The organism is Collinsella sp. HCP28S3_E9 (assembly GCF_052065455.1).
GTDB lineage: Bacteria > Actinomycetota > Coriobacteriia > Coriobacteriales > Coriobacteriaceae > Collinsella.
Window position 1 is genome coordinate 169134 of record NZ_JBQHTZ010000001.1, and the last position, 57671, is coordinate 226804.

General features: G+C 62.0%; 41 protein-coding genes and 2 tRNA genes (2 of these 43 cut by a window edge). 10 read left to right on the plus strand and 33 right to left on the minus strand.

The window, feature by feature from the left end:
• The 9 genes from ruvA to ACTNA2_RS00850 form a co-directional block, all read right to left on the minus strand.
• Nucleotides 1-178 carry the beginning of a Holliday junction branch migration protein RuvA gene (gene ruvA, locus ACTNA2_RS00810; protein ID WP_441048284.1) on the minus strand. 443 nt of this gene lie to the left of the window's left edge, so the window shows 178 of its 621 coding nt (coding positions 1-178); its start codon is at nt 176-178; its stop codon lies off the left edge, out of view.
• Nucleotides 178-699, minus strand: coding sequence for a crossover junction endodeoxyribonuclease RuvC (ruvC, locus tag ACTNA2_RS00815; RefSeq protein WP_035137351.1), 522 nt, complete (start codon nt 697-699; stop codon nt 178-180). Before ruvC ends, ruvA begins: the two co-directional genes overlap by 1 nt.
• A 294-nt stretch (nt 700-993) precedes the next feature.
• Nucleotides 994-2979, minus strand: coding sequence for a hypothetical protein (locus ACTNA2_RS00820; RefSeq protein ID WP_441048286.1), 1986 nt, complete (start codon nt 2977-2979; stop codon nt 994-996).
• A gap of 117 nt (nt 2980-3096) precedes the next feature.
• Nucleotides 3097-3459 carry a desulfoferrodoxin family protein gene (locus ACTNA2_RS00825; RefSeq protein WP_154515902.1) on the minus strand — a complete coding sequence of 121 codons (363 nt, stop codon included), beginning with the start codon at nt 3457-3459 and terminating at the stop codon, nt 3097-3099.
• A gap of 165 nt (nt 3460-3624) precedes the next feature.
• On the minus strand, nt 3625-7098 hold the full coding sequence (locus ACTNA2_RS00830) for a DEAD/DEAH box helicase (RefSeq protein ID WP_441048288.1): 3474 nt from the start codon (nt 7096-7098) through the stop codon (nt 3625-3627).
• 162 nt (nt 7099-7260) lie between these two features.
• Nucleotides 7261-11064: a DNA polymerase III subunit alpha gene (dnaE, locus tag ACTNA2_RS00835; protein WP_441048290.1), complete on the minus strand. Its 3804-nt coding sequence runs from the start codon at nt 11062-11064 to the stop codon at nt 7261-7263.
• Between the two features lie 262 nt (nt 11065-11326).
• Nucleotides 11327-14953 (minus strand): UvrD-helicase domain-containing protein, encoded by a 3627-nt coding sequence (locus tag ACTNA2_RS00840; protein WP_441048292.1) that lies wholly within the window; start codon nt 14951-14953, stop codon nt 11327-11329.
• A 3-nt stretch (nt 14954-14956) separates the two neighbouring features.
• Complete coding sequence (locus tag ACTNA2_RS00845; protein WP_441048294.1) at nt 14957-18055, minus strand: PD-(D/E)XK nuclease family protein; 3099 nt, start codon at nt 18053-18055, stop codon at nt 14957-14959.
• A 182-nt stretch (nt 18056-18237) separates the two neighbouring features.
• Nucleotides 18238-18537: a YerC/YecD family TrpR-related protein gene (locus tag ACTNA2_RS00850; protein WP_154515917.1), complete on the minus strand. Its 300-nt coding sequence runs from the start codon at nt 18535-18537 to the stop codon at nt 18238-18240.
• Between the two features lie 326 nt (nt 18538-18863).
• Between ACTNA2_RS00850 and ACTNA2_RS00855 the strand changes: the two genes are divergently transcribed.
• Nucleotides 18864-19229, plus strand: coding sequence for a phage holin family protein (locus ACTNA2_RS00855; protein ID WP_441032254.1), 366 nt, complete (start codon nt 18864-18866; stop codon nt 19227-19229).
• A gap of 137 nt (nt 19230-19366) precedes the next feature.
• Here the strand turns inward: ACTNA2_RS00855 and ACTNA2_RS00860 are convergent, their stop codons facing one another.
• Nucleotides 19367-19795: an RrF2 family transcriptional regulator gene (locus ACTNA2_RS00860; RefSeq protein WP_154515923.1), complete on the minus strand. Its 429-nt coding sequence runs from the start codon at nt 19793-19795 to the stop codon at nt 19367-19369.
• 251 nt (nt 19796-20046) lie between these two features.
• Between ACTNA2_RS00860 and cysK the strand changes: the two genes are divergently transcribed.
• On the plus strand, nt 20047-20985 hold the full coding sequence (gene cysK, locus ACTNA2_RS00865; RefSeq protein WP_154515926.1) for a cysteine synthase A: 939 nt from the start codon (nt 20047-20049) through the stop codon (nt 20983-20985).
• A 58-nt stretch (nt 20986-21043) separates the two neighbouring features.
• A complete protein-coding gene (gene mnmA, locus ACTNA2_RS00870) occupies nt 21044-22267 on the plus strand; it encodes a tRNA 2-thiouridine(34) synthase MnmA (protein ID WP_441048328.1) in 1224 nt (407 codons plus the stop codon).
• Between the two features lie 8 nt (nt 22268-22275).
• On the opposite strand, the gene ACTNA2_RS00875 is transcribed toward mnmA, so the two are convergent.
• From ACTNA2_RS00875 to ACTNA2_RS00890, 4 genes are all read right to left on the minus strand, one after another.
• A complete protein-coding gene (locus tag ACTNA2_RS00875) occupies nt 22276-23649 on the minus strand; it encodes a hypothetical protein (RefSeq protein ID WP_441048296.1) in 1374 nt (457 codons plus the stop codon).
• A gap of 138 nt (nt 23650-23787) precedes the next feature.
• Nucleotides 23788-24807: a M42 family metallopeptidase gene (locus tag ACTNA2_RS00880; RefSeq protein WP_441048329.1), complete on the minus strand. Its 1020-nt coding sequence runs from the start codon at nt 24805-24807 to the stop codon at nt 23788-23790.
• Nucleotides 24808-25071: 264 nt separating this feature from the next.
• A complete protein-coding gene (fucO, locus tag ACTNA2_RS00885; protein ID WP_154515935.1) occupies nt 25072-26238 on the minus strand; it encodes a lactaldehyde reductase in 1167 nt (388 codons plus the stop codon).
• Between the two features lie 228 nt (nt 26239-26466).
• Entirely contained in the window at nt 26467-27183 is a 717-nt protein-coding gene (locus tag ACTNA2_RS00890) for a YoaK family protein (protein ID WP_154515938.1), read from the minus strand.
• Between the two features lie 250 nt (nt 27184-27433).
• Between ACTNA2_RS00890 and ACTNA2_RS00895 the strand changes: the two genes are divergently transcribed.
• Nucleotides 27434-29578, plus strand: a complete 2145-nt coding sequence (locus ACTNA2_RS00895; RefSeq protein ID WP_441048298.1) for a YgiQ family radical SAM protein — start codon at nt 27434-27436, stop codon at nt 29576-29578.
• Here the strand turns inward: ACTNA2_RS00895 and ACTNA2_RS00900 are convergent.
• The 4 genes from ACTNA2_RS00900 to ACTNA2_RS00915 all read right to left on the minus strand — a co-directional run bounded on the left by ACTNA2_RS00900 (nt 29575) and on the right by ACTNA2_RS00915 (nt 34260).
• Entirely contained in the window at nt 29575-30486 is a 912-nt protein-coding gene (locus ACTNA2_RS00900) for a lysostaphin resistance A-like protein (RefSeq protein ID WP_441048299.1), read from the minus strand. The two genes, ACTNA2_RS00895 and ACTNA2_RS00900, sit on opposite strands and share 4 nt — an antisense overlap.
• An 88-nt stretch (nt 30487-30574) precedes the next feature.
• Complete coding sequence (locus ACTNA2_RS00905; protein WP_117734431.1) at nt 30575-30778, minus strand: type II toxin-antitoxin system RelB/DinJ family antitoxin; 204 nt, start codon at nt 30776-30778, stop codon at nt 30575-30577.
• A 249-nt stretch (nt 30779-31027) separates the two neighbouring features.
• On the minus strand, nt 31028-31237 hold the full coding sequence (locus ACTNA2_RS00910) for an ATP-binding cassette domain-containing protein (protein ID WP_441048300.1): 210 nt from the start codon (nt 31235-31237) through the stop codon (nt 31028-31030).
• Between the two features lie 818 nt (nt 31238-32055).
• Entirely contained in the window at nt 32056-34260 is a 2205-nt protein-coding gene (locus ACTNA2_RS00915) for a DEAD/DEAH box helicase (RefSeq protein WP_441048302.1), read from the minus strand.
• A 638-nt stretch (nt 34261-34898) separates the two neighbouring features.
• Between ACTNA2_RS00915 and ACTNA2_RS00920 the strand changes: the two genes are divergently transcribed.
• From ACTNA2_RS00920 to ACTNA2_RS00935, 4 genes are all read left to right on the plus strand, one after another.
• Nucleotides 34899-37241 (plus strand): heavy metal translocating P-type ATPase, encoded by a 2343-nt coding sequence (locus ACTNA2_RS00920; protein WP_441048304.1) that lies wholly within the window; start codon nt 34899-34901, stop codon nt 37239-37241.
• 147 nt (nt 37242-37388) lie between these two features.
• On the plus strand, nt 37389-37610 hold the full coding sequence (locus ACTNA2_RS00925) for a heavy-metal-associated domain-containing protein (protein WP_154515953.1): 222 nt from the start codon (nt 37389-37391) through the stop codon (nt 37608-37610).
• A gap of 51 nt (nt 37611-37661) precedes the next feature.
• Complete coding sequence (locus tag ACTNA2_RS00930; protein WP_229778266.1) at nt 37662-37931, plus strand: metal-sensing transcriptional repressor; 270 nt, start codon at nt 37662-37664, stop codon at nt 37929-37931.
• 146 nt (nt 37932-38077) lie between these two features.
• The gene (locus ACTNA2_RS00935; protein WP_427717775.1) at nt 38078-38551 is read left to right on the plus strand and encodes a hypothetical protein; all 474 of its coding nucleotides are present in this window, start codon (nt 38078-38080) and stop codon (nt 38549-38551) included.
• A 90-nt stretch (nt 38552-38641) separates the two neighbouring features.
• Here the strand turns inward: ACTNA2_RS00935 and ACTNA2_RS00940 are convergent, their stop codons facing one another.
• The 5 genes from ACTNA2_RS00940 to gltB form a co-directional block, all read right to left on the minus strand.
• Nucleotides 38642-40012, minus strand: a complete 1371-nt coding sequence (locus ACTNA2_RS00940; RefSeq protein ID WP_427727432.1) for an amidohydrolase family protein — start codon at nt 40010-40012, stop codon at nt 38642-38644.
• A 490-nt stretch (nt 40013-40502) separates the two neighbouring features.
• Nucleotides 40503-41579 carry a hypothetical protein gene (locus ACTNA2_RS00945; protein ID WP_441048307.1) on the minus strand — a complete coding sequence of 359 codons (1077 nt, stop codon included), beginning with the start codon at nt 41577-41579 and terminating at the stop codon, nt 40503-40505.
• Between the two features lie 364 nt (nt 41580-41943).
• Nucleotides 41944-42645, minus strand: coding sequence for a hypothetical protein (locus ACTNA2_RS00950; protein ID WP_441048309.1), 702 nt, complete (start codon nt 42643-42645; stop codon nt 41944-41946).
• Nucleotides 42646-43069: 424 nt separating this feature from the next.
• On the minus strand, nt 43070-44551 hold the full coding sequence (locus ACTNA2_RS00955) for a glutamate synthase subunit beta (protein ID WP_441048310.1): 1482 nt from the start codon (nt 44549-44551) through the stop codon (nt 43070-43072).
• A 5-nt stretch (nt 44552-44556) separates the two neighbouring features.
• On the minus strand, nt 44557-49254 hold the full coding sequence (gene gltB / locus ACTNA2_RS00960; protein WP_441048311.1) for a glutamate synthase large subunit: 4698 nt from the start codon (nt 49252-49254) through the stop codon (nt 44557-44559).
• Between the two features lie 513 nt (nt 49255-49767).
• Here gltB and ACTNA2_RS00965 point away from each other — a divergent pair.
• A complete protein-coding gene (locus tag ACTNA2_RS00965; RefSeq protein ID WP_441048312.1) occupies nt 49768-51024 on the plus strand; it encodes an Nramp family divalent metal transporter in 1257 nt (418 codons plus the stop codon).
• A gap of 469 nt (nt 51025-51493) precedes the next feature.
• Here ACTNA2_RS00965 and ACTNA2_RS00970 read toward each other — a convergent pair whose 3' ends face one another.
• The 6 genes from ACTNA2_RS00970 to ACTNA2_RS00995 all read right to left on the minus strand — a co-directional run bounded on the left by ACTNA2_RS00970 (nt 51494) and on the right by ACTNA2_RS00995 (nt 54103).
• The gene (locus tag ACTNA2_RS00970; RefSeq protein WP_035137395.1) at nt 51494-51637 is read right to left on the minus strand and encodes a rubredoxin-like domain-containing protein; all 144 of its coding nucleotides are present in this window, start codon (nt 51635-51637) and stop codon (nt 51494-51496) included.
• An 89-nt stretch (nt 51638-51726) separates the two neighbouring features.
• Entirely contained in the window at nt 51727-52230 is a 504-nt protein-coding gene (locus ACTNA2_RS00975) for a flavin reductase family protein (RefSeq protein WP_441048313.1), read from the minus strand.
• Between the two features lie 232 nt (nt 52231-52462).
• A complete protein-coding gene (smpB, locus tag ACTNA2_RS00980; RefSeq protein ID WP_196025254.1) occupies nt 52463-52933 on the minus strand; it encodes an SsrA-binding protein SmpB in 471 nt (156 codons plus the stop codon).
• A complete protein-coding gene (locus tag ACTNA2_RS00985) occupies nt 52923-53840 on the minus strand; it encodes a hypothetical protein (protein WP_441048314.1) in 918 nt (305 codons plus the stop codon). The genes smpB and ACTNA2_RS00985 overlap by 11 nt, the downstream gene beginning before the upstream one ends.
• A 95-nt stretch (nt 53841-53935) precedes the next feature.
• Nucleotides 53936-54012, minus strand: a tRNA-Glu gene (locus ACTNA2_RS00990).
• A gap of 17 nt (nt 54013-54029) precedes the next feature.
• Nucleotides 54030-54103 (minus strand) — tRNA-Gln (locus ACTNA2_RS00995).
• Nucleotides 54104-54361: 258 nt separating this feature from the next.
• Here ACTNA2_RS00995 and ACTNA2_RS01000 point away from each other — a divergent pair.
• Nucleotides 54362-54625: a hypothetical protein gene (locus tag ACTNA2_RS01000; RefSeq protein WP_441048315.1), complete on the plus strand. Its 264-nt coding sequence runs from the start codon at nt 54362-54364 to the stop codon at nt 54623-54625.
• 212 nt (nt 54626-54837) lie between these two features.
• Here ACTNA2_RS01000 and ACTNA2_RS01005 read toward each other — a convergent pair whose 3' ends face one another.
• The 4 genes from ACTNA2_RS01005 to ACTNA2_RS01020 all read right to left on the minus strand — a co-directional run.
• Nucleotides 54838-55203, minus strand: a complete 366-nt coding sequence (locus ACTNA2_RS01005) for an arsenate reductase family protein (protein WP_441048330.1) — start codon at nt 55201-55203, stop codon at nt 54838-54840.
• Nucleotides 55204-55319: 116 nt separating this feature from the next.
• Nucleotides 55320-55886 carry a VanZ family protein gene (locus ACTNA2_RS01010; RefSeq protein WP_441048331.1) on the minus strand — a complete coding sequence of 189 codons (567 nt, stop codon included), beginning with the start codon at nt 55884-55886 and terminating at the stop codon, nt 55320-55322.
• A gap of 120 nt (nt 55887-56006) precedes the next feature.
• On the minus strand, nt 56007-56612 hold the full coding sequence (locus tag ACTNA2_RS01015) for a recombinase family protein (RefSeq protein ID WP_441048316.1): 606 nt from the start codon (nt 56610-56612) through the stop codon (nt 56007-56009).
• A gap of 174 nt (nt 56613-56786) precedes the next feature.
• A protein-coding gene (locus ACTNA2_RS01020) for a ribonuclease R family protein (RefSeq protein WP_441048317.1) crosses the window boundary here: on the minus strand, nt 56787-57671 show its end. Its footprint extends 1251 nt past the window's final position; 885 of the gene's 2136 nt are visible here — the last part of the coding sequence; its start codon lies off the right edge, out of view; the stop codon is at nt 56787-56789.

Below are 57671 nucleotides of genomic sequence, written 5' to 3' on the forward strand. Positions count from 1 at the left end.
GCGTCATGGCGTCCTCACGCACCTGCATGCGCGTGTAGAGGCGGACCTCGCCGCCGGGGGTCGGCAACGTGGCCGCAGTGCTGCCCGAGATGCCGAGCTCAAAGCCAACGCCCGACACATCGACGACGGCCGAGCTCATCGTGGCCTCGACAAGCGTTCCGTGGAGCTGGGAGATCATCAGTATCCGGTTCCTCTCTGTTGATAGAACTCGCCGCCGGTAAGCGCTCGGGTGCGGCTGAGGTTAACGTGGCAGATGGCGCAGGCCAGGGCATCGGCGGCATGGTCGGGGTGCGGGTCGTGATCGAGCTGCGTAAGCGTGCGCACCATGTAGGCGACCTGTCGCTTATCTGCGGCGCCGGTGCCCACAACAGCCTGCTTAATCTGCATAGGCGTGTATTCGCCAATCTCGAGCGCGCACTCCGAAAGCGCCACAAGCGCAGCGCCGCGGGCATGCGCCGTGGGGATGGCCGAACGAACGTTGGCGCCAAAGTAGATGCTCTCGATAGCAGCGGTATCGGGACGATAGCGTTCGACAACGCCCTTGAGGTCGCGGGCGATATGCGACAGGCGCACCGCGAGCGGACTTCCAGCACTGGTCTCGATGCAGCCATAGGCACGACAGCGAACCTCGCCACGTCGCTCCTCGATAATCCCCCACCCCGTATGGGCCAAACCAGGGTCGATACCCAAGATAACCAAGCCAACCTCCCCTCGTCACAAGCGCAGCGCAAGGCAAGGCCCCACGCACTATTCACGAACGTCTGTTCTAGAATAACACAACAGCGACCGTATCTGGCAAGCAAGGTCGAACCATAGGTTGAGCATAAGTCAGCGAGCGAGTCCCTGCCGTGGCAAGGTGTCGCGAAAGAGGAGCGCCGCGTACTTCTGTACGCAAGCGACGGTTTGAGCGGCAGATGGCCCGGCAGGGGCTCGCGTAGCGTCGACTCGTTACGCGGTTTGGCAAAACCGCGTAACCTTGGCCCCATCCCCAGTTTAGTTCTGCGAGAAAAAAGGAAACTGACGGGGATCCACCGGCGGATGTGGCATCGGCGTGCCCTGGGGCCCGCCCTGCGGTCCGCCCTGGCCGCCCATCATCCTTTCGATGGCGTCCTGGACCTCGCCCTCGAACTTTTTCATTCCCTCGTGCAAACGACGCTGACCGTCCTCAGAGCGCAGCTCCTCCATCTGCTCGGGCGAAATACCCAACAGCTCACCCAACAGACCCATCATCTCACCGCGCATGCGATCGCCCGTATCGCTATCGGCAAAGCGGCGCACTTCGGCGCGCGCCAGTGAATCAACCGTCATGCGCTCCTTGCCGTTGAGCCCCAAATCGGACCACGCAAGCATGTACGGCCAAGCGCGCTCGGCAAACGAACGGGCCGAAACGATCGGCGCCGTCGGCAACATGCGACGGGCAGCCTCACCCTGTCGAACGAGCATCAGCAGCAGCGAGCAGGCCTCAGGCTTGCCAGCGGCCATCGGGATGTCGTCGAAAGATCGATTGCGGTCCACGTGCGCCTCGAGCGCGCCATCGACCTCACCCGGCTCAAGCCCGCCGAGCAGCTGTGCCGCGCGGTCGAGCATATCGACCGGACCGTCGAGCGTCGAGAGCGCCTGCGCCAGCACTCGCTCCATACAATCTTCCACCGCGTTGAGCGTCACGAGCTCTTGGGGCACCACGGCAGACGTGCGGTTGCGCACGCGCGCCACAAACTCAAGCGTCGACAGGTACACATCGCCAAAGGGCGCAAAGTCGCCCTGGTAGCCGCCGGACAGCGCGGGCGCCGCTAGCGCGTACTCGGTCTTGGAGAGCGGGCTCAACGCCATGGCGCCCAGCTCGAGCGCCGTGTCCTCGAGCATCAGGCCCAGCGCACGCGAGCGCAGACGCTCGGCATCGCCCGCCGACACGTCGCGATCGAGCACACGCGCCGCATCCGGTGCATCGCGCTCGACGGTGCGAATGTGCAGGCGCTCGGCAATCGCGCGGACGGCGGCACAGCGGGCAGCCTCGGCCTCTTCCTGAGCCGGCGTAAAGATACGGTTGCGCCCCAGCACAAGGCCAATCACATTACGCGGGCCCAGAGCGTCAACGGCAAGTGCCGCCAGCAGGGACGACGGCAAGTCACCCTCGAGTGCCACCACAGCACGCGACGCGCCGCGAGCGCGGGCATTGTCGCGCACGGCGAGCACCAGCGCCTGCCACAGCCACTCCTCGGAACGAAACTCGGGCAGTTCGTGATCTTCCAGGGCATCGAGCATCACGCCGCGCTGAATCTCCTGAACCAGCAGGCTCTCCTCAAAACACGGCGCCTGGGCCACCACGCGACCGCAGTCGTCGAGCACAAACGAACCGCCGGTATATACCGACTCGTCGTACGCACCGACCGGCGCCATGCAGGCAAACCACACGCTGCGCTTAGATGCGATCTTGCGGTAGGCACCGCTGCGAACGGCGGCGATGGCGGCAGTCTCGCGGTCGGTCATGTCAAACGCGTTGAATTGGAAATACGCAATGAGGTCAACACCGGTCGGCAACATCTCGAGTTCGCGGTCCAAGTCAAAAATCACGGCGATGCGCACGCCGTCCACGTCGAACACCGGCGGCGCCCAACGCGTGTCGTTGTTCTCGCCACGCTGCAGGGCAATGCTCGATCGCGCCGGCACCACATGACCGTCCTTGAGCATCATGTAGTCGAGCAGCGGCTGGCCCTCAAACGAAACCGCCGCGGGCACGATGCAGATCATATCGAGCTCTTGGATACGCTCGGCAACACCGGTCAGGCCTGTCAGCATGTCGTGCTCAAAGTCGGCAGTACCCATCAGGCCGCCGGGCAGAGCACCCATAAAGAGCGGAGCCGGGACGCACAGCACGCGCGCCCCGCGCTCGTGGGCCAGACGAGCCTGGTCCTCGATGCGACCGCAAATGCCCTCAATATCACCCAGGCGCATATCGATCTGTGCAAGTGCGAGCTTCATGGCCCAGCCCTTTCCGTCGTAAACCATCGAAACCGTAGTAAAAGCGCCGGCCGCATAATGCAGCCGGCGCTTGCATGTGCATATGCTAGCTATGATACCCCGAGCGGGGGCGCGCTCCTAGAACGTCGCGGACCACAGCCCATGCAGGTTGCAGTAGGCATAGACGGTACCGGTCTTGGAGCCGCCAGCGAAAAACGTCGCGGGCTTCATGCCGGGCTCAAGGTAATGGACCTCCAGGCGGCCCTCGGCCTCAAGCGCGATCCACTCGATGTAGTGCTCGGGCAGCATGGGGTGCTCCGTCGAGCCCACGCGAGCACGAATGACGTGGCCATCGCGCTCGATCTCGACAACAGGCACGTGCTTCTCGTGCGCCGCATCCTCGGTGTTTGCCGTCAGCTCCGTGCAGCCGGCAGGGGTCGCAACGTCGTCGCCAAGAGCGGCAACGAGCTTGCCGTCGGAGTCTTTAAAGAATTTCGCCATGATGTTCTCCTTTGCTGATGTGCCAATGTTCTCAATGGTTCTTATGCCCAAAGAGCGCCGAACCATCCATGGCATTGCAAATGAACACATAACGGATGGGATAAACGGTCGGGCCAGGACGAACCGGCGACCTGGCCCAGCCCGGCGGCCCCATCCCGCGCGCAGCTAGCGACCGTCGCCACCGAGCAGCGCCAGAACATCCTCGCGCGTGAACAGCGCCGACGAAATGCCATCGCCGCCGAGCACACTGTTGACCAGGTCGCGCTTGGACTCCTGCATCTGCATGATGCGTTCCTCGATCGTGTCCTTGGCGATGAGCTTGTACACGGTCACGGTGTGCTGCTGGCCAATGCGGTGGGCGCGGTCGGTCGCCTGGTCCTGCGCCGCCACGTTCCACCACGGGTCGTAGTGGATGACCACGTCGGCAGCCGTCAAATTAAGGCCCACGCCGCCCGCCTTGAGCGAAATCAAGAACACCGGCGCCTCGCCCGCTTGGAACTGCGCAACCATCTTGGCGCGGCTCTCTTTAGACGATGCGCCCGTAAGCTTAAGGAAGGCGATATCCTCCTTGGCCAGGCGCTTGCCGATGATATCGAGCATGCCCGTAAACTGGCTGAACAGCAAGATGCGATGACCGCCGTCGAGCGCGCCGTGGACGAGCTCCATACACGTATCGAGCTTGGCGCTTCCCGCCTTGTAGTCCGCGTAATGCAGATGAGGATCACAGCAGATCTGGCGCAGCTTGGTGAGCTCGGCAAGTACCTTGAGCTTATCTTTTTTGAACTCCCCGGCCTCGCGGTGCTGCACTTGCTGGGCAATGCGGTCCTGGTTGGCCAGGTAGAGCTTGCGCTGCTCGCCGGTGAGCTGCGCCATCACCGTGTCCTCGATCTTCTCGGGCAGGTCGGCCACCACGTCTTCCTTGACGCGGCGAAGCACAAACGGCGACACGAGCGCCTGCAGGCGAGCGGCGCTGTCACCCTCGGCGTGCTCGACCGGGCTTTCGAAGCGCTTGGCAAACGACTCGCGCGTGCCGAGCAGGCCCGGCATCAAAAAGTCGAAGATGCTCCAGAGCTCGGACAGGCGGTTTTCGATGGGCGTACCCGTCAGGGCAAAGCGCACACCGGCCGGCAGACGCTTGGCGGCGCGAGCCACCTGCGTGAGCGGGTTTTTAATGTACTGGGCTTCATCCAGCACCACGCGGGCAAAGTCCTGCTCGACGTACTCGTCGATATCGCGGCGCATGAGGTCGTACGACGTCACGACCACGTTATGCTCGGCCACGCCGGCAATCTGCACGCGACGTTGGGCCTTAGCACCCACAATGGCGCACACATCAATCGAGGGGGCAAAGCGCTCCAGCTCGGCAGTCCAGTTGTACACAAGCGACGCAGGGCACACCACAAGCGTGGGCTTAGTGTCCCCCGCCTCCACGCGCGCCAGGATATGCGCGATCATCTGGAGCGTTTTGCCCAGGCCCATGTCGTCGGCCAAGATGCCGCCAAGGCCCAGATGCTCGAGCGAACCGAGCCACTGGTAGCCATCGACCTGGTAGCCACGCAGCGTGGCCTTGAGCGAGGCCGGCACCGTAAAGTCCATCTTGCCGAGCGTGTCCAGGCGCTCGACGGTGCGACGGAATGCAGCGTCGCGATCGGCTTCGAGCGCGGGCGTGCGCGCAAGCATGCTGTCGACGAACAGGGTACTCGACGCGGGAAGCGACACGCCGTCGAGCAGGTCGACGGCATCGACCCCCAGATCCTCGGCAAGACCAAACGCGGCGCGCGCTCCCTCGTCCAGGCGAATGATGTCGCCCGACGTGAGACGAGCAAACGTCTGGTGACGCTTGTAGGAATCGAGGTAGATGGCAAGGTCTGCCGCCGAAAGGCCGCTCGCGCCCAGTTCGACGTCGAGCAGGTTACTCTTGACGGTCGCGCGCACCGAAAGCTTGGGCGCAGGGCGGACCGAGATCTGGCGCAGACGGTCGCTGAGCATGACCTCGCCCAGCTCGGACAGGGCAGACAGGCCCTCAGTGAGCAAGTGGAACAGGCTCTCGTCATCGCGTTCCTCAAACGCCAGGCCACCCTCGTAAAAGTCGAAATACAGAGCCGCCGTATCCATAACGCGAAACTCTGCCACCTCGTCGCGCGGCGGCACGCCCGGGCGCTGCTCTTCGAAGGGGCTGCCCGGAGCGCCCATGCTAAAGAGATCTGCCGACCAGTCGCCGTAGGTAACCGTAATTTTGCAGGTCACGAGCCCATCGTCGACACCGATCGCCATGGCAAAGCTTGGCTCGGGCGCCACGGTATCGAGCACAGCGGGCGCGGTAAGGTCGGTGTAGTCGCGCAAGATAGGCAGCGCCATGCGGCAAAACTCACCCACCTGGTCGGCGGCGATATGGACCGGTGTGCGGCAGGGCAACAAGTGCGATAGGAACGGCGCGGCATGTTGGGCAAACGCCGTGTCGGTACGGCGTGCGCGGCGCGTATCGACCAGATAGGCGACGTCGCCCGAGGCAAAGCAGTACGTATCGGCCGGAAGGCGCAAGTCGTAGCTGCCCCCGGCTGCCGGCACAATCTTGGCAGCAATCAGCGGCGGGCGCTTAGCCGGGACTTCGTTCTCCCCTTCCGGCAACGACTCGACCGTCACCTCGTAGGCGCGGTGCGTCGTCGTCCCCCGCGACCAAGCAGGTTCAAAGGACATGGTCCTGCCACGCAGCAGGTCCAGCACGGACACGATGGAATACTCGGATACCGGCAACTGACGCTCGGCGACAAAACCGCTGCGGGCAAAGTCGTACGATGCCGAGCGCGAGCTCGTAATATCGCCTAGGTAGGCGACCGTCATTGCAACAAAGTCGAGCAGCTTTGCCGATACATCATCGAAAGCCTCGGGCGCATGAAGGAACGTAAGCTTCTTGCCATAGGAGAACGTACCGCCGCGCGCATAGGCATCGGCCATGCCGTCGATATCCTTAACCACGTAGGACACCGAGCCGCAGCGGATGCGAAACTCAAGCGCCCAGCTAAAGCGATCGGCAAACAGCGGATTGTAGTACGGCACCAGCGAGGGCTCCAGCACTGCTTTGGGCGCATCGGGGTCAATGGTGCCAGCGAGCTTGCGGCGCATGGCCACGAGTTTATCCATGCGCGCGTCCGAAAGATCGGAAAGCGCTGCCACAAGGCTCGGGCTCGTGGGCACGGGCGCCGGGAAGGGAAAGTTGGGGTTGACCGGAGATGCGCTGGGCGCGGGGCGTGTGGGCTGCTTGGACTGTGCGGGCGGCACCGTAAACGTGCGGACCGGCGTGCGCAAACCCTCGACGGGCTCGGCGCCGCTGGCATCCAGATACGCCAACGCCGTGGCGATGGCGTGCTTGCACATGCCGGAATAGCGGAAGGCGGCGGGACAATCGCAGTCGTAGTCGACAACCTCGTGCTCGTCCATATCGAGCGCCACGTGCGTCTTATACAGGTCGCCGCGCGAACCACGCACCGTACCCTCGATATTCACGTTTTTGGAGAAGCGCGAGCCGGAGTCCTCAAACGACAGCACGGCGCCGTTGAGCATGAGCGAACGCCCCTTCATAAAGGTACTGCTGAGCGCCGCCTCCTTACGAAGCGCCTGCACAAACGTCCCCTGCGCCATCGCTTCCTCCAATCTCACCCGGGGTAGCTAATTTGGGACGGGGCTATTTTAGCTACCCCCATATGTCGGTTGAGATGTGTTCCGACCCCGACTCATTCGCCGTCAGCCAAAGGGTAGCTAAAAAAGCCCCGTCCCAAATTAGCTACCCCGCCAACGGCGTCCTTAGATCACCGTCACTCTGCCTTGGTTACCCACGATGGCCTTGGCCTCGGCCAACAGCGGAATCGAGCGTGCGTTGACCTTAGCAGGTACCTCGGCACGCAGCACGCGCCCGTCCGCCTGCTCGATAAAGATCTCTACGCGGTCGCCGCCCGGGTTGGTGGTGAGCACCGTGGCAAGACGCGCCATGTTGCCCTGGCTAAAGCGGCTGTTGGGCACCATGACCTCAAACACCTTGGGCTTGTTGTTCTCCTCGTTGAGCTCAAGCGGCACAATCTCCTGCGCGATGATCTGATCGCCGCGGTCAGAGCGCTCGAGCTTGCCCTTAATGCGCACAAACGCATCGGACAGCTGCGCGCCGGTCTCGGGATCGACCTCGCCGTACAGATACCCCTCTGCCTCCTTGAAGGTCTTGGGGAACACCACGACGGTGGCCTCGCCTTCCATGTCCTCGAGCTGCACGATGCCCATGGGGTCGCCGTTTTTGGTCACGCGCTTGGACACGCTCGAGACCATACCGGCCCACCACAGCGCCTTGCCCTCGGGAATTTCCTGGTTGATGGTGCCGCCCGTGGGGTTTTGCACCTCGTAGCCGGTGTCGATCTGCGAAAACGAGAAGTCGCGTGCTTTGCTGAGCGCATACTCAAATGGGCGCAGCGGGTGGTCCGAGACATAGATGCCCAGAACCTCCTTCTCCTGGCTCAGCTTAAGGTGGCGGTCCCATTCCTGGCCATCCGGATCGGGTACGCTCACCTCAAAGCCCGAGCCCTCAACGTCGCCAAACATGTCGAAGAACGACGTCTGGCCGCTCGCGCGATCCTTCTGGCGCTTTGCCGCGGCATCGATGATGTTCTCGGGGTTGTTCTTGTCCACAAAGTGCATCATCTGACGACGCGGATACCCCGTGGAGTCGAAGGCACCTGCCTTGATGAGCGATTCGATCACGCGACGGTTGGCCTGGCTCGAGTCCACGCGCTCGACAAAGTCATGCAGCGTCTTAAACGGACCGCCCGCCTCGCGCTCGGCGATAATCGCCTGCGCCACGCCGGTGCCCACGCCGCGGATGCCGGCCAGACCAAAGCGCACACCTTCCTTGGTAGCCGTGAACTCGGTACCGGACTCGTTGACATCTGGCGAAAGCACGGGGATGCCGTCGTGACGGCATGCCGAGACGTAGTGCACGATCTTGTCGGTCTTGCCCGTATAGGACGTCAGGACGGCCGCCATGTACTCGTGCGGATAGTGCGCCTTGAGCCACGCCGTCTGCATAACCAAGATGGCGTAGCCGGCGGAGTGCGACTTGTTGAAGGCGTAGGACGCGAACTCGAGAACATCGTCCCAAATCTTCTGGGCGACCTCGCGCGTGTAGTTGTTCTTGATGGCGCCGTTCATCCAGTGGTCGTAGGTGGTCTCGTCCGAGCCATCCTCCCAGTGGAGCACCGTCGACGTAAGCAGCTTGATCTTCTTCTTAGCCACGGGCTTACGGATACGCGAGTCCGATTCGCCCTTGGAGAAGCCGCACATCTCGACGGAGATGAGCATAACCTGCTCCTGGTAGACCATGGTGCCGTAGGTTTCGCCCAGGATGTCGTCCAGACGGTCGTCGTAGGAGACGGCCGGCTCCTTGCCGTTCATACGGTTGATGTAGGACGAAACCATGCCGGCGCCCAGCGGGCCCGGGCGGTACAGGGCGATCAATGCCACGACGTGCTTGTACTCGGTGGGCTTCATGTTCTTGATCGTGGCCGTCATGCCGGCGGACTCGACCTGGAAGACGCCGGCGGTGTGGCCGGAGCCCATGAGCTTAAAGATCTCGGGATCGTCAAAGGGAATCTCTTCCTCTTTGATGTCGATGCCGAAGTTCTTTTTGATGTTTGCCTTGGCCTTGGAGATAACCGTCAGCGTACGCAGGCCCAAGAAGTCCATCTTGAGCAGGCCCATGTCGGCAACGGTATGGCCCTCGTACTGGGTAATCTCGACGCCGCCCTTGGTGTCGAGCTTGGTGGGCACGTGCTCGTTGACGGGGTCACGGCAGATCAGAACGGCGCACGCATGCACGCCCTCGCCACGGGTGAGACCCTCGATCGAGAGCGCCGTGTCGATGATGCGGCGGGCGTCGTCGTCCTTTTTATAGGCCTCGGCAAAGTCGGGGTTAAACAGATCCTCTTTGCCGGGTTGTTTTTCGAGCACCTGCTTGAGCTTGACCTTGGGGTCGCTCGAGACCATCTTGGACAGGCGCTGGCCCATGTAGACCGGGTAGTCCAGGACGCGCGCGGCGTCGTTGATGGCCTGCTTGGCCTTAATGGTCGAGTAGGTTATGACGTGGGTGACCTTCTCGGGACCGTAGAGCTGGCGAACGTGCTCCACGACCTCGAGACGCCGCTCATCGTCGAAGTCCATATCGATATCGGGCATCTCGGTACGCTGCGGGGACAGAAACCTCTCGAACATCAGACCGTTCTCGAGCGGGTCGAACGCGGTAATGTTCATGGCGTAGGCGACGATAGCGCCGGCGGCCGAGCCACGGCCGGGGCCGACGCCGATGCCGTTGTCCTTGGCCCATTGCACGTACTCGGCGACGATCAAAAAGTAGGCGGCAAAGCCCTTGTCGCAAATGACCTTGTATTCGTACTCAAAGCGCTCTTTGATGTTGACGCCACCGATCTCGCGCGTGGCCCAGTCGTCACCGTAGTGCTGGCGCAGGCCTTTCTCGCACTCGCGGCGGAACTGGCTCTCGTGCGTCTCGCCGGGATCGAGCAGCGGGAAGCGCGGCAGGATGATGGAGTCCCAGTCCAGCTCAACGTAGCACTTGTCGGCGATCTCGAGCGTGTTGTCGCAGGCCTCGGGGCAATACGGGAACATCGCCCGCATCTCCTCCTCGGTCTTCATGTAAAACTCCGAGCCGGTCATGCGCATGCGGTTGGGGTCGTCGACCTTGGCGTTCATGCCGATGCACATGATGACGTCCTGCACGGGCGCGTCCTCGCGGCGCAGGTAGTGGAAGTCGTTGGTGGCGATGACCTTGACGCCCACCTGTTTGGCGATATCAATGAGCGTGCGGTCCATCTGCTCGTCGGTCAGGCCGTTATCGGTGGTAATGCCGTGTTCCTGGATCTCGATGTAGAAGTCACCAGGCTCGAAGGTATCACGGAAGGTCTCGGCCCACTTGATGGCGCCCTCCATGTCACCCCGGTCGATGTATTTGGGGATGATGCCCGCGATGCAGGCGCTGGTGCAGATCATGCCCTTGGCGTGGCGGCGCAGGTTGTCGAGCGTCACGCGCGGCTTGTAGTAAAAGCCCTGCACGGCGGCCTCGGAGACCGTTTGCATCAGGTTGACGTAGCCCTCCTGGTCCTTGGCCAGAAGGATCATGTGGTAGAGCTCGGGCTTGTGGTCGCGGGCGAGCGTCTCGTCCGGCGTAAAGTAGACCTCGCAGCCAAAGATGGGCTTGATGACCAGAGGCGGCTTGAGCTCGTCGATATTGCCCTTCTCGTCCCACATGGCCATGTCCTTCACATACTGGGCATGCTCGCGCGGGTTTGCCTCGGGATCGGGCTCCACCAGCTCGTCGCGGCGGTCCTTTTCCAAGAAGGCCTTGTCGTGGCTCCACGTTTTGTACTCGGGCGTATTGTGGTTGACGGCGTCGCAGGCCAGCGCCAGATCGGGCACGCCATACATGTAGCCGTGGTCGGTAATGGCCACGGCGGGCATGCCCAGCTCTACGGCACGGTTGACCATATCCTGGATACGGGTTGCGCCGTCGAGCATGGAGAAAACAGTGTGATTGTGCAGATGGACGAATGCCATGTGATGAGCTCCGATGCGGGTTCGTGTTCTGACTGAACGATTTTACCCCACGGCACGGACAGCGCCCGAACCTAGCCAAACCCACACGGGTAGCTAATTTGGGACGGGGCTTTTTTAGCTACCCTTTGACTGACGGCGAACGAGTCGGGGTCGGAATACATCTCAGCCGATGTATGGGGGTAGCTAAAAGAGCCCCGTCCCAAATTAGCTACCCCTGAGCTGCAGTGGAATCGAAAAGGATTCCACCGCACGTTATTGAGGGTTAGAGGTTGTAGGTGACCACCTGGGGCTCGGCGAGCTCGACTAAGACAGCTGGGGCCGTCTGCTCCACGCGGACGAACTTGACGGTCACCGTCTTAAAGCCCGCCTTATGCAGAACATCCGAATAGACGCGCGCCTGCAGGGCGTGCTTCTCGAGCAGCTGGTCGGGTGTCTCATCCGGTGTGCCACCCGTCTTGTAATCGATGACCAGTGCGCGTGACGGATCGGCCGGGTCGGTCGCCAGCGCATCGATAGCGCCCTCGGCATATGCACCGTAGCGGGCAATGTCCTTGTCCTCGCAGCCCAGCGAGAAGAACGGCACTTCGGCACGGACGCACGGCCAGGCAAGAAGCTCGGCACGGACCGACGACCTGAGCCAGCGATTCAGGGCAACGTCAAAACGCTCGCGCTGCTCCGGCGTCAGGCACCACAGGCGCGTCAGCGCATCGGCACGCTCAGCGGGCAGCGCATCGGCACCCATCTCGATGAGCCACAGGCAGGCGGCATGGAACGCCGAGCCCAGCGCCATGGGGTTGCCGGCGGGCTCGACAGCAGCCACGTCTGCATCGGCCATCTCCGAGCCATCCGACTCGGCATCGTCGCCCGCCTCGTCCATGGGAACACGCGCCTCGGCGGCACGGTCTTCCGTCTCGGCATGGAGCGCCGCGGCGATCGACGAATAGCTGTACGAATCACGCGCCGGGAACGGACACGTGCCCATGCGCACGCCCGCCGCCTGGGGATATACGAGTTCAAACGAATCGGGCATGGGGTCGGCAGGACCGGGCACGGTTGAGTGCGCGGCATTATCGGCGACATCGGTATCGCCACGAACGAGCCTGCCCTCGGCATCCAGCGAAGCGTTGGCCTCAAACGCCTGCTCGCCAAAGGTAAAGTCCGAAAGCGAAATGAGCTCGTAGTCGCCCGGCTGGGAGTTGTCGAATACCAGGCGGTCGGCATCGAGCTGCGGCATGTCCAGAGCGCCGGTCGGCAGAATGCGGCGCAGCACGTCGTAGGTCAGATCGGTCTCGACATCGAAGGTCGGCGCCGTCACCTTGCCACGGCTCACGCCGGCATCCATCGCCAAGATCACCAGCTCGCGCGCACGGGTCATGGCAACATAGAGCAAACGGGCCCGCTCCTCGAGCGAAAGCTGCAGGTCGTCGTTGCGCAGGCGAGCAAATGCCTCGGCGGGAGAACCCGTCGCACAGACGTCCTCCATGAGCTCCGGCGGTAGCCACAGCGACGTGCCCTTGCCCTTAAACGCATGCTCAAACTGCTTTTTGACGTCATCGCCCTTTACGAACGTGCCGTCCGCGAGTTTAACGCCGTCGAAGCGTGCCGGCAGCGCCACGACCCGCGCTCCGCCCTCGACACGACCCATCTGTGCCGCACCCGAGGACTTACGCACGCCAAAGCACTCGGAGACCGCCACGACCGGATATTCCAGACCCTTGGAGGCATGAACCGTCATGATGCGCACCGCGCCGTCGCCCTCCTCGTTGAGGGCGCCCGGGGCCTCCTTGCCCGCCAGGAAGCGATCGAAGGCAAGCGCAATGGAGCGCGGCGAGTTACCGAACTCGGCCTCCGCCTCGGCCACGGCATCGAGCGCCTTGAGCACGTTGGCGGCGATGGCCTTGCCCTCGGGGCCGCGCTGCGCCAGGCGCACGAACCAGCCGGAGGCATTGACCGCGTCGCGCGCGATGGCGGCAAACGAATCACGCCCCACGCGACGCAGTGCGTAGCGCAGCACCTCGCGGGCACGCGTCACGAGCGGCAAGCCCTGCAAGCCCGGCACATCGGAATCGCTCATGATGCCCGCATCGATGTTGCGGCGCGACGTCTCGCCCGTCTGATCGTCGAGTTTGGTCGCCAGCGCCAGGAACTCCTGGGCGCCGAGTGCAAACATCGGCGAGGCCAGCAGTGGCATAAGGCCCCGCGCCGTATCGGCCGGATTGGCGAGGGCACAAACCAGGGCGCGAACCGTCTGCACCTCGGCAGCTTGGGCAAAGACCGAGCCGCCCGCGATGACGCAGTCGAGCCCCTGGTCACGGAAGGCCTGTGCGTAGACGTCTGCGTTGGTCATGCGGCCCAGCAGCAGCACCATGCCGCCCTGGGGCTGGCCGGCATCGGCAAGCGCGCGGAATCGCTCCGCGATCGCGCGGGCCTTGGCCTGTGTGCGCTCCTGCGTACTGCCGCCGGCAACAAAGAGGGCCCGGCGGCGCGAGGCATCCGCCACCAGCGTGTCCTTGCGGCCGTCGCTCGCCTCAAGATCCAAAAAGCCCTGCATCAGGCCGCCGTCATCGCCGTCGAAGACGCGGGCCACATAGCGCAGCACCTCGTCGTGGCTGCGGAAGTTGCGCACGAGCTTGACGAGCTCGCCGGCGGGGGTATCGGACGTGGCAACCGTCTCCGACGCCGCCGTCGATCCCACTTTGCGCTCCTGGCGACGGAACACCTCGACCTCGGCGCCGCGGAAGCGATAGATCGACTGCTGCGCATCGCCCACGGTGCACAGCGCGCGCTCACCCGCACCCGTCAGGTAGCGGATCAGGTCGACCTGCATCTGATCGGTATCCTGAAACTCGTCGATCATGACCATCTTAAAGCGGCCCTCGTACGCAGCACGAATGGCAGGGTAATCGCGCAGGGCCTCGAAGGCCATGCGCAGCAGGTCGTTATTATCGAGGGCGGACTGGGCAGCCTTCAGTGCGCGATACTCGGCCTCTACAGAGCGGGCCAAGCCCACCAGTGCATCGAGCGCGGGGCCACCGCAGGCAAGCACGATATTGATAAATGCATCGGCGGCCTCGGCCTTGAGCAGCTCGACCTGCTCCTTGGGGAACGCCTTGCTCGCGCGCGGCATGGTGCACGACATCATGAGTCGCGCCGCATCGGCCATGGTCTTGCCGCTCGCCTCGAACGCGTCGATGGCGTCGAGCGCCGTCTGCGCCTTCTCGGTCGCCGCCTTGCTTGCGCCCAGCGCCGCGCGATAGGCATCGGCGAGCGCCGAGGTATCGGCCTGGCCACGCGCCACGCACACGTCGTCCATGCCGCCCGGCAGCTGGCTCGACAGCTCCAGCAGGTCGCGCACCAGACCCTTGATGGTCGTGCCGGCACCAAAGGGGCCGCCCTCGCCCGCCATGGGATACCAGGCGTAGAGGGCCTTGAGCGATGCCGCGAGCTCGGGGGCGGCATCGGGTGCCGTCGCGCGGGCCAGCACATGCTCAACAGCCTGGTCCATGAGCTCGTCGGTATCGGTGAGCACCGTGAACTCGGGGTCGATGCCCAACTCCAGCGCGTGTGCGCGCAGGATACGCGAGCACATGCCGTGAATGGTCGAGATCCACGCGTCGTCGACGGTCAGCGCTTCCTCGTCCATGCCCTCGTCGATAAGCGCACGGCGCACGCGATCGCGAATCTCGGCCGCGGCATCCTTGGTAAAGGTAATGGCGAGCACCTGGTCCAGATGCTCGACGAACGGACCGGATTCGGGCGAGAGCGCGTAGACGATGCGGCGCGTGAGGGTAAAGGTCTTGCCCGAACCGGCGCCCGCCGAGACAAACAGCGGACGGTCGAGCGTCTTGACGATCTGCAGCTGTTGCGGCATCAAGGTCGAAAGATCCATGGTCTACACGTCCCTCCTTACAAACGTTCCTTCGTGGTTATACGAGCAGCGGGCATGCGCGGCCTGCGTCGACGCCGGGTCGACAGCAGTGACGTTGCCCGCCTCGAGTTCGCGCAAGCGCTCGGCGATGCCGGCCTCCACGCGATCGAGCAGGGCGTCGAAGTCCATGCTGCCACCCTCGCCGGGGAAACCTTTCTTAAGGCCCGGGATGCGACCGTCGCCACGCTCTTCCTCGAGCAGCTCGGCGCTCGCGGCACCGCGCAACGCGGGCTTGCCGCCCTTGGTCGAAAAATAGAGCGCCGCACGGGTATCCAAATCCAGCGCCCGGCGCATGGCCTGGGCGTAGATGAGCGTTTGGGTATGTGGCGGCAACCAGCGCGGATCGTCGATGGGCGCCGTACCCGATTCCTCGTCGCGCACCGTGGGGTCGGCGAGCTTAAACTCCTCAACGCCCGTGCGATGCTTGTAGTCAATCACCACAGCGCGATTCTCGGCATCCACATCCACACGGTCGATGCGCCCGCCGAGCGGCCAGCCGGCATACTCGACCTGGAGCTCGTTGAACGCAAACTCCAGGTAGCGCGGAGCGAAGGGGGCAAGCGCCTCGGACTCGTAAGCAAGCACGCCCTCCAGCTGCGGCAAGATCTCGGCCACCTGACGCTCCTCCACCGGCGAGAGCGGCACCAGCGGGCCCTCGTTGCCACGTTTGCCGGCGTGCTCGGCCAAGGTCTCGGCAAAGACCTCGTGCAGCAGCTCCTGCGCACGCGGCAGGTTTTCGGGCGTCACACGCTCCATGCCCTCTTGGGGCAAACGGGCATGCAGATGTTCCAGCACGTCGTGGACAAAGTTGCCCTTCTCCATGTTGCCAAAACCCGCGTCGATAGACTGGGGCTTAACGCGATACGAGACGAACCAGCACAGCGGGCAGGTGGAATAGGCCTCGATCTGCGAGGCAGACGTCAGACGCGGTACAAGCGGCGCGTCCTCGCCCTCACCGTCCCGATGGCGCAAGACCAGATATGGCACGGCCGCCTCGCTCAAATGCTGAGGAGCCTCGCATGCCACGCGCTCGCGCTTGAGGCCCTTGCCGGCTGCAGGGTCAAAATCACCTACGATATCGCCCTCGCCCACGCATGTCACCTGAGCGGCGCCGGTGGCCTCGGCATGCGCCCGCAACTCGGTCCACACGGCAGCCGGATAGCACTCGCGCGCCTGGCGATCGTGCGTCACGCGCGCAAGCGCAACCGGGCCACGTGCCGCCCGCATCGCGTGGCCAAAGCGCACGCGCAACAAGGCCGCAGGCTCAAGCGTCACGCCCTCGCGACCAAGGCTCGCAGCCAACGTGGCCAGCGGTCCTTCCTCGTGTGAGAGCGGATAGCCGTCCAGATCGACATCGGCAAACAGCACGGCATCGTAGCTGCCGGGGCGCAGAGCCGCCGCATCGGCAAGCGAGGCAAAGCGAACCTGGGCACGTGGCGCACCGTCAACCTCGTAGGTCTCGTAATCGTAGGCGGTGCTACGCTTGTCCACCTTGGTGCGAATGCCATCGAGCACGGGCACGGTCGCGGCCTGTGACACGTCGAGCGCGCGGGCGTCATTCATAAGGATGTCGATGGCGTGGCGCAGCAGGGCCGTCTCCGCTTGGCGACGAGCTTGGCCATCCAGGCTGCCCAGCGAGCGATCGGGCAACGCCTCGGCAACGGCAAGCATGGCCTTGAGCGCCGTCACGGGCTTGTCGCGCCACAGTGCCTGGAACACGTCCGAGACCACACACGGTACGTTCTTAAACCAGTTTTCGTCGCTCGCCGCCTTGCGTGCGCCCCTCACCTGGCCTTGCACGCTCTGCAGCAGGCTCTTAACGCCCGCGGTAGTCTTGCTACGCGAGAGACGCATATTCTTATCGAAGATACGGGCATTGGCGGCATCAGCGCCCGAAAGCGGACTGTAGATCCAGTCGGTAAGCTCCGGCGCGGGCCACCACTCGGTCTTTGACGCCACACCCTCATCGGCCGCCTTCATGCGCTCGATCAAGCTGGCAAGCGCCGCAAACTGCCTGCCCGCAATGGATTGGGAAAACGCCGTGAATTCAGTTGTCTCGGCAGCGATATGACGAGCCGCCAGACGAGAGGCGAGCTCACCGAACAGCTGGGGTGCCCGGGCAGAAACAACGAGCACGCGTACGGGGTCGGCGGAGAGGCCGGCGGTATCGTCGGCCCCGAAACCCTGGCGCGCTTTTACCAGATCATCAATTGCGTCCGCATAAGCATGAGCGCGGGCGTGGGGGCCAGCGACCTCAATAAAGGCAGGCTGAGCGGTAGCTCCACAAGCGGCATCAGACGCGACGGCGTCCTCCCCCAGCGGCGCGACCTCAAACAGCACACCGCTGGCATCAAATGCCGCGGCAAGTTCCTCGCGCATCGCCGCCTGCTCGCGAGCAAGCAGCACGACGACCTCTCCCCCACTGTTCGCCACAGCAGACAGCAGCTCGAGCAGACCGTGCGTAAACGACGTGACGCCGCGTACACAGACGGCACGGGCGCACGCCGGCAGATTATCGGCCAGAGCGCTGGCCATAATGTCAGCCGCCTCGCAGGGCTCGACCATATCTCGACGGTCCAAACCGCCCGCGTAGGCACGCAAAAGCTCGAACACACGAGTCTCGGCATCGCTTTTTGGCACAGGCCGGCAATTGTTGCCGCGGCATCGCTCGGCAGCTGTCCCCGCCACACCTGGCAGCACATCGCGGGCCATGCGCGCAAGCATGCGCACCGTGCCCTGGCTGCGCGAAAGCGGCTGCAGGTCGACATCATCGAGACGCGTGACCATGTCCGAAAACAGCATCTGGCGCTGCAGGTTGTCGACGAAACCGCGCCCGTCGCCCAAAAGCTCCCAAAGCGAGCGAAGCCACGACGCGGGCGTCTTGTAATCGATGCCCAGCGAAACGCCGGCTTCCGCCGCATCATGACGGCACAGGTCGAGCTCGGCAAACGTTGGCGCCAGCAGCACGGCACGCCCGTGGCGGGCAATAAGGTCGGCAAGCAGCGCCGACTCGGCATCGCTCAAATCCGTGCCGGCATTAGTGGTATAGATTCGAACAGGCATGGCCCTCCACTCAAACTGTTCGCAATAATCAATGTATCCATCCTACCCGCCCAAGCGGACACATTGCCACCGCAGCTTCATGTTTTGGTGCAAAGCAACCTGATCCCGGCGCACCAGCCGATTGCGGGCATATAAAAACCGCCCCCGGAGGAGCGGTTTTTCACAATTCGTTTTGCCGCGGCCTATTCGCCATCCTCCAGCTTAATGAGGATCTTGCGGTAGCCACCGTACTCGCCGTTGAGCGCCTTGGATACACGGCTCACCGTGGTGGACGAAGCGCCGGTACGGACCTGAACCTCGACATAGGGCTCGCCCTCATCCAGGTAGCGCGCGACCTGCAGACGCTGCGATAGATCGCAAATCTCGCGCGGTGTGCAGATATCGGTCAAAAACGCTTGGATATCTTTCTCGTCGTCCAAAAGACTAAATGCGTGGACTAGCTGCTTGACATCAGGCTTGTCAAACATGTTCTCGATATTCATCGATCACCGCCAAACCCGCCAAAAGGCATCGAAGTTGATACTGGCACCGGGCATCGTTCGCCCATTCTATGCAATAGGGCAACGCATGTGGCTTTTGCCCGTAGTAGTTTAGCACACCACCAAACTAAAGTGACAAGACTCTCTGTCAGCGGCGCGTTTTTTAGGACGAACACCGTTTTGAAACCGAATGCGCACGCAAGCTCCACGAATATCTGAGACAATGGGCGCCCAACGCAGAGGCGCACGCCAAGGCAACCATCCGATTCGCCGCGGCAAACGAGCTTACGCGCCACCAACACGTCACGCGCACCGGAAAGGAACCCACCATGCGCTTCTTGCTCAACTGGCTTTTGACCTCAATCGCTATCGCGATCGCCACGTTCCTCGTCCCCGGCATTCAGCCCTTCGGCATGGCCGACGCCTGGGTCTGCTTTGCCTTTGTGGGACTGTTCCTCAACATCGTCGACTCGCTCGTCAAGCCGCTCCTGACGGTCATCTCGCTGCCGCTCACCATTATCACGCTGGGTATTTTTCAGCTTGTAGTCAACAGCTTTATGCTCGAGCTTGCCAGCTACCTATCGGTAAATCTGCTGGGCGCGGGCATCTCCATTGCCGGCTTTGGGTCGGCCTTTATGGGTAGCATTTTGGTGTCCATCGCTCGAAGCATCTTCGACAGCATCGCCAGGAACTAAAGCAACCGGATACGGACCGCCACAACACGCCAAAACGAAGGCCGTCCATCGCAACGATGGACGGCCTTCGCCTTTGTCAAGCCTCAGAGGACAAAAGAATCTACCATTTCTACCCCGTCCCCAAATGGCTGGTGGGGCTAGATGACGTAGTCGTAGCCCCCGTTGGGGGCGACGAGCGCATCGAGCGTCACACCGTCGAGGTAGTCGTTGATGAGCTTGTCCAGGTTCTTCCACACGTCGAGCGTGGGGCACTCATCAGATCGCGAGCAGCCCTTGCAGTCGCCATCCAGGCAGGCGACCGGCGCCAGGCTGCCCTCGGTCAGGCGCAAGATCTCTCCCACCGTGTACTGCTCGGGCGGGCGCGTGAGCACGTAGCCGCCGCCCTTGCCGCGCATGCCCGAAAGCATGTTGGCGCGCACGAGCGTAGCCAAGATGTTCTCGAGATATTTCTCGGAAATCCCCTGTCGCGCCGCGATCTCTTTGAGCGGGATGCGACCGGCCGCCTGGTGCTCGGCCAGGTCGACCATAACGCGCAGGGCGTACCTGCCCTTAGTAGAAACCAACATATATAGTGCTGCCTTTCGGTCTTTTAATCCGTTGAAATTCTAGCCGAAAAATTGGCTTTGAAAATACCCATTCCAGTCAAGGTTGTTAATCGGCTCGTAATAATCTCATATTTCCTATTGCATTACTAGGCTTTAGTGTCTACTATGCTTGCCAACAGCTAAACAAACAACCTATAAGGTTTATGGGTTTAGCTACTAGGCCACCGTAAAACCACACGGTATCCAGTCGTTTGAACACTTGGAGGTTCACCATGAGCAAGGTTTATACGTCCATCGATCAGCTTATCGGCCACACCCCGCTTTTGGAGCTCACTCACTTTGAGGCCGATGAGGACCTCAAGGCCCGCGTGCTCGTCAAATTGGAATACTTCAACCCCGCCGGGTCCGTCAAAGACCGCGTCGCCAAGAACATGATTGACGAGGCCGAGAAGGCCGGCAAGCTCGTGCGCGGCGGCGACTATACCATCATCGAGCCCACGAGCGGCAACACCGGCGTCGGCATCGCCTCGGTGGCGGCGGCTCGCGGCTACAAGGTGATCATCACCATGCCCGAAACCATGTCCGTCGAGCGCCGCAAGCTTATGCAGGCATACGGCGCACAGCTCGTGCTCACCGACGGCTCCAAGGGCATGAAGGGCGCCATCGCCAGGGCCGAGGAGCTGCAGAAGGAGACCCCCAACAGCATCATCGCCGGCCAGTTCGTGAACCCCGCCAACCCCGCCATCCATAAGGCCACGACCGGCCCCGAGATCTGGGACGACACCGACGGCAAGGTCGACATCTTCGTCGCCGGCGTTGGCACCGGCGGCACCGTGACCGGTGTGGGCGAGTTCCTCAAGGAGCAGAACCCCGAGATTCAGGTTGTCGCCGTCGAGCCCGCCACCTCCCCGGTACTCTCCAAGGGCCAGGCCGGTCCGCACAAGATCCAGGGCATCGGTGCCGGCTTTGTGCCCGACGTCCTCGACACCCAGGTCTATGACGAGATCATCCCCGTCGAGAACGACGACGCCTTTGCCACCGGCCGCGCCGTGGGCCACAAGGAGGGCGTGCTCGTGGGCATTTCGTCCGGTGCCGCCGTGTGGGCCGCGCTGCAGCTAGCCAAGCGCCCCGAGAACGAGGGCAAGACCATCGTGGCACTGCTCGCCGATACCGGTGAGCGCTATCTGTCCACGGCACTGTTCCAGGACTAGAGCCTTTTTTCCCATAGGTTGAGCTCAGGGACGAACCTGCCTCCTCTCTCCCGGCGGTCTGAGCCCATCCCGTCAGGGTGTCCCACGAGACGTCCGAACTTGCTACAATGTCTGCGGCGCGGAACCAGCCTCCCGCGCCGCTTTTCTTTTTTGGCCACATGCCACCAAGGAGAACCTCCCCATGCACAACAAGCGCGTGCTCGTCGCCATGAGCGGCGGCGTCGATTCCAGCGTGACTGCCTATCTGCTCAAGTGCCAAGGCTACGAATGCGTCGGTGCCACTATGCGCCTCACCTGCCCTGCGCCCGATCCCGTCACGGGCATGAGCAAGGTCGACCGCGACATCGCCGATGCAAAGGCCGTCGCCGATCGCCTGGGGATACCTCACCATGTGCTCGACCTGCAGCAGGCCTTCGACCGCAACGTTATCGAGCGCTTCGTGACCGCCTACCAGGAGGGGCTGACGCCCAACCCGTGCATCATCTGCAACCGCCATATTAAGTTTGGCGCGCTGCTCGACGCGGCGCTCGATATGGGCTGCGACTACATTGCCACGGGTCACTACGCCAAAACGAGCCAAGCGCCCGATGGCACCTGGAAGCTGCACCGCGGCGAAGACTCCAAGAAGGACCAGAGTTACTTTTTGTATTCGCTCACGCAAGAGCGCCTGGCACGCACAATCTTTCCGCTGGCAGGGTTGGACAAAGAGCGCGACGTGCGCCGCATTGCCGCCGAGCAAGGCTTCATCAACGCCAAGAAGGCCGAGAGCGAGGATATCTGTTTTATCGCGGACGGCGACTACGCGGGCTATATCGAGCGCCGCTGCGGGCATGCCGCCGAGCCGGGCGATATTGTATGGCGCGACGGCAGCGTGGTCGGACGCCACAACGGCGCACTGCGCTATACCGTCGGCCAGCGCAAGGGCCTGGGCGTCGCGATGGCGCGCCCCGTGTATGTAACGGGCGTCGATGCCGCCAACAACATTGTGCATCTGGGCGAGGCTGAGGACCTGACGGCGACAGCACTCACGGCCAACGACTGGATCTGGAGCGCCCCTGCCGACCGCATGGAGGCAGAGCTCACGCCCGGCGACATTCGCGTGGGCACCAAGTACCGCTACCGTCAAAAGGACCAGGCAGCGACCCTTACACGCGGCGCCGACGGACAGATGCTTCTGACCTTTGACGAGCCGCAGCGAGCCATCGCCCCCGGCCAGGCCGTCGTTATCTATCGCGGCGACGTCGTCCTGGGCGGCGGCACGGTAACTGCCGCCATCAGGTAGCCGCAGGATTATCGCCGCACGTGTCGAAGCACCTCAACAGCAGCATTCACCTCGATAACGCGACGCTCGAGGCCGCGGCAAATGGACTCGAGCCGGCCCTCCGCTGTGGCCCATTCGCTCTGCGAAAGAATCTCGATCGCCTCATCAACAAATCCGTTGAGCCGCGATGAATCGAACCAATCGAGTGAGTCCGCAAGCGCCAGCTGGACGGAAGGGTCGGGCCCAAACGGCTTAGCAGAAAACCCAAACTCCCCAGCTGCGAGCACGGCAGTTGGTACGTTGTACCATAGGCAGTTGCCGCTATCGAACAGCGGAGCAGGCCTTATCTCCAGGGTGTCGACATTGCGGATGATGCCGAAGTTTCGCCAATGGCGATCGCTGTTGGCCAAAAGGGCATCGCAGACAATCATCTGCGACATAGACCTTCTCACGGCAGCCTCGTCTGCTCCATGCTTACCAAGGAAGCGGCAGTACCGGTCGTATGTCGAGTTTCCCCGCTGGCTACCAAGTGCGCCCTTGACGTAAACAGCCGGAACGTATTCCTCGCGGCCGTCAAGAAAGTCGTCGCACAGACACACAGGGCCATCGAACATCCGCTCAACCGTATAAGGAACAAACTCGCCCTCCGACAACAAGCGACGATGTAGAGCCGTTGCAACCGCCTCGTTAAAGGGACGCTGATCGTCCATGCCGCACCCCTTGACCAGAACGCGAACAGCATTGCGAATCATCCACGATTTAGGAAGCTCGCCCTCGGATGTGTTGTCGGGATTATTAAGACCGATGCCCTCCAGCCAACCCGAACGTCCCTCGGGCGCCGATCGCTCAAAATCATTCTCGAAGTAATTGAGGTTTCGCCATTTGAGCCCGTCGCATTCTGCCGGCCGCAGCCAATAGCAATCCGAAAGCGAGAGGCCCAGGCACTGAACCGGGACCTCGATGCCACTGGCAATTCCCAGTTCACGATAGCGCGAGACGAGTCCGGGGCGAACATCGGGCACCGACCGATGGCTCCACCACACGTTGAACTCCCGTTTATTCACCGTAGGAGAAGAGCTCGAGCACGTGCCAAACGGCATTCGTTGTGCATCGAGGACCTCCGCGATTTCGAAGGGAAATTCGCGCGACGGATCAAATGAGAGATGCGCGACCTCATGGTCGGCCGACATCAGCGTAAACTTGCGCCCCACATCGGCCGCAGGACGGCGTCCACGTTTGCGGACCTTTTGATAAGCGACCGCGGAATTGTACTCGACCATCTTCCGTCCGCCCACAATATCGCACGCGAGCGTTCCCGATGCGGCAAGTTGAGATATGCGGGCTTTCGTAACGCCCAGCAGGCGGGCAGCATCACCCATAGACAAGTACTCAGACGTATCCATACACCGCATCACCTCGTTAAGTAATTTATACGTTTAGTTAATAGATTACATATATCATAATACTAAACGACCAAAAGCGAAAAAAAGCCCGAGAAATCGGGCTTTAGCGATTGGTCAGCCGAGTCGCAAGCTGCTCCCCTAGCGCTGAACGTAGGCGCGAACCAGCTCGTAGGTATTGCGCACGCCGTCGATGTGGCTGCGCTCGTAGTTGTGGCTCGCGTACACGCCAGGGCCGATCAGGCCGTGACGGATGTCGTAGCCGGCAGAAAGCGTGGCCTCAACGTCTGAGCCGTAATGCGGGTACACGTCGATGGCGTAATCGAGCTCGAGCTCGCGCGCGATATTGGACAGCGCGGTCACCAGATCGTAGTTGTAGGGGCCACCCGAATCCTTGGCGCAGATCGACACCATGCGCTCGGTGCAGCCCAGATCGTCACCCACGCAGCCCATGTCCACGCTGATCATCTCGCGCGTGTCGGCCGGCACAAAGGCACCACCGTGGCCGACCTCCTCGTACACCGTAAAGAGCAGTGAAACCTTGCGCGAAAGCGTCACCTCGCCAGCGGCGACGGCACGCGCCAAGCCCAGCAAAATGGAGGCCGACAGCTTGTCGTCCAAGAAGCGGCTCTTAATATAGCCGCTCTCCGTCACCGTGGTGCGCGGATCCATAGCGATGATGTCGCCCGTCTGAATGCCCAGCTCAAGCACGTCATCCTTGCTGTCGACATTCTCATCGAGCAGGATTTCCATGTTCTTCTCGATGGTCTTGACCGGCTCGTCGGCCACGTGCGCCGAAGGCTCGGTATTGAGGACCACACCCGTGTACACATTGCCATCGCGCGTGTAGACGGTGCAGTTCTCGCCATCGGCCGTAGACCACTGATGCCCGCCGAGCGTCGTGGGACGCAGGCGACCATTGTCCTTAATGGAGCGCACCATGGCGCCCAGGGTATCGACATGGCTCGCCAACACAAGCGGCTCGCCCTCGCCGCCAAGCTCAACCAGCACGTTGCCCTTATTGGAACGCTCGGGGCCAAAGCCCATATCGCGCAACGTTTCCATTAGATAATCAGTCGCCGCACGGGTATAGCCCGTAGGCGAAGCAATCGAGGTAAGCGCCTTCAACTGGTCAGTAATATAGGAGAGCGTAGAATCCATCTTGGACACCGAAGTCACCCTTTCATATCGAATTAAACCCACAGCAACGATACCACCGCGAGCCATCTTTTTACCTAGCGAGACAACCCATCGGGCTTCTCAGAGCGGCGCCCACCACGATAACGAGCCGGCGGGCCCCGCCCGTTAGCCCCACAATCTTTCCGCAGGACAGAAGGAGGCCCCGCCGCACGTAGTGCGCAGCGGGGCCTCCGACATGTCCGAGGACGATTGTGGGGCTAACGGGCGGGGGCCCGCCGAACCATGTTAGGCAGCCGGGCAGATCTTCTTGAAGAGCTCGATGACGTCGTCGAGCGTCGCCTCGCGCGGGTTGCCCGGGAAGCAGGCATCGGCCATGGCGTCCTTGGCCAGGACCTCGATCTCGTCAGCCTTCATGGCCTCGCAGACGTGCGGGATGTTCACGTCAGCGGAGAGCTGCTTAACGGCGGCGATAGCGGCGTCGGCAGCCTCATCGGTGCTCATGCCCGTGGTGTCAACGCCCATGGCGACGGCGACCTTGGCCAGGCGCTCGGCGCAAACCGGCTTGTTGAACTCCATGGCAATCGGCAGCAGCATGGCGCAAGCGACGCCGTGCGGGGTGTCGTAGTGAGCGGACAGGGTGTGAGCCATGGCGTGATCGATGCCCAGGCCAACGTTAGAGAAGCCCATGCCGGCGACATACTGACCAAGAGCCATGCCCTCGCGGCCGGAGCCGGGCTGGCCGGACTTGGCCTCGGCAACGGAGTCGCGCAGGTTCTCGCTGATCAGCTTGATGGCCTCAAAGTGGAACATGTCGGAGAGCTCCCAAGCGCCCTTGGTGGTGTAGCCCTCGATGGCGTGGGTCAGAGCGTCCATGCCGGTGGAAGCGGTCAGGCCGGCGGGCATGGAAGCCATCATGTCGGGGTCGACGACGGCGACCTCGGGGGCATCGTTGGTGTCGACGCACACGAACTTGCGGACCTTCTCGGGGTCGGTGATGACGTAGTTGATGGTCACCTCAGCAGCGGTACCGGCGGTCGTCGGCACGGCGATGGTGAACACGGCGTGGTTCTTAGTGGGAGCAACGCCCTCGAGGCTGCGGACATCGGCGAACTCGGGGTTGTTGATGATGATGCCGATGGCCTTGGCAGTGTCCATAGAGGAGCCGCCACCGACGGTCACGATAGCATCAGCCTCGGCGGCCTTGAAGGCCTCGACGCCGTCCTTGACGTTCTGAATAGTGGGGTTGGGCTTGATCTCGGAGTAGAGGCTCCAAGCGATGCCGGCGGCATCGAGCTCGTCGGTCACCTTAGCGGTAACGCCAAACTTGACCAGATCGGGGTCGGAGCAGACGAAAATCTTCTTGTAGCCGCGACGCTGGAGCTCGCCGGGGATCTCCTTGATGGCGCCGGAACCATGATAAGAAATGGTGTTGAGAACGAAACGATTAGCCATTGATAGCCTCCCATCGTGTGCGGGGCACCCATTACGCCCCACGCTATGGCTCCCATCCTAACGCTTTTGAAGCGAAAAACGCGTGAGAATGTCAGATTATTTAAAGCGTTTCAACAACTGGTATCGTCACCGCCTGACCACTAAACAAAAAGGGGCGGCCGAGATGACCGTCCCCTCCCCATTATTGATCAGTGTGGCAAGGGGTCAGCCCCTTGCCACACCCTGCCGCTATTTTTGGCAGGCCTCTTTCCAATCTTCGCAGGCGCGCTTCCAGCGAAAACGCAGGTCGCGCTCGCGGTCGATAAACATGATGGCAAACGCCACGAACAGCAGCACGCTCGCCACCGCAATAGCGTGCAGCCCCATGCGCTCAATACACCAGTTTCCCAGCACAGCGCCAAACACAAAGGTAAAGATCACGCCAAAGTACAGCAGGCCGTTTTCCAAAAAGCCGCGCTTGTGGGTGATGATGTAGTCGTCCACGTTTTGCAGCGCATTGCGCAGGTTACCGATGCACATGGTCGTGGCAATGCCGTGACCGTGGATCTTGCGGAAGCTCTCGACCTGCATACCACAGGCAAACGAGATGAGGCAGTTGGCGAGCAAGTTGTAGCCGCCACCGGGGATAAAGCTCACGCCCAGCAAGATGACGGCTTCAAAGAACACCGTCACCTGGCGCCAGTGAATCACGCTGCCAAACCGTTCGTGTACCAGGTCGGCAAGCATAATGCCCACGGCAAACGACACCACAGGAAAGAAATAGCGCCCCGCGAGCGCCCAATTGCCCTCCGAGATGCTCACGCCCACCAGCAAGATGTTGCCCGTCTGCGCGTTGGCGAAAACATGGTCGCGCCCAATGTACGAATAAACGTCCATAAAGCCACCGGCGAGCGCCAAGATGATGCCCAGCTCAATAGACTCCGATATCTGTTTGGCACGCTGCATCGTCGTGCGCCCTCCTTGTTGACGACCCTCTCGTGCGTTGGCGGAAACATAGCCGCCGTTCATACTGTAACCCATTGACAACATGGCGCGCCCGCGAGACGGACTCCCCAACGCGCAGATACACCGTCTGGAAACAAACGGCGGGCGCGGCATTGACACCCGACACCTCGTGTACTCCACCAGTCTTTTTAGCCCCGTCCCAAAAAGACTGGTTACAATTACGTGCAGCATACAAACACCGGGAGGAATCGTGGCAAAAAAGCCCCAGGACGCTCAGCACAACCAGCACGGCAAGCATGCCCAACGCGGCCAGCAGCAAAAGCGTGGAAGCAAAGCCCAGGGCTCGCGCCCCGCGCATGCCCCGGCAGCGCCTGTCCGCCCCTGGCGCCCGGGCCGCGATAAGTTCCTCCCCGTCAGCCGCGCCGACATGGATGCGCGCGGCTGGGACCAGTGCGACTTTGTCTACATCTGCGGCGACGCTTACGTGGACCATCCCAGCTTTGGCATGGCCATCATCAGCCGCGTCCTCGACGCGCACGGCTACAAGGTGGGCATCATCTGCCAACCCGACTGGACCGACCCCGCCAGCATTACCGTGCTCGGCGAGCCGCGCCTGGGCTTTCTCGTCAGCGCCGGCAACATGGACTCCATGGTCAACCACTATTCGGTGACCAAGCATCGCCGCCACGCCGACGCCTATACCCCCGGTGGCGAGGAGGGACACCGCCCCAACCGTGCCGTCACGGTCTACGGCAACCTCATCCGCCAGACATTCAAGGACGCCCCCATCATCATCGGCGGCATCGAGGCAAGCCTGCGTCGCTTGGCCCACTACGACTACTGGCAGGACAAGCTCAAGCGCTCGGTACTGCTCGACTCGGGTGCCGACATCCTCATCTACGGCATGGGCGAGCACGCGATTGTCGAGATCGCCGACGCGCTCGACGCGGGACTGCCCGTCGATCAGATTACCTATATCAATGGCACCGTCTACCGCACGGGTTCGCTCGACGAGGTCTACGACTACGACCTGCTGCCCAGTTGGGACGACCTTACCGCCGACAAGCTCAACTACGCGCGCAGCTTTAACGTGCAGCAGCAGAATATGGACCCCATCACCGGACATCGCCTGGTAGAGCCCTACCCCAACAGCGTCTATGTGGTGCAGAACCCGCCGTCGGCGACGCTCACCACCGACGAGATGGACGAGGTGGCCGAGCTCCCCTACGCACGCGATTGGCATCCCGATTACGACGCAGCGGGCGGCGTGCCGGCCTTTGCCGAGATCAAGTTTTCGATCAGCTCCAACCGCGGCTGTTTTGGCGAGTGCTCGTTTTGCGCGCTCACCTTCCACCAGGGTCGCGTGCTGCAGATGCGCAGCCACGACTCGATCATGCGCGAGGCCGAGCTGCTCACGCGCGATCCCGAGTTTAAGGGCTATATCAACGACGTGGGCGGGCCGACGGCCAACTTTAGCCGTCCCGCCTGCGACAAGCAGCTCAAGCACGGCGTATGCAAGAACAAGCGATGCCTGTGGCCGAGCGTGTGCAAGAACATGGTGGTCGACGAGAGCGGCTATACCCAGCTGCTGCGCGACCTGCGCCAGCTGCCGGGCGTCAAGAAGGTCTTTGTCCGCAGCGGCATCCGCTTCGACTACACCATGGCCGATGCCTCGGACGAGTTTTTGCGCGAGCTGCTGGAGCACCACGTCTCGGGCCAGCTGCGCGTAGCACCCGAGCACGTGAGCGACGCGGTGCTGTCCGTGATGGGCAAACCGAGCCGAGCCGTCTACGACGCATTCTGCCGTAAATTTGAACGCTTGAACCGCGAGTACGGACTCAAGCAGTACGTGGTGCCGTATCTGATCTCGAGCCATCCCGGATCGACGATGAAGGAAGCCGTGGACCTTGCCGAGGCCGTGCGAGACATGGGCTACATGCCCGAGCAGGTGCAGGACTTCTACCCCACGCCGTCCACCATGTCGACGTGCATGTACTACACCGGCGTGGACCCGCGCACCATGGAGCCGATCTATGTGGCGCGCGACCCGCACGAGAAGGCCATGCAACGCGCGCTCATCCAGTATCGCAAGCCCGAGAACTACAAGCTCGTGCGCGAGGCACTAGAGAAAGCCGGCCGTCGCGACCTGATCGGCTACACCAAGCATTGCCTGATCCGCCCCGTGCCGCCACGCCCGGGCGAGACATCTGCCGGCGGTGGACATGGCACCGGTAAGAAGGGCGGCAAGGGCCACGGTGGCGCTTGCGGCGCTGGAGCCAAGGGGCCCAAGGGCAGCAAAGGGCACAGCGGCATGTCGCGCGCGCAGAACACCGCCGGGCGCAACCGTGCGGCTCAGGGGCGTCAGGGTGCCAACGGAGGCGGTCGCCGCAACTAAGGCAGCAGTGCGCTCGCTGCGTCCATCCCACACGCGTGGCGCAACGAGCGCATTGCCTCAACGAGGATGACGCCGGCGATAGCGACCGTAATTGCCACGTCGACCGGAGTGTTCACAAACCACAGCATGCCCATGAGATACGACCCGGCATTAAAGGCAAAGTGCAGCAGGATCGTGTAGCGGAGCTTTCCGGTCGTCACGAGCACCCAACCAAAGATGAGGCCGGCGGCACCCGCGTAGCAACCCTGCACCCAATTCATATGCATAAAACCGAAGATTGCCGCCTGCAGCACAATCGCCGCGGCGACACCCCACGTGCTTGGGGCCGCCCAGGGCACTATGGCGCCGTCTTGCGCACTCGCACGACGCCGGCGCTTCCAGAGCGGACGGCACTGGGGATTAAACGCACGCAGAGAAAACTCAAAGATAACACCGCGCACCAGGAGCTCTTCGCAAAACGGCGCGCCGAGCACCGTGGTCAGGACGGCAAGAGGACTGGTATCGCCCATGCCCGTTTCCTCGACAAGCTCGCTGTAGTCGGCCGCGGCATCGGGCAACAGCGACAGCACGGCGTCGGTCACGTAGCTAACGACCACCTGCAGGGCAAGACCGATCACGATAACGCAGGCGATGCGTTTCCACGCCCCACGCGCTCCCCCGCCGAGCGGATGCTCGCTTTGCGAACGCGCCATAAACGAGCGCGGCCACAGATAACGCCACCACAGCAGCGCCATCAAAAACGACGCCGTCTGAGCGGCGGCTTGGAACCATTGAATATCGAGATTGTCGATCGGATAGCCCGTCAGCACCGACACGGAATCGAGAACAGAAAACAGAACCACGCTCAGGGCTATATCGGCAGCGACAACGCCAAAACAGGCGAGCGCCCACGCTATCGCATTGAGCATGCCAGCCTCCTCAAAACCCGGTACTTGGGGACGTTCCTTAACTGCCGGCAGACAAGAAACGTCCCCAAGTACCGGCAGTTTGGGACAGTCATTGTTGATGAGAATCGGGTGCAGTGCCAAAAGCCCCGTTGGGCGAGATGTCGAACGGGAAGGTGCCGCAGCGATTGAACGCGGCGATAAACATGCGGATGGCGTTGGACGGCGTGGTGCCCACGAGCTGGGTCGCCGCCGCGAAGGCCGCCTTTTCCTCGGGCAAGACCTTCGCGACAACCGGGGTCATGTGTTCTGCCATGGCGCTTCCTTTTTGAAACGACGGTGGTGCGGATAGATGCGGGCCACGCGGCTGGGCGACGGGCTGTGAAGGCAACCCGATTGGCCCGCATCTGGAGTTTGTTTCTGCGGCGTTGGTATTACTTGGTATTCCTAAGTTATACCCAGCAGATAGAATACCACACCCGGTCCCATGGGGACGGAGAAAAGACGGATTAATTTGTTGCTGGGTTAGTATTTAGAGCGTGATGATGTCCGAGATATCGAGGGACTAAGCGTCGGCGACATCGTGCGTGGCAAGCAACAACATGCGGCCGTCGAGCAAGTCGAGCACGACCTTGGCGCATGCGTCGCGCGCAGCGGTATCTAGACCGGTAAAGGGCTCGTCCAGAATCACCGCGTCGCCTGGGCACAGCAGGACTCGGGCGATCTCGACACGACGGCGCTGCCCGCCCGAGAGCTCGGCCGCACGAACATTCACATCGACCCCCGGCACCAACCGGCGCAGCAAGGCCGCCCGCACGCCCATAACTGCCCTCGCCTTTTGATTCGCGCACGGCGCGGAAGGGACGCGGCGAACGTCGGCGTATGGCGCGCCCAGGCTGGGTATCCGGCGCATGGCGCCCTATTGTCTTGCATAATTTCGCTTATGCCATGCATAAAAAGACGGGGGCACCCCTTCTCGTCCCAACGTACCCCCGCTTGTACCGTGCAAAAACCGGAGTTTTCAGCATCGCGGCCCCCGCAGGCGGTGCCGCAAATCGTGGACGCCGCGCGATTGGCGTCGTTTTGGGGCACGGCGCGACGCGAAACGCGCGTTATCGCCGCGCCGGACGCCGTCAGCCAACCCAAATCGCCTGCCGAAGGATCCCGCTGGCTCAAAAAGACGATTCCGGCGCGTATGCAGTCACCCCGGCTTGCTGAAAACTCCCGAAAATGCACGGCGCGCCCCGGGGGACCCGTGCGCGCCACGAAAAACACGCCCGCATCCAAAAGAATGCGAGCGCGAAAGCCGGATGGCGGCAAGGGCGCCAGGCAGCGGGCGAAATCCCCGGCGTGTCCGCCCGGGCACCGCAGCCGCCGCGCGTCAGCAGAAAACCTCATGCCCTGCGTTGATGTCGGCCCCCCGCATACGCGAATCTCCAACTAGGTCGATAGCCCGTATCTCTTGCCACGACCGTCTCCGCGCGTTTCCACGAAGAAGACTGGCCCCACCTAATACTGAGCCCACTAAAAAGGGCCCCGAGCATAGTCTGCTCGAGGCCCAAACTCGTGTCGCCTTACCGCGCGACGCGTATGTTACTTGCGCTTGCCGCCGCCGTCACCGGGGCGACGGGAGCTGCCGCCGCGCTTGCCGCCACGGCTGTTGCCATAGCTGCCACGGTTATCGCGACCGCCGGCACGGCCACCACGGGAGCCGGCCTGGTTGCCGCCGCGACCGCCACGGTGGCCGCCGCGACGCTCTTCGCGGGTATCGTCGTAGTTGCGCCAGTCATCGCGACGATCGCGGCTGGCACGCGGGTCGCGACGATCGCGCGACTCGCCAGAACGGCCGGCGCCACTGCGGCCGCCATTTCCGCGAGCATCCTCGCGACGCTCACCGCCGCGGCCACCGCGCTCTTCAAAGCGCTTGCCGCCACGGGACTCGCCGCCGCGGCCACCGCGCTCGTCATCACGACCGGAACGACGGCGGTCGCCCGCGCCGCGCTTGCCGCCGCGCGAGCCACGGCCCTCGTCCTCGCGCTCAACACGGCGACGACCGCCGCGGTCCTCGTCCTCGCGGCGACGGCGATGTGCCTCGCCCTGGAACTGCTTGGCACGGCGCTCGGCACGGTTGCCGCGCGGGGCCGGCTCGACGGCACCAGCACCGGCACGCTCCTCGGCAGCCACCTCGCGGGCCACGCTCTCCACGGCCTCGTCCACGCGAGCCTGAACGCCCTCGCGCACGCGGGTCTTGCCGCCGCGCTTGGGACGGCTCGGGCGCTCGCTGTCGCCGCGACGCTCATCGCGACCACGGTTGGAACGACCGGCCACATCGCCGTAATCGTCGCCGTTGCGCTTGCCGTCGCGACGCGCCTGCTCAAGCTTCTTCTTGCTCTTGGACTTACCGCGCTTGGTCTTCTTCTTCACCTTAAAGGCCGCAGGGTCGCGCTCGGGATCAACCGCGGGCGGATTGGGGCCCACGTGCAAGTCGCCGGCCTCGTAGATGTCGGCCGTCTTGTCCATGAGCTTCTCGATCTCGTAGAACTCATCCACGTCCTGCTCGGTCACAAACGTGATGGCCCAGCCCAGCTCGCCGGCGCGGCCCGTACGGCCAATACGGTGGATGTAGTCGGTCGGCTCGGCCGGCACGTCAAAGTTCACGACGTAGCGCACGTCGCTGATGTCGATGCCGCGGGCGAGCACGTCGGTTGCCACCAGCACGTCGACGGTGCCGTCGCGGAAGGCCGAAAGCGCGCGCTCGCGCTGGGCCTGGCTGCGGTTGCCATGAATCGCGGCAGCCTTGATGCCCTTGCGCTCCAGACGACGGCAGCAGCTGTCGGCACGGTGCTTGGTGCGCATAAAGACGATGGTGCGCTCCGGGCCTTCCTTTTTGAGGAACTCGGGCAGCAGGTTGTTCTTGGCCTCGATGGACACCGGGAACACAAACTGGTCGACGGTGTCGGCGGTCGATGTGGCGGGCGCGATCTCCACACGGGCCGGGTCGCTCACTAGGTCGGTGATCTCGCCCACGGCCTCCTCGTCGAGGGTCGCCGAGAACAGCAGCGTCTGGCGCTCGGCCGGCGTCTCGCGCACAATACGGCGAACGGCGGGCAAAAAGCCCATGTCGAGCATGCGGTCGGCTTCGTCGAGCACCAGCACCTTGACCTCGTCCAGGTGGCAGGCACCCTGCTCGATCAGATCGACCAGACGGCCCGGCGTTGCGACCAGGATGTCGCAGCCGTACTTGAGGGCAGCGGTCTGCGGCTTGTAGCTCACGCCGCCCACGACGGTCACGGCAACATGGCCGGTGACGTCGGCGATCTTGCTCGCGACCTCGTCGATTTGCTGGGCGAGCTCGCGCGTAGGGGTGATGACGAGCATCACGGGGCCGCGGCCGTTGCCCTCGGGCTTTTTAGCACCGCGACGACGGTTACGGCCGCCGCGCTCGCGCACAGGTTTGGGAGGAGCGATGTGCTCCAGGTTGTTCATGGTCGGCAGCAAAAAGGCGGCCGTCTTGCCGGTGCCGGTCTGAGCGGCGGCAAGCAGGTCGCGGCCCTCGAGCACCACGGGGATCGAGCCGGCCTGCACGGGCGTCGGCGCCGTGTAACCCAGGTTCTCGATGGCACGAAGTATCTCGTCCGAAAGACCCAGCTCGTCAAAGGCGGGCAGGTTCTCGGTAGCGGACTCGACGGTCTCGGCGGCGCTGGCCTCGTCGGCCGCATCGAAGGCAGCCTGGGCCATGGCCTCGCGGGTCTCGTCCAGGATCTCGGCGTCGGTGACGTCGGATACAGAATTACGCATATGTTGTTGTTCCTTATCTGCACGCGCAAGGGGCACGGCATGCGGCCGCGCGGGCGTGCTTGGTAGTGCGCTAGTACATACAAAAACGGGTGCGCACAGAGAGGACGTTGCTCAGCACGCTGGCGATCGCTTTGGCAGCCATATCACGCGCCGTCCAGACGCAGCAGCTCTAAGCGATGGAGCAGATTCGCCGCCGGTTAGTATACCCGTACTCCGTATGCCCCCACGTAAACCACAGATGACGAGGCGGACGGGGTGGGTCTGGGCCAATTGTCTCAATCTGTAACAGTTACGAGGCAAAACCAGGTCTACACGTTACGAATCGAGACAAACCAAAACCTCGCAAAACAACATCTCGATCTGTAACAGATAGAGGTCATTTTCCCTGCCAGATGTTACAGATCGAGATGTTAAGCAACCGCCGAATTGTTTGTCTCAATCTGTAACAGTTACTCGGCAAAAACGGAACTAGATGTTACAGATTGAGACGAAGGGCGAGGATGGTGCGCTAACTTGGCAGTCGACCCCCGTATCGGAATGTCATACATTTCAACTTTTGCCATACACCCCCAGGGGGTATGGGTGTATAGTATCGAGAGGTTAACAATTCCAACACCGAACCACAGAAAGGAGAAGCCATGGCTCAAGATAAGTTCGACGTAGGCGGCATGACATGCGCCGCCTGCCAGGCGCACGTGGACCGTGCCGTGAGCAAGCTCGACGGCGTCCAAAGCGTCGCGGTCAACCTACTCGCCAGTTCCATGATGGTCGACTACGACCCCGCGCAGGTCTCCCCCGACGATATCTGCACCGCCGTCGACCGCGCGGGCTACTCGGCCTCACCCGTCAGCACGGGCACCGGTGCCGCCGGCTCAAACGGCAGCGCGCAAGCCAGGTCCGGCGCCGCCCATATGGAGTCGCCCACCAAAAAGTTGGAGGCCGCCGCCTCTGCCATGCGCACCCGCCTCATCGTCTCGATCGTCTTCCTCATCCCACTGTTCTACATAGGCATGGGACACATGCTCGGCTGGCCGCTGCCCAGCGTCTTCACCGACCACACCCACAGCATGACGCTGGCGCTCACCGAGCTCGTCCTGCTCATCCCCATCGTCTACGTCAACGACGCGTACTTTATCAACGGGTTTAAATCGCTCGCGCACGGCGCGCCCACCATGGACGCCCTCATCGCCGTCGGTGCCACCGCGTCGATCGCCTGGTCGCTCTACGCTATGTTCATCATGGCCGACCAGCTGGCCGCAGGTCAGGTCCACGAGGCTATGATGACGGGCATGGACAACCTGTACTTTGAGAGCGCCGGCACCATCCTGTCGCTCGTCACCGTGGGCAAATATCTCGAGACGCGCAGCAAGTCCAAGACCGGCGGCGCCATCGAGGCGCTCATCGACCTGGCGCCCAAGACCGCGACCGTCGTTGCCGACGACGGCAGCGAAACCACCGTCGACGTCGATAGCATCCTTCCCGGCCAGGTCCTGCGCGTGCACCCCGGCGAGTCAATCCCCGTCGACGGCGTGGTGCTCGAGGGTAGCTCGGCCGTGGACGAGAGTGCGCTCACCGGCGAGTCAATCCCCGTGGAAAAGACCGCCGGCGACACCGTCAACGCCGCCACCGTCAACCGCACCGGCTCGTTTACCTTCCGCGCCACGCGGGTTGGTGCCGAGACATCACTCGCCAAGATCATCCAGCTCGTCGAGGACGCCAACGCCACCAAGGCGCCCATCGCCCGCATGGCCGACAAGGTCGCCGGCGTGTTCGTGCCCGTGGTGTTCGTGATCTCGGCCGTGACCTTTGCGGTGTGGATGGCACTGACCGGCAGCATAAACGAGGCACTTACCTCCGCCGTGGCCGTGCTGGTGATCAGTTGTCCCTGCGCGCTCGGCCTAGCCACGCCCGTCGCCATTATGGTAGGCACCGGCAAGGGTGCCGAGATGGGCATTCTGTTTAAGAGCGCCGAGGCGCTGGAGAACCTGCGCGGCGTGGGTACCGTGGTGCTCGATAAGACGGGTACGGTCACCCGCGGCAAACCCGCCGTGACCGATATCGTGGTAGCCACGCGCGCCGATGGCTCGTCCGCCATGAGTGAAAAGGCGTTACTGAAGCTCGCTGCCGCGCTGGAGCGCTCGAGCGAGCATCCGCTGGCCGAGGCGATTATGACCGAGTGCGAGGCGCGCGGAATCGTGGCGCGCATGGTCGAGGACTTTGCCGCCGTGCCTGGACGAGGCGTTACGGCGCGCGAGGGGCAGAATATCATCGCAGCCGGCAACGTGCGTCTGATGAACGAGCTGGGCGCGGAGGTGCCCGCCGGTCTTGCCGAGCGATTTGCCGCCGAGGGCAAGACACCGTTGTTCTTTGCCAAGAACGGCGAGCTTGTCGGCACCATTGCCGTAGCTGACGAGGTCAAGGAGACGAGCGCCGAGGCCATCGCTGCGATGCGTTCGCTCGGCGTCGACGTGCACATGCTCACCGGCGACAACCGCGTCACGGCCGAAGCAATCGCCCGCCGCGTAGGACTGAGCAGCAAACAGGTCATTGCCGACGTGCTTCCCGCCGACAAGGAACGCCACGTGCGCGAACTGCAGGATGCGGGCGGCAAGGTCGCCATGGTGGGCGACGGCATCAACGACTCCCCCGCCCTGGCGCGCTCCGACGTGGGCCTTGCTATCGGCACCGGCGCCGACATCGCCAAGGAAGGGGCAGATGTGGTACTCATGCGCAGCGACCTCATGGACGTCGCCCGCGCTATCGAGCTGTCGCGCGCCACGATCCGCAACATCAAGCAGGACCTGTTCTGGGCGCTGTTCTACAACGGCATCGGCATTCCGCTCGCTGCGGGCGTGTTCTTCCCCCTCACCGGCTGGCAGCTCTCGCCGATGTTTGGCGCCGCAGCCATGAGCCTGTCGAGCGTGTGCGTCGTAAGCAACGCGCTGCGCCTGAAATCCTTTAAGCCTAAAGTGACAAAATAGGCTCACCATTACGTCCATTTAGAACGGGTTTTCCAGGTGCCCGAGATTGACCTGAAAGAGGAGCGACGCGTACTTTGGTACGCGAGCGACGGCTTGAAGGTCAAGGTCGGGTGCCTGGGAAAGCCGACATAACAGAGAGGAATACCCATGCGTTACACAATTAAGACTTCCGGCCTTATGTGTGGCCACTGCGACGCTACTGTCGAGACGGCACTGCTCAACGTTGCCGGCGTGACCGACGCCGATGCCGATCACGAGACTCAGACGGTACAGGTGGAGTGCGCCGACACCGTGGCCGCTGAGCAGCTCGCTGCCGCCGTCGAGAGCGCCGGCGAGAAGTTCCACGCCCTGTCCGTGACCGCAGCCTAGCTGCTACCAGAAGCATTCGACCCCATCGACCAGAAACGAGGACCCGCCATGATGGCAGACCACAAATCGGTGAACCGTATGCTCAAGACGGCGCGCGGCCAGATCGACGGCATCCTGCGGATGGTCGAGGAGGACCGCTACTGCGTCGATATTTCCACGCAGCTCATGGCCACACAGGCACTCCTCGCGCGCATTAACGCCGACGTGCTCAAGGCGCATATCGAGGGCTGCGTGACTTCGGCAATCGAATCGGGCGACGAAGACCTCAAAGCCGCGAAGCTCGCCGAGATCGAACGTGTCGTCGACAAGCTCTCTAAGTAATCGGCGCATTGGGGACAGACCACTTTGCACCGTCTTGATGTTCCGAGGACAGGTATGTTTGCACCACATTGGTGCAGATTAACCTGTCCCCCTTGCTCTAAATCGGGTATAAAGGCGTGCGGCATATCGAATGAAAGGCAATTTGCATGAATGACTTTATGAAAGGCCGCAATGGCGCCGACGAGCTCACCATTGTGATGGGTTTTGCGGGCATCGTCATCGCGATGATCGGATCGATGGCCCGCGTCCAGTGGCTCAGTTGGATCGCCATCGCCGTCATCGTGATCGGCGTACTGCGCGGCCTGTCCAAAAACATCGACGCACGTCGCAAGGAGAACGAGGCCTTTGTCGCCGGCTCGGCTAAGGTCCCCGGCTTGGGCAAGTTTGTCGCCAGCTTGGGTGGCGGCGCTGCAGCGGCCAGCACCTCACGCGCGGCCGGCACCAGTAAGGAAGACTTTGAGCGTGCCAAGCGCACGGCCAAGAAGATGTGGAAAGGTCGCAAGACCACGGCATACCTCAAGTGCCCCAACTGCGGCCAGATGCTCTCCGTTCCCAAGGGCAAAGGCAAAATCCGCGTCACCTGCCCCAAGTGCCACGCCAAGATGGAGACGCGCTCGTAGCCGCCATACCGCAGGACAAAATAAAAGCCGAGGCCTCGCACTGGGACCTCGGCTTTTTTGAATGCGGCAAAGGACCCGCCCCCGTCACGCCTACGCCACGCCGTCGCGGGCAAGCTCCTCGGCAAGTGCCTCGGCTGGCATGGCCATAATCGTGTCGAGCTCGGCGTCCACCTCGGGAATACGCCTCACCTTGAGTTTGCGCACCAGATCGCCACGACACATCACGTGCATCGGCTCGCGCAGAGCGCACAGGTCATCGAGCGGGTTCTCGCGCGTCACCAGGATATCGGCAGCCTTGCCGCACTCGATCGCACCGGTCTCGCCGCCCAGCCCCAGCAGCTCAGCATTGACCTGCGTGGCCGTATGCAGCGCAAACGCATTGCTCACGCCCACGTACTTGGCAAAATAGGCCACCTCGCGCCACATGTCGTACTGGGTCACGAACGGGCAGCTCGAATCCGTACCCAAACCTACCTTGATACCGGCTTCCAGCGCCGCACGAGCGCTCTCGATAATGCCCGAGCACACGATATCGCCGTTCTTCTTTTGCGTGTCAGTCGAATGAGTCTTCTCCGGATCGAGCAGCACAAACGGCAGCGCGGGGCTGATCGTGCAGGTCACACTCGGCGCACGCCCCTCGAGCTGAGTTCCCGCGGCGCCGCGGTACAGCTCCAGGATCTCGGGCGTCAACGGGGCGCCGTGCTCGATCGTATCGACGCCGGCCTCGAGCGCGGCCTTCACGCCCTCGGTGCTCTCGACATGAGCCATAACCGGAAGGCCCATATCGTGCGCCGCCTTGCACGCCGCCGCGGCAACCTCCACCGGCATACGCAGCACGCCCGGCTCGCCTACCTCGGTCGCATCGAACACACCGCCCGTTACGAACAGTTTAATGACGTCGGCACCGCGCGCATACAGGTCGCGCACCTGTTCGGCCGCCTCGGAGGGACTGTTGGCCACCTGGGCGAACAAGCCCGCGCCGTGGCCACCCGGCACCGTGACGCCCGTTCCCGGCGCCACCAAACGCGGACCCTGATACTTGCCGGCGTCGATAGCATCGCGCACGGCCAGATCGGCAAACAGCGGGTCGCCCGCGCCGCGCACCGTGGTCACGCCGCTTGCCAGCTGCTGTTGGGCGCTGCCCTTAAGAATATGGCGCACGATAGCGCGCCCCACGGGATTATCGAGCTTCTTCATCAGCGCGCCCGCATCGCCCGCCGAAACCGGCTTGCCCGAGCCGCACAGATGCACATGCATATTGATGAGGCCCGGCATGAGATACGCCCCGGCCAGGTCGAGGACCTCGGCACCTGCAGGCGCCTGCGCAACAGCGCTCGGCCCCATCCACGTGATGACACCGCGCTCAACGGCCACGGCCATGTCGGGCTGCGGCTCCATATGCTCCGAACCATCCAGGACGGTCGCATTGATAAACAACGTGGAACGATCGGCAGACGCCATATCGAGCTCCTCCCTCACGATTAACTTGAACATTTGTCCATTATCACCTAATGCAGCAAACTAAAGTCGAACATATCGGTTAGCGGAGGGACGAGAGAGATGTGAGGGCAAACGGAGACAGCAGGGCAATGCTCCAGCCGTTCCAGCAAAACGTCTTGATTTGTAACAGGTAGACCAGGTTTTAGCAGCCAGATGTTACAGATCGAGATCTTTCGGCACCGCGTCCAGCCTTTGTCTCAATCTGTAACATTTGGGTCGAATTTTGGCCGTTAGATGTTACAGATCGAGATATTCTCCAGCCCTGTCGTCAAACATCTAAATCTGTAACATGTAGACGGGTTTTCGGCCTCTAGATGTTACAGATTTAGATCTTTTAGCGGCAGCAACCTTCTGTCTCGATCTGTAACAGTTACGAGGCCAAACGGCCCCTTGTTGTTACAGATCGAGACAAACTCGACAGGAACAACCACATCCGCGTTAGTCGTATCCCTCAGCGCCCATACCACTGACGCTTCCATCCCTCAGCCAAATCGGCCCGCTGCGAAATACCCGCCAGCCTCATCTTTTCAGCCAGCTTCCCCGGGTTCTTGAGTTCATCAAACGTGAACCTCAGCACCTTGTGCCCGAGCATTGTCAGATGAGACTCCCGCTGACGCTCTGCTACGAACGGGTCGACTGACTCCCGATCCCCACCATCCTGCAGGGTATACTTTCCTTTTCCGTCGAGCTCGCCAATCACGCACGTCCCGTCCTCGAGCCTCCAGAAATAATCGACCCGAAACACCTGGCTCGAATCGAGCGGATCGCGAAACTCCACCTGCAACTCTGGCACCGGAAAACCGTATGCAATAAAGAACGCTCGGAACCGAGACTCGCCACCATTTTCGGACAGCCCGTCCGCATGCGACGCAATCACCTGAGCTCTGCGATACCCGTGTCTGCCCTCGCAATCGGCCTGGAGCCGTTCGCAGAGGTCGTCGCGCGATATGCCCTTCGCCCGCAGCGCAGAATCGGCAATCGCCAGACCATATGAAAACGGCGCACGCAGCAGACAATCCTCCACCGTGCGCCAAAACGGCGTCACTCGCACGCCGTCGACGCGCTCAAGCGCACCCGACGCCTGCGGACGCAGCAGCCTATATCCCGTACTCAACGCCACCGAACAACCCGTCTTGACCAAGTAACGCGGCCCGAGCAGATCATTCGGCACCTCCAGACCCCATATCAGCGCGGCGTCATACCCCCAAAACGCCCAATCGGGATGAAACTCCGCAAGCCCCTTGATGGTCCGCCGAGCCCGCTCCGGCGGCGTCAACGCATCCCATTCATGCTGAAAACAGAATAGGTGCGATTCGGGCTCCGCAATATCGTCTGTGCCCACATGGCGCCGCAGCCACATGAGCTCGGCATTATCGTGCGTCGCAAGCAGCACGCCTTGTTCAGCCACCTCCGTGAGTCTGGCAAGCATCCTATTCCGCGCCAAGGTGCTACGTGTTGCATGTTTGTGTTTGAAAACGATATTAGACACTTTCATCACCACCACGTCAGACAAATGGACCATCGTCACCGTTGCCTCCGCTGACAAATGTCTTGATCTGTAACAGGAAGACAGTCTTTGAGCCTCTAGTTGTTACAGATTTAGATTGTTCGGCACCGCGGCCAACCTTTGTCTCGATCTGTAACAGTTAGGTCGAATTTTGGCCTGTAGATGTTACAGGTTGAGACATTTCCCCAGCTAGGTGCCAAACATCTCGATCTGTAACAGTTAGGCGTTCTCCAGACCCCTAAACGTTACAGATTTAGACAAACCAGCAACGCCCAAGCATTCGTCTCGATCTGTAACGGGTAGACCGGTTTTTTGTCCCTAAACGTTACGGATCGAGATATAAAGGCAGAAGGCAAGGCAGGTGGCAGATGCCCATCCCCTACTCCTATTCCTGTTTGTAGATGTTGAGTGACTTTACGTAGCGCCCCTGGGCACCCATGATGTCGCGAACCAGCCGTAAGAAGAAGCTGATACACGAGGTATCGAAGCCATCTTCTAGGTCCTCAGGATGCACGGCGCCAGGCCCGTCGACCGCCGTATCGCTCAGGCGCGCAATGTCGTAGAGGTAGAGCTGCCCCGCCGTCAGCCAGACATCGTCGACGCACGCGATGCGCACCGCAATCGCGCCATCGCGCCAGTGCTCCTTTTGCACGATATGCGGATCGTAGACGTCAAAGCGACGGTCAGTACGCGTATCGCGCAGCGCGACCATACCGGTCGCGGGATCCTTATCCAAAATGCCAAAGCGCGAGAAATAGTGCGTGCCGCGCACCTGCTCGAGCCGTCTGAGCGAGACGGGCGAAAGCGACGCCGGCGGCTCGTCAACATACAGCTCAAGCAGCGTCTTGCCATGGTAATAGGGACGCTCGAACAGCAGCCAATCGGTAAATGCCATGTTATAGGCCATGATTTCATTTTGCGAGGGCTCCTCGCAATAGCTGAGCCATGGATCGACTATCACTTCGAACTGTGTACGCGCCGACTCCAAAAACTGAAACTTGCGCAGCATCCAAAACTGGGCCATGTCGGCAATATCGTCACCGACGGCCTCGGCCAGACGTCCCCGGTCCAAAACATGATCAGCCATGGCATCCTCCTCAAACTGATAAACCTCAATTTGAGCTTACGAGGAGGGCGGGTGGTCGCCGCCATCACGGGCGAAATGGGCATCGGGCTGCAAACCAGATGCTGACCAAGCACTTGACGGGATACTTGCAGATTATACAAATTGCCACAAAATCGCGGGTAGAACTAGACGAATCACCCGCGCCGCTGTCCGCAAACAACTAAAGCCGCCACATAAACAGCAGAGCGCAACGAGCGCAAACGCCAACGGGTAGGCAGCCAAACGTCGGCAAACGAGCAGAACGCTCGCAAACCCGCAAGGAGTGTCCCCGGATGCCGGCACGTAAGGAACGTCCCCAGCTGCCGGCACATGGGGACGTTCCTTATATGCCGGCCGTTGGGGACAGCCCTTGCCGATTCGATTGTTGAGTAACTCCGTGATTGTCCTACAGCCCCAGCGCCTCGGCGACCTCGGCTGCGCAGGCGAGGGCATCGGCCATGGCACTCACCACGAGCGAGCTGCCGTTGCGGGCATCGCCGGCCACATACACCGGCGCGGCATCCGCGGCAACGCCATCCACGCGAGCCGCAAGATGCGAGTCCTCGGAGGCCATCACGGGCAACGGACGGCCCGCCGTGGCAATAGGCACGTCAACAGCGTCGAACACGCCGTGCTCCGGACCCGTAAAGCCACAGGCGATCAGCACCAGCTGGGCCGGCACCTCGTGCTCGGAGCCCGCAATGCGTTCGGGCTTGCCGGCCGACCAGTCCAGATCGACCACGCGCAGGCCCGCGGCAGCGCCCTTCTTGTCCAGCAATACCTCGAGCGTATCCACGCCCCAAGCACGCATCTCGCCGCCCATGGCAGCGATAGCCTCCTGCTGACCGTAGTCGGTCTTCTTAACGTTGGGCCACTGTGGCCAGGGATTGCTCGCCGCACGCTTATCGGGTGCGGCCGGCAAGAACTCAAACTGACGCACACTGCGTGCACCCTGGCGCACCGCGGTACCCACGCAGTCGTTGCCGGTATCGCCGCCGCCAATGACCACAACGTCCAGGCCGCGCGCGTTCACCGCGGGCTCACCGCCATCGAGCACCGAGACGGTCGAAGCCGTCAGGTAGTCCACGGCATACACCACGCCCGGGGCATCCACATTCGCAGCCAAAAGACCGCGGGGCGTACGAGCACCGGCAGCCACCACAACGGCGTCAAAACCATTGAGCTTGGCCGCCACCGCAGGGTTCGTAACGTCAGTACCCAGCTCAAAGACAATGCCCAGCTCGCGCATGAGCGCCACGCGGCGCTCGACCACGGACTTCTCGAGCTTCATGTTGGGAATGCCGTACATGAGCAGACCGCCTGGGCGGTCGTCGCGCTCAAACACCGTCACGCGGGCACCGCGACGCGCAAGTTCCCATGCAGCCACCAGGCCAGCCGGGCCGGAACCAACCACGGCGACCGAGGGCGCGTCCTCCCCTGCCGGCTCAAAGCGACGCGGGCCGCCGTTTGCCCATTCGTGGTCGCTGATCGCGCGCTCGTTATCGTGAATCGTTGTGGGCTGGCCGTCGACCGAACCCAGGTTGCACGCAGCCTCGCACAGTGCCGGGCACACGCGGCTCGTAAACTCGGGCATGGGCGAGGTGAGCGACAGGCGCTCGGCCGCCTCGTCCCAGCGACCGCGATACACCAGCTCGTTCCACTCGGGAATCAGGTTGTGCAGCGGACAGCCACTCGGACGCGCCTTGCCAAAGCTCGCACCCATCTGGCAAAACGCCACGCCGCACATCATGCAGCGGCTCGCCTGGGCGCGGCGCGCATCGTCGTCGAGCTCCACATACAGCGGATCGAAATCGCGGCTGCGCTCCTCCACGGGGCGCAGCTCGTGGGTCACGCGATCGATATCAAGAAAAGCACCGGGCTTACCCATGGCACTTACGCCTCCTTCTTGGTCGAAGCAACAGAGCTGACAGCCACGGGCGCAGTGCCCGCTGCACCGCCCGCGACATCAAAGCGAGCGACATCCGCGGCGCTCGCGCGGCCGGTCACGATGTCAAACGCCAACTCCTCGGCCTGCGCATGCGTCTTGCCCACGGCCTCGGCCGCAGCGACAATCGCCAGCACGCGCTCGTACTCGGTCGGAATGACCTTCACAAAGTGCTTGCTCATCGAGTCGAAGCTGTAGAGCAGCTTAATGCCGCGCGGGCTCTGCGTCGCGTCCACGTGTTCCTGGATGAGCGCGCGAATCTGCGCCAGCTCGCCAGCCGTCGGGGCCTTGAGTTCCACGCTCTCGTGGTTCACACGGGCTTCGAGCGTGCCGTACTGGTCAAAGACATAGGCCACGCCACCCGTCATACCGGCGGCGAAGTTCTGCCCGACCTCACCCAAGATGAGCGCCAAGCCGCCCGTCATGTACTCGCAGCCATGGTTGCCGCAGCCCTCGACCACCACAGTGGCACCGGAGTTGCGCACGGCAAAACGCTGGCCTGCCAGGCCGTTAATAAAGCCGCGGCCGCTCGTGGCGCCAAAGAACGCCACGTTGCCCACGATGATGTTCTCGTCGAACTTGTAGGTCGCATGCGGGTTGGGGCGCACCGACACCTCGCCGCCCGAAAGGCCCTTGCCAAAGTAGTCGTTGGCGTCGCCGCACACGTTGAGCGTAATGCCGCGCGGGAGAAAGGCGCCAAAGCTCTGACCGGCCGAACCATCGCAATCGATGGTGATGGAGCCGGCGGGCAGGCCCTCGGGATGCGCCTTGGTCACCGCATTGCCCAGGATGGTGCCCACGCAACGGTTGACGTTGGCGATATCGGCGCGGAACCGAATCGGGCGCAGGTGCGCACGGGCATCGGCCGTATAGGGCACGAACAACGTGGAGTCGAGCGTCTTGTCGAGCTCGCTGTCCGCAGCCATCTGCGGCAGGAAGTGGCGACCGTCGGCGCCCGGGATATGGGCACCGAACTCGCAGGTCGCGCTCGCCAGCACGGGCGACAGATCAAGCAGGTTGGCCTTGCGGTTGCCCGGCACCTCGATCTGGCGCAGGCACTCGGGATGGCCGACCATCTCGTCGACGGTGCGGAAGCCCAGGCTCGCCATGACCTCACGCAGCTGCTCGGCAACAAAGAGCATAAAGTGCTCAACGTGCTCGGGCTTGCCGCGGAAGCCGCGACGCAGGCGACAGTTTTGCGTGGCGATGCCGGCCGGGCAGGTGTCCTGCTGGCAGTCGCGCTGCATGAGGCAGCCCATGGAGATGAGCGGCATGGTCGCAAAGCCAAACTCCTCGGCGCCCAGCAGGCAGGCGACGGCAACATCGGTGCCGTCCATGAGCTTGCCGTCGGCCTCGAGCACCACGCGGGAGCGCAGGCCGTTTTGCAGCAACGTCTGCTGAGCCTCGGCAAGGCCGAGCTCCAGCGGCAGGCCGGCGTGCCAAATGGAATCGCGCGCCGCGGCACCCGAGCCGCCATTGTGGCCGCTGATCAAGATCTTGTCGGCGGCACCCTTGGCCACACCGGTGGCGATGGTGCCGACGCCGGCCTCGCTGACCAGCTTGACCGACACGCGCGCACCGGGGTTGGCGTTCTTAAGATCAAAGATCAGCTCTGCCAGGTCCTCGATGGAGTAGATGTCGTGGTGCGGCGGAGGCGAGATCAGGCCGATGCCGGGCGTGGACTGACGGACCTCGGCGATCCAGGGGTAGACCTTCTTACCGGGCAGGTGGCCACCCTCGCCGGGCTTGGCGCCCTGGGCCATCTTGATCTGAATCTCGAAAGCGCTGCACAGGTAGCGGCTCGTTACGCCAAAGCGCGCACTTGCCACCTGCTTGATGGCGGAGTTCTTGGAGTCACCGTTAGCCAGCGGGGTCTCGCGACGCGGATCCTCGCCGCCCTCTCCCGAGTTAGAGCGTCCGTGCAGGCGGTTCATGGCGATGGCCATGCACTCGTGCGCCTCTTTGCTGATAGAACCGTACGACATGGCACCGGTGTTAAAGCGGCGGACGATGTTGCGCGCGGGCTCCACCTCGTCGAGCGAAACCGGCGTGCGGCCGTTGGCATTAAAGTCGAGCAAGTCACGCAGGCGCACGGCACGGCCGGTGCGGTGCAGGCGGGCGCTGTACTCCTTAAAGGTGTCGTAGCTGTCCTCACGGCAGGCAGTCTGCAGTAAGTAGACAGTCTGCGGATCAATGAGATGATCCTCGCCGCCGAGCGGGCGCCACTTGGTCAGACCCAGCGTGGGCAGCTGATCGGGAGCCGGGCTCTTAAGGATAGCGAGCGCGGCGTCGTAGCGCTCGTTTTGCTCGCGCTCAACGTCCTCGACACCCATACCGCCCACACGGCTCACCGTGCCGGCGAAGTACGCGTTAACGAACTCCGACGTAAAGCCCACGGCCTCGAAGATCTGCGCCGAATGGTAGCTCTGCACCGTGGAGATGCCCATCTTGGACATGATGGAAACGATGCCGGCGGTCGCAGCCTTATTGTAGTTGGCGATGCCCTGCTCGGCTGTCACGTCCAGATCGCCGTGCGCCGCCAGGTCGCGAATGCACGCATGCGCGTTGTACGGATAGATGCCGCTCGCGGAGTAGCCCACCAGCGCCGCAAAGTCGTGCGGAGACACGGCGTCGCCACACTCCACCACGATGTCGGCAAAGGTACGCACGCCGGCGCGGATCAGGTGGTTGTGCACGCAGCCCACGGCGAGCAGCGACGGCACGGGTACCTCGTCCGCTCCGGCGCGATCGCTCAACACCACGATGTTCACGCCGTCGCGGACCGCAGCCTCAACGTCCTCTGCAAGCTGCTTGAGCGCAGCCTGCAGCGCGCCCTCGCCGGCATCGCGGCGGTAAACGGCACGGAAACGGCGGGTCTTAAAGCCAACACGGTCAATCGCGCAAATGCGGTCGAACTCCTCCTCACTCAGCAGTGGGCGCTCCAGACGCACCAGTTGGCAGGCCGTACGAGAGTCCTCGAGCAGGTTGCCGTGGTTGCCCAGGTAGAGCGTGGTCGAGGTGACCATATGCTCGCGCAGGGCGTCAATCGGCGGGTTCGTGACCTGGGCGAACAGTTGATAGAAGTAGTCAAAGAACGAGCGCGTCTTCTTGGACAGGCAGGCCAGCGGCGCATCGATACCCATCGAGGCGAGCGGGGCCTTGCCCTGCTGGGCCATGGGGCGCACGACCTCGTCAACATCATCCCAGTGGTAGCCGAGCTTGGCCATACGCACGGCGGCAGGCACCTCGGCATCCTCGGCAGGCGTTGCCGCGGCGGGCTTGTCGAGCGCGTCAACGGTCAGCGTCTCCTCGGCAATCCAGTCGCGGTAGGGCTTTTCCTTGGCATAGCGGGCGCGCAGCTCGTCATTGTAGATCACACGGCCGCGGGCAAAATCGACCTCGAGCATCTGGCCCGGTCCCAAACAACCGCTTGTCAGGATATTCTCGGGACGCACCTCGATGGTGCCCACCTCGCTTGCCAGCATAAAGCGGCCGTCGCGCGTCACGTAGTAGCGAGCCGGGCGCAGGCCGTTGCGGTCAAGGGCGGCACCCAGCGTACGGCCGTCGGTAAAGGCGATGGCCGCCGGGCCGTCCCAGGGCTCCATGAGCATGGACTGGTAGGCATCGTAGGCGCGACGTTCCTCGCTCAGGTTGTCGTTGTGGTCCCACGGCTCGGGCAGCAACATGGACGCGGCACGCGTGAGCGGACGGCCGTTCATGACCAAAAACTCGAGCACATTGTCCAGAATCGCGGAGTCGGAACCCTCGCGGTTGATGATGGGCATCACACGCTCAAGATCATGCTGCAGCACGGGACTGTACAGGTTAGGTTCGCGGGCGCGAATCCAGTTGACGTTGCCCTTGAGGGTGTTGATCTCGCCGTTGTGGATTATAAAGCGGTTGGGATGTGCGCGCTCCCAGCTAGGCGTGGTGTTGGTGGAGTAGCGCGAGTGGACGAGCGCCACGGCCGTCTTGACGGCGGCGTCGTTGAGATCGATAAAGAAGCGGCGCATCTGCGTGGCGACCAGCATGCCCTTGTACACGATGGTGCGCGAGCTCATGGAGCACACATAGAAGATCTTGTCGCGCAGGGCAAACTCGGCGTCGGCCTTCTTTTCGATGGTGCGGCGGCACACGTACAGGCGACGCTCAAAGGCATCGCCGGCGGGCGTGTCGTCCGGACGGCCCAGGAAGGCCTGCAGGATGGTGGGCATGCAGGCGCGGGCCGTCTCGCCCAGATCGTGAGGGTCGACCGGCACCTCGCGCCAAAAGAGCAGCGGCACGCCGGCCTCGGCACAGCCTTCCTCAAACACGCGGCGGGCATCCTCCACGCCCTTGTCGTCCTGCGGGAAGAACAGCATGGCCACGCCATAGTCGCCCTCTGCCGGCAGAATCTGGCCGCACTTTTGAGCCTCTTTGCGGAAAAAGTGATGCGGAACCTGGAACAGGATGCCGGCGCCGTCGCCGGTATTCTTCTCGAGTCCCGTGCCACCGCGGTGCTCCAGGTTGACCAGAATGGACAGCGCATCGTCCAGAATCTGGTGGTGGCGCTCACCGTTGATATCGGCAAGAGCGCCGATGCCACATGCATCGTGGTCGAATTCGGGGCGATAAAGGCCCTGCTGCTGAGCGGAATCTGCCTGCATCGCGATCCTCCCCTAGATATTTAGACAGTCAGTTGAATAGGCATACTAGAAGCATCGCCGGCCCATTGTGTTTCCCGCCCGTTTCGAAACAATTGCGTAACGCACGCCCTACGAGTGGACACCGCCGACCTCAAGGGCAACGACGAGGGCCCCAGGTTCGGCCTGTAAGCTCACCGCTTCAAACATCTCAATCTGTAACAGGAGGACCCAATTTCGACGACTAACGGTTACAGATTGAGATGTTCTCGAAAGACGGTTCCGAATGTCTCAATCTGTAACATGAAGGACCGGTTTTGGCGGTCAGCTGTTACGGATCGAGATTTTCCATAGGACCATTTCTTCCTGTCTCGATCTGTAACACCTAGGCCCAATTTCCATCCCTAGTTGTTACAGATCAAGACATTTCGGCAACCCCCTTTTACCATCACAACAATTTTGTTAGTCATGGTCAGATTTCGAGCCTAAAACGGGTATCCTTTGCGGCGTCAAACAAACGGCACGCAGGAGTGCACCATGATCGACCATCTCAAACATCACTTTGGCTCCCCGCGCACCGGCGGCCACGGCGGACTCGACATCGCACGGCATATCGGCCCCGGGCTGCTCGTGACCGTCGGCTTTATCGACCCGGGCAATTGGGCCTCCAATATGGCCGCCGGCTCGCAGTTTGGCTACGCGCTGCTGTGGATCGTCACGCTGTCCACGATCATGCTCATCGTGCTGCAACACAACGCGGCTCACTTGGGCATCGCCACGGGCATGTGTCTTGCCGAGGCCACGACGCGCCACCTGCCCCGCCTCGTCGGGCGTGCGATACTCGGCAGCGCGTATCTAGCCACGGTCGCCACCGCCATGGCCGAAGTCCTGGGCGGTGCGATTGCACTTCAAATGCTCTTTGGCCTGCCCGTACGTGCCGGCTGCATCATCGTGGCGGCGGCATCGATTGCCATGCTCATGACGAGCTCCTACAAACGCGCCGAGCGCTGGATCATCGCCTTTGTGGGCGTGGTGGGACTTTCGTTTTTAGCCGAGCTTCTGCTGGTCAAGGTCGACTGGCCGCAAGCCGCCACAAGCTGGATCACACCCAGTATGCCCACCGGCTCAGTCGCGATTATCGTAAGTGTCCTAGGCGCGGTCGTTATGCCCCACAACCTCTTCCTGCACTCCGAGGTCATCCAATCCATGCACTTTGAAGGCCAAGGCGAGCAGGTTATCGAAGAACGCCTGCGCTACGAGCTCTTCGACACGCTCTTTTCGATGGGTGTGGGCTGGGCAATCAACTCGGCCATGGTCATCCTGGCCGCAACGACCTTCTTTGCGCACGGCATTGTCGTAGACGACCTCGCCGTCGCAGCGGCCACGCTCTCCCCCATTCTGGGCCCGGCAAGCTCGACCATCTTTGCGGTGGCACTGCTGTTTGCGGGCATATCGAGTAGCGTGACGGCGGGCATGGCGGCGGGCACCATCACCGCGGGCATATTCGACGAGGAATACGACATCCGCGACCGACATTCCTCGATCGGAGTGGCGGCCTGTTTCGTCGGCGCAGTGGCGGCGTGCCTGATCGTCCCGAATCCTTTTGAGGGTCTCATTTGGAGTCAGGCACTGTTGTCGCTTCAGCTGCCGATTACGGTCTTTGTGCTCATACGACTCACCAGCTCGCCCCGCGTCATGGGCAAATACGCCAACTCGCGCCCGCTCAACGCGTTGCTCGTAGGGATCGGTGTCATCGTGACGATTCTCGATATCGTGCTGCTAACGGGGATGTAATGGGATGGCGTGACTGTCCAGAAATAACGTCTCAATCTGTAACACGTGAGGCCGTTTTGAGCCCTTAGATGTTACAGATTGAGATTTTTTGAGAGATAGTTTCAGTTTGTCTCGATCTGTAACAAGTGGACCCAATTTCCGCGCCCAGATGTTACAGATCGAGATATTTCTTCAGCCCCAACCTTTTGTCTCGATCTGTAACAAGTAGAGGGGTTTTACGTGCCTAAATGTTATAGATTGAGATTTTGAGAATGATGGTTTTGGTTTGTCTCGTTCTGTAACAGGAAGACCCGTTTTGAGCCGTTAGATGTTGCAGGTTAAGACAAAAGGTCGGCCGGACTCACAACAGACAGGATCGGCTAATAGCAGCCGTGATCCCTTGGGGACGGAGGAAAAGGGCCCCGGCCGGGATATCCGACCGGGGCCCTTGGACAGAGCTATATGTTGCTGCAAGTCGTGTGTCTACGAGCTACTCCTCGACGAGCTCAAACTGATCGGGACCGACGCCACACACCGGGCACACGTAATCCTCGGGCAGTTCGGGCGTGTCGACCTCTACCTCGTAACCGCAAACGGTGCACACGAACTTGTACGTCTTCTTTTCCTCGGCCATGATGTTCTCCTCTCGAACGTGGCTGCTGGTGTACTTTGCTTATTAGTATACATTCTTAATAATATAATGCAAGCGGTTTTACCGCATTTCTACCCTTGGTACGAAGACGCCTTGGGCGGCGTCTTGCCCTTCAGGACCTTATGGTAGTAATCGTAGGTGAGCGGCGTCTCGTCGCTCAGGCGCTCGGCATCCTCGACCTCGCCGATAAACAGTAGATGCGTGCCCACATCCACTGTGTCGATCAAACGGCAGCTAAACAAGGCCGCCGCATGCTCGGGAACATAGGGCATGCCCAGTGCGGTCTCGCGCGTCTCGTACTTGGCAAATTTGTCATAGTTGCTGCTGGTACGGAATCCAAAGTTACCAATGTAGGGCATATCAGCCGTCTGATCGATCACGGTCAGCGCAAAGGCCTTGGCAGACGAGATAACGCTAGACGTGACATTTTCCTTGTTCACGGCAACCGAAATGCGCGGCGGCGTGGACGTCACCTGCACCGCGGTGTTGATAATGCAGCCGGCGCGCGACCCATCTGCCGCGGCACTCACCACATACAGCCCGCACGGCATCGTAAAGAACGCAGCTTTATCCAAAACGATCACTCCCCTAACTCGGAATTGAGCCTTGCAGACGTATATACCCACAATGAGACATATGTGTCAGAACGGTAAGAAAAATGAGCCACACGCAGTTGCGGTGAAAAAGTCCCTGTTTAAGCCTGGATACCCAACAAACAGGAACTATTCCACCGCAACTTGCGAGGAGCAGACCGGGAGTACGACAACAGTGATGGATGAACATCCCCGCCCGCCCGGATATCAACCCTTAGCGATTACGCTCCTTAAGCGCGCGATCGATTTCGCGCTGAACGTCACGTTTGGCCATGTCCTCGCGTTTGTCGTAGAGCTTTTTGCCACGGCCCAGGCCCAACAGCAGCTTAACGCGACCATCGGCATTAAAGTAGAGCTCGAGCGGCACCAGTGCATAGCCGCGGTTGCGTAGTTTGCCGTCAAGAAAATCAATCTCCTTGCGATGCAGCAGCAGACGGCGCCGGCGATCGGGATCACGGTTCCACACGCCACCGTGACTATAGGGATGGATGTGCAAACCCACCAGCCAGCACTCGCCGCCGCGAATCAGCGCAAAAGTATCGGTAATCTGACAGGCGCGCTCGCGAATCGACTTGACCTCGGTACCGCTCAGCTCAATGCCGCATTCGAATGTCTCGTCGATAAAGTATTCGTGATGCGCCGAACGATTCTTGGAGATGAGCTTGCGCTCGCGCTTACTGGGCATCGCCGGCCTCCTCGGCGTCATCGGCTTTCCCGCTCGCGGCCTCGCGTTTGGCCTTGCGCTCGGCGTTGAGCTCGGCATCGCTTTCGCGCACCAGCTTAATGATCGCCGCGCATGCCTCCTCGCCCACCAGATCGCGGGCACGGACCGTCAGGCGTGTAGCCTCCTGCTTGTCACCGTCGCCCGCAGCGTCGGTCGCACACATAATCAGACAAATGGCAATCTCGGCCGAAGGCGAGGTCGGTACGCCCTGCAACGCCAGCTCGCCCATCACATGCTCATCACTCTCGTCGGCGGCATCCGGATAGGTGGCATGGATCTTGCTGAGCAAGCGCGTCGTATGTGAATCGCCAGGGGCCAAGCGCAGCGCCAGACGTGCGCAACCCACGGCCGCCGAGACGTTCTCGGTCTCGGGCTCCAAAAAGTACTGGCCCAAGTTGGCGTAGGCGCGGGCGGCGCACCTGCCGTCACTCGCACGCTCCAGCACCGAAAACGAAAGCGAAGCCCACTCCTGCTTGTCCTCGAGCGCACGGAACAGCTCGGCCAGATCCAGTCGGTAGTTGCAGTTCATGGGGTCCCAGCGCACAGCCTGCATCAAGGCATTGCGGGCGCTCACATAATCCTGCTGACGGATGTAGGCAAACGCCATGTCGGAGTACAGGCGGTCAAACGGCACCTCGACCTGCACCAGCTCGCGTGGATCCTTTTCCACGCGGCGGTAGGCCAGGCGCTCAAACTTGCTATCGAAGCTAAAGTACTGGCGGTTCTCCTCCGTTTTGCACTCGGCATCGATATACTCCTCGGCGAGCTCCACCAAACGCTCCAGCAGCGGCGTCGCCGTGGCCAGGTCTCCCTGCGCCAGGTAATTCTCGGCATACGTAATGTCAGTTAGGCTGATGGGCAGGTCCATGGCAACTCCTCGGTCCAGGTGAAACGCGGCTCATTCCACACATGCGGTGTATACACAAAACCCGGGTCTCTTGCGAGGCCCGGGCATTCAATTTGTGGTAGCCCGTACCAGATTCGAACTGGTGATCTCCGCCTTGAGAGGGCGGCGTCCTAAACCGCTAGACGAACGGGCCATATGTAGCAAATGCAATGGCTGGGATGGAGGGAGTCGAACCCCCATTGACGGAACCAGAATCCGCTGTCCTGCCATTAGACGACATCCCAATGATTGCATCGCTGCGCTCGGCTGTGCCTTTGCGCAAGAAAGAAATATACGGGAAGTCGCTCCGTGACGCAAGCCCCAATTTTGACTTTTTTAAAATTCGGTCAAATTGGCCTAATTTCGTCCAACCCGTGAAGGACCTGTGATGCCGACCGCTGTACACGAAGGGCAAAACGCCGCGAGCGGTAGCCCTCAACCGTTGGCAGATACTAACGCGAAAACGATAGCACCAGGCAACACAATCGAAGTATCTTTTGATCATGCGGACGTCATGGCATGCGGCGCTCCCCGACCTCAAGCGCATCCAGGCAAGTCTCGTCGAGCTGTCCGGCATGCCGACCGTCATATCCGAGACGAACCTGGAGCGGCGGCAGCGAGAGCGGCGGCAGCGGCAACGAATTCCGTTTATCTGCCCCGGCATTCAGGCATACCTGCCCTTTATGGACGAAGAGTACTGGAGCGACACGCCCGACAAGCACGTAAAGATCTACGACCCACACGAATGGGCGCAGCTGAAGGACTGACTGGGGCAGGCCCGCCCTGGAGTAGGCCCGCCGGCAGAAAGCGCATCCCAGATTTCAAGCTCAAACTGGTCCCCACTTTCCCGTCGAGCCCTCAACCGGAAACCGTGTCCCAGAATCAGCGCTCGAAACGGGATGTCATGTCCGATAGAGCCCTCAACCGGAAAGCACATCCCAGAATCAGCACTCAAAATGGGACGCACTTTCCGAAGCCGCTACAGCAACGCCTCGGTCCAAGCCGCTTCCCTAAAGCCGGGGATCGCAAAGTCGTCGCCCACCAGCAGCGGGCGCTTAACCAGCATGCCGTCAGTCGCCAGCAGCTCGCAGCATTCCTGGTCCGTCATACCCGCATCCAGGCGCGCTTTCAGACCAAGCTCTCGATATTTCATGCCCGACGAGTTAAAGAAGCGTCGCACCGGCAGCCCCGAACGAGCAATCCAGGTCACAAGTTCCTCAGCCGAAGGATTGTCTGTAACAATATCGCGATCGACGTACTCAACCCCATGCTCGTCCAACCAGGCCTTGGCCTTTTTACACGTCGAGCATTTGGGGTATTCAACAAACAGCACTGCCATGGGGATTCCCTTCTTAGAAAAGACAAGTGTCTGGCAAACAGCGCATCGATGGCCATCTGCGACCGATGCCGATATTGTAACCAGCGCCGACGTACAGGCGGTCGCGATTTTCCATCTTGAAGTTAGCGCCTCGCATGGGCGCCAATGGGACAGGTCGCGCACCGAGCCAGCGCGGCGGCCAACAGCACCAACAGCATGGCGACAACGTAACCCGCGGCATCGAAGCCCAGGTCGATCATGTCGAAATGACGACCAGGAACAAAGATCTTGTGCACTTGGTCACCGACAGAGCAGACGGCGCAAAAGAGCAGAGCGAGTACGTACCGGAATCGCGCGCATGGCAGGCACTCGCCCAGGCATGCCACTGTCGCCGAAGCAAAAAGTCCTACAAAGAAGAACTCAACGGTATGTGCGACGCGACGAATGTTGGCACCCATCCACAGACGAACGGGCGCAAGCGGGTCGGGATGAACAGTGGCAGTCGTTGAATCCGTGCCCTCGACGGCATCCCCCGCCTGGAACTCCTGCGTGGCGTCGGGCCGCACGTCCGCGGCCCGTCCTTCCACCGCACGCGCGGTGGACTCGCTGAGCGACGACGTCTGCTCCACGTTTTGCTCCGTCAGCATCCAAATACTTGCCAGCGTCACGACCAGCAGGACAATCGAAATCCATCCGACTATGTGCTTCACACGCGCCAAGGGCTAACCTCCGTCATTTTTTGAGCAGCAGCGAGTGTACCCCCAAATGCAGTTGTCGCCGTAGCGAAATCCAATATGTTCGAATCGGGGCGCCAAAGGACCGTGGCGCCCCTACTCCATCTCGCGCATCCAGCGATCGAACGTCCCCACGCACACGCCTAGCCGCTTTGCCGCCTGACTCCGCGTGATATCACCCGCCTCGTAGGCATCGCGTACCAGCTCGAATTGCGGGGGACAGGGCTTGCGGGGCCGGCCAAAGCGCACGCCGCGCGCTCGCGCCGCCGCAATGCCCTCGGCTTGGCGCCGGTGGATGTTCTCGCGCTCCACCTGCGCCACATAGCTCAGCAGCTGCAAAACAATATCGGCAATCAACGTACTCGTCACGTCCGACCCACCACAGTCTCTGGCGCGCGTGTCGAGCAATGGCATGTCCAGCACCACGATGGCGGCGCCGAGCTCTTTGGTTATGCACCGCCATTCCTCGAGGATCTCGCTGTAGTTACGGCCCAGCCGATCAATGGAAAGTACCACCAGCACATCGCCGGAATCCAACGCGCACAGCAGCTCGCGATACCGCGGTCGATCGAAGTCCTTGCCACTCGCATGGTCGGCAAAGATATTCGCCGGTTCCACGCCATAGGCGCCCAGCGCATCCAGCTGCTGATTCAGATTTTGATCACGCGAGCTCACCCGCGCATACCCGTACACCGTTGTCATCTCATCCCCGCTCTCTCGTAAACCTTCCAAAAAGGGACAGGTTTATTTTGGTAGGTTTTATCTCCCCTGCAGCAGGCGGAAGACGCAAGCGCGCGAGCGGCAAGACGATTGAACCGCCACAAAAAAGGCAGCCCCAAAAGACCGCCCCGTTCTCTATCAATCACCAAATTCCGGCTAATGAATAAGCCTGAAATCCAAGTGCCCGCGGGTCGTGTTGACGCGCGAGACCTCGATGATCACGCGTTGCCCCAACTCAAAACGGCGCCCCGTGTCGGCACCCGTCAACGTGAGCGCGTCCTCGTCAAACTCGAACCACTCGCTTCCCAAACTCTTAATCGAGACCAAGCCCTCGACCTGTGTCAGGTCGAGGCGCACAAAGAGGCCCATGCTGCTGACCCACGAAATGGTTCCGGCATAGCGCTCGCCCAGACGATCCTCGTAATACTGGGCAATCTTGATCTTTTGCGTCGCATGGCTGGCGGCGTCGGCCGCACGCTCGGCATCGCTGCATGCACGGCAAATCTGCGGCAAGATGCGCGGCAGCGACTCGCGACCCCTGCCGATCAGCCGCGGCGTGCGCGCCAAGGCATCCTTGCCGCCCAGCTGCTCATACGCCAGCTGCAATTTGAGCACACGATGGACAACAAGGTCCGGATAGCGTCGGATAGGGCTCGTAAAGTGGCAGTAGCACGGCGCGGCGAGCGCAAAGTGGCCCTCGTTGCGCGGCTTGTACAGCGCGCGCTGCATGCTGCGCAATAGCAACGTGTTGACAAGCGAGGCATTTGCCGTGCCAGCGGCAGCGTCAACCGCCGCCTGCAGCTCATCGGGACTTCCCAGGGCAATGCCGGCCGCGCGGCGATCGTCGATGATACCCAGCTGCGCCAGCGCCACAGCGGCCCCGTGCAAGCTGTCGGGGCTGGGATCCTCATGCACGCGATAGCATGCCTCAATATCGCGGTCTGCCAGCCACTCGGCAACGCACTCGTTGGCAAGCAGCATAGCTTCCTCGATGAGCGACGTGGCACACGAGCGCTCGCGGGCCACGATCTGCACGGGAAC

Coding starts and splice junctions, on each gene's coding strand:
- ACTNA2_RS00875 (WP_441048296.1), bottom strand. CDS start 23,649: ATGGATACGTCTGAGTACTTGTCTATGGGTGATGCTGCCCGCCTGCTG.
- ACTNA2_RS00880 (WP_441048329.1), bottom strand. CDS start 24,807: ATGGATTCTACGCTCTCCTATATTACTGACCAGTTGAAGGCGCTTACC.
- ACTNA2_RS00845 (WP_441048294.1), bottom strand. CDS start 18,055: ATGCCTGTTCGAATCTATACCACTAATGCCGGCACGGATTTGAGCGAT.
- ACTNA2_RS00920 (WP_441048304.1), top strand. CDS start 34,899: ATGGCTCAAGATAAGTTCGACGTAGGCGGCATGACATGCGCCGCCTGC.
- ACTNA2_RS01000 (WP_441048315.1), top strand. CDS start 54,362: ATGCGGACGTCATGGCATGCGGCGCTCCCCGACCTCAAGCGCATCCAG.
- cysK (WP_154515926.1), top strand. CDS start 20,047: ATGAGCAAGGTTTATACGTCCATCGATCAGCTTATCGGCCACACCCCG.
- ACTNA2_RS00985 (WP_441048314.1), bottom strand. CDS start 53,840: ATGGACCTGCCCATCAGCCTAACTGACATTACGTATGCCGAGAATTAC.
- ACTNA2_RS00930 (WP_229778266.1), top strand. CDS start 37,662: ATGGCAGACCACAAATCGGTGAACCGTATGCTCAAGACGGCGCGCGGC.
- ACTNA2_RS00820 (WP_441048286.1), bottom strand. CDS start 2,979: ATGAAGCTCGCACTTGCACAGATCGATATGCGCCTGGGTGATATTGAG.
- dnaE (WP_441048290.1), bottom strand. CDS start 11,064: ATGGCATTCGTCCATCTGCACAATCACACTGTTTTCTCCATGCTCGAC.
- ACTNA2_RS00850 (WP_154515917.1), bottom strand. CDS start 18,537: ATGAATATCGAGAACATGTTTGACAAGCCTGATGTCAAGCAGCTAGTC.
- ACTNA2_RS00935 (WP_427717775.1), top strand. CDS start 38,078: ATGAATGACTTTATGAAAGGCCGCAATGGCGCCGACGAGCTCACCATT.
- gltB (WP_441048311.1), bottom strand. CDS start 49,254: ATGCAGGCAGATTCCGCTCAGCAGCAGGGCCTTTATCGCCCCGAATTC.
- ACTNA2_RS00925 (WP_154515953.1), top strand. CDS start 37,389: ATGCGTTACACAATTAAGACTTCCGGCCTTATGTGTGGCCACTGCGAC.
- ACTNA2_RS00940 (WP_427727432.1), bottom strand. CDS start 40,012: ATGGCGTCTGCCGATCGTTCCACGTTGTTTATCAATGCGACCGTCCTG.
- ACTNA2_RS00840 (WP_441048292.1), bottom strand. CDS start 14,953: ATGGATCTTTCGACCTTGATGCCGCAACAGCTGCAGATCGTCAAGACG.
- ACTNA2_RS01015 (WP_441048316.1), bottom strand. CDS start 56,612: ATGACAACGGTGTACGGGTATGCGCGGGTGAGCTCGCGTGATCAAAAT.
- ACTNA2_RS00890 (WP_154515938.1), bottom strand. CDS start 27,183: ATGCAGCGTGCCAAACAGATATCGGAGTCTATTGAGCTGGGCATCATC.
- ACTNA2_RS00955 (WP_441048310.1), bottom strand. CDS start 44,551: ATGGGTAAGCCCGGTGCTTTTCTTGATATCGATCGCGTGACCCACGAG.
- ACTNA2_RS00970 (WP_035137395.1), bottom strand. CDS start 51,637: ATGGCCGAGGAAAAGAAGACGTACAAGTTCGTGTGCACCGTTTGCGGT.
- ACTNA2_RS00825 (WP_154515902.1), bottom strand. CDS start 3,459: ATGGCGAAATTCTTTAAAGACTCCGACGGCAAGCTCGTTGCCGCTCTT.
- ACTNA2_RS00905 (WP_117734431.1), bottom strand. CDS start 30,778: ATGGCAGAACACATGACCCCGGTTGTCGCGAAGGTCTTGCCCGAGGAA.
- ACTNA2_RS00900 (WP_441048299.1), bottom strand. CDS start 30,486: ATGCTCAATGCGATAGCGTGGGCGCTCGCCTGTTTTGGCGTTGTCGCT.
- ACTNA2_RS00950 (WP_441048309.1), bottom strand. CDS start 42,645: ATGGCTGATCATGTTTTGGACCGGGGACGTCTGGCCGAGGCCGTCGGT.
- ACTNA2_RS00915 (WP_441048302.1), bottom strand. CDS start 34,260: ATGCGTAATTCTGTATCCGACGTCACCGACGCCGAGATCCTGGACGAG.
- fucO (WP_154515935.1), bottom strand. CDS start 26,238: ATGGCTAATCGTTTCGTTCTCAACACCATTTCTTATCATGGTTCCGGC.
- ACTNA2_RS00855 (WP_441032254.1), top strand. CDS start 18,864: ATGCGCTTCTTGCTCAACTGGCTTTTGACCTCAATCGCTATCGCGATC.
- ACTNA2_RS00830 (WP_441048288.1), bottom strand. CDS start 7,098: ATGGCGCAGGGGACGTTTGTGCAGGCGCTTCGTAAGGAGGCGGCGCTC.
- ACTNA2_RS00860 (WP_154515923.1), bottom strand. CDS start 19,795: ATGTTGGTTTCTACTAAGGGCAGGTACGCCCTGCGCGTTATGGTCGAC.
- smpB (WP_196025254.1), bottom strand. CDS start 52,933: ATGCCCAGTAAGCGCGAGCGCAAGCTCATCTCCAAGAATCGTTCGGCG.
- ACTNA2_RS00965 (WP_441048312.1), top strand. CDS start 49,768: ATGATCGACCATCTCAAACATCACTTTGGCTCCCCGCGCACCGGCGGC.